We start from the raw sequence: 57,671 nt of genomic DNA on the forward strand, positions 1-57,671 counted from the left end.
CTCCCCGGCCCTGACCGACTTCGTCTTCATGGTCCGCGAGACCTCGCAGATGTTCATCACCGGCCCCGACGTGGTCCAGGCCGTCACCGGCGAGAGGATCAGCCAGAACGGGCTCGGCGGCGCCGACGTCCACGCCGGCGTCTCCGGCGTCTCGCACTTCGTCTACGACGACGAGCAGTCCTGCATCGAGGAGGTCCGCTACCTCCTGTCGCTGCTGCCGCAGAACAACCGCGAGATGCCCCCGCCGGTCGTCAACGACGACCCGGTGGACCGCCGCAACGAGACCCTGCTCGACCTGGTGCCCGCCGACGGCAACCGGCCGTACGACATGCGCAAGGTCGTCGAGGAGATCGTCGACCACGGCGAGTACCTCGAGGTCCACGAGCGCTGGGCCACCAACGTGCTCTGCGTGCTCGCCCGGATCGACGGCCGTCCGGTCGGACTGGTGGCCAGTCAGCCGCAGTCGCTGGCCGGGGTGCTGGACATCCACGCCAGCGAGAAGGCCGCGCGCTTCGTGCAGTTCTGCGACGCCTTCAACTTCCCCCTGGTCACCGTGCTCGACGTCCCCGGCTTCCTGCCCGGCGTCGACCAGGAGCACGACGGCATCATCCGGCACGGCGCGAAGCTGCTGTACGCCTACTGCAACGCGACCGTGCCGCGGATCCAGCTGATCCTGCGCAAGGCCTACGGCGGTGCCTACATCGTCATGGACTCCCGCTCGATCGGCGCCGACCTCTCCTTCGCCTGGCCGACCAACGAGATCGCCGTCATGGGCGCCGAGGGCGCCGCCAACGTCGTCTTCCGCCGCGAGATCGCCGCCGCCGACGACCCGGACGCCGCGCGCGTCCAGCTGGTCAAGGAGTACACCGCCGAGCTGATGCACCCGTACTACGCGGCCGAACGCGGCCTGGTGGACGACGTCATCGACCCCGCCGAGACCCGCGCGACGCTCGTCGCGGCACTGGCGATGCTGTCCACCAAGCACGCGGACCTGCCGAGCCGCAAGCACGGGAACCCGCCGCAGTGAGCGGCCCACCACAGTCGTACGGCCACCGTGCCGGCCGTGCGGAACGGATGCGTCATGTCCCACCTCGAGGCTCCGGAGACCGTTGAGCGGCCGGGCGCCCGGCCGACCGCGTCCGAGCTGGAATTTCGCCTCCTCGGCCCGGTGGAGGCGGTGGCCGACGGCCGGGAGATCAGGCTGGACGGCGCCAAGCAGCGTTCCGTGCTGGCCGCCCTGCTGCTGTCCGACGGCCGCGTGCTCCCCGACGAGCGGCTGCGTGTCCTGCTCTGGGGATGGGACCCGCCCGCGACCTGGACCGCCCAACTGCACACCTACGCCTCGCGGCTGCGCGGGCGGCTCGGCCCCGGGGTCGACCTGGTCCGCCGCGCGCCCGGCTACCGGCTGGACATCGGCGGGGCCCGGGTCGACCTGCACGAGTTCCGCCGGAGCGCCGAACTCGGCCGCCGGGCCCTGGAGGCGGGCGCCTACGCCCGCGCCGCCGCACTGCTCTGCGCCGCGCTGGCGCACTGGCGCGGCGCCCCGCTCACCGGGGTCACCGCGCAGCTGGCCGGGAAGGAGCTGCCGGCCCTGGAGGAGAGCCGGCTCGCCGCCCTCGAGAACCGCGTCGAAGCGGACCTCGCCCTGGGCGGCCACCGGGCGGCCGTCGCCGAACTGCGCGGACTGGTCGCCGAGCATCCGGCCCGGGAGCGCCTGCGCGGGCAGCTGATGGCCGCCCTCTACCGCTGCGACCGCCAGAGCGACGCCCTGGAGGTGTACGAGCAGGGGCGGCGGCTGCTCGCCGAGGAGCTGGGTGTCGACCCGGGCCCGACCCTGCGGGGGCTGCACCGGCAGGTCCTCACCTCCACCCTGCCAGGTCCGGCCGCCGCCGGGCGGCACCCGGCCGTACCCGTCGCGCCCCCGGCCCCCGCCGCCGCCTCGGCTTCGGCCGCCCGGCTCACGACCGGGGTCCCGGCGCCGACCCGGGCAGCCCGGGACGAACCCGCGGCGGAGCACCGGACCGGCGCCTGGAGCGGGCTGGTGCCGGCCATGCTCCCGCCCGCCGTCGCCGACTTCGCCGGGCGCGAACGCCATCTGACCGCACTGCGGTCCGTCCTCGGGGTCCCGCCGGAGCGGCAGGACTGCGTCCCGGACCCGGCCGGACCGGTGGTGCTGACCGGCGGCGCCGGGTGCGGGAAGTCCGCGCTGGCCGTCCGGGCCACCCACCTCGTCCGTCCGGCGTTCCCCGACGGCGTGCTCTACGCGGACCTGCGCGGCCCCGACGGCCGCCCGCGCGACCCGGCCGAGGTGCTCCGTGCCTTCCTGCGCGCCCTCGGGGCGGAGGAACGCGGGCTGCCCGGCGGCCCGGACGAGCTGGTCCGGCTCTACCGCAGCAGGCTGGCCGGGCGGAGGGTCCTGGTGGTGCTGGACAACGCCCACGACGAGCGGTCGGTCCGCCCGCTGCTCACCTCCGACCCGTGCGGCCGTACCGTCGTCACGAGCCGCTCCGCGCTCCCCACCGTCGAAGGGGCCCAGCGCTTCCGGATCGGCCCGCTGGACTTTCCCGCGGCCTACCAACTGCTCGCCGCGGCGGGGCGGGAACGGGTGAGCGCGGACCCGGCGGCCACCGCCCGGATCGTCGAGCTCTGCGACCGGCTGCCGCTCGCCCTGCGGATCTGCGCCGGCCGGCTGGCCGCCCGCCCGCACTGGACGACGGCCCGGCTGGCCGACCGCCTCGCCCCGGCCGAGCACCGGCTGGACGAGCTGCGCCTCGGTGAGCTGGACGTCCGGGCCAGCCTGGCGGCGGACCTGCCGCGCCTGTGTCCGGCCGCTCGGGCCGCCCTACGGGTGCTCGCCCGGGCGGAAGCCGACAGTTTCACCCCCGCGGAGGCCGCGGTCCTGCTCCCCTCCTCCGAGCGGGAGGCCGAGGAAGTCCTGGAACTGCTGACCGAGGCGAGGCTGTTGACGGCCGACCCCGACCCGGCCGAACTGCGCTACCGGATCTCCTCGTTGGTCCGCCTGGTGGCCCGGGAGCAGTCGGCCGCCGCGCTCGTGGCCTGAGCGCTCCCGGGCCCGGCCGGCCGGACCCCGCGGTCCGGCCGGCCGCCCCGCGTGGTCACCGTCAGCCGCAGCCACCGGCGTGGCCGAACTCCAGACTGCGCTCCGGCATCCGGGCGGCCGTCGCGAGCAGGTCCGGGTCGCCGAGCAGGCGTTCGATGTCGATGTACTCCGGGCGTGCCTGCTCGGTCGCGGCGGTGTCGGTGGTCGTCGTCTCCATGGGGGCCTCCGTCTCGTGTCTCGGGTTCTGCTGAGGGAATGAGCATCCGGCCGGTGGCTATGACGTCCCTATCGGGCCGCCGCGGCGGCCCGGCCGGTCCGGCGGCCGGGCTATAGAAGTCCTATAGCCCGGCCCCGTGGTGCGCCGTCCGTCCGGCCTCAGCTGTCGATCAGCCGGGTGAACACGACGGTGTCGAAGATGTCCTCCATCCGGACGGCCAGCCCGTCGCGGAAGGTCCACGAGTGGACGAACGGCAGGGTCTCGGTGCGGCCGCCCAGCGAGGTGACGTCACGGACGCCGAACACCACCACCCGGTCGCCGGAGTGGACGAACTCCTGCGGTTCGAGCCGCATTCCGCCCAGCACCCCCGAGACCTTGCCCAGGAAGTCCAGCACGCCCCGGTGGCCCAGTTCGGTACCGCCGAGCCCGTACTCGGCGAGGCCGTCGGGGTGGACCCATTCGACACCCGGGTCCAGGGTCGCCAGCAGCGCGGCCGCGTCACGGTCGTGGAACGCGCGGTAGGCCGCGTGGACGAGGGCGAGGTTGTCGTTCTCCTGGGGCATCTGCCGCTCCTCAGTGCTGGACGGGCTCGGACCCGGCGTACTCGGGCCTGAGATGGTCGGGGTGGAGGGCCGCGAGGGTCCCGCGGATCCCCTCGCGCCAGTCGACCCGGCACGGGCCGGTCAGCGCGTGACGCAGCGCGGGGTCGAACCGGTAGGTCTCCCGGGTGACTTCGCTCGGGACCAGCAGCGCGGACACCCCGGTCAGCTCCTCGAGGTGGCGGACGCAGTCGGTGATCCCGACCGCCTCGTCCCCGCCCCAGTTGACCAGGGTCGCGGGGACCGAGGCGGCGTCCCACAACCGGGGCACCTGCCGGACGATGTCGTCGGTGTGGATGGGGGAGCACCAGTTCTGGCCCTCCAGCGGCACCGGGATGGGCTGGCCGTCGAGCATCCGCTGGAAGTACAGCATCGGGACGCCGCCGTAACCCCCTGGTCCGTAGGCGATGTTGAGCCGGGCGATGGTGGTCGGCAGGCCGAGCACCCGGGCCAGCGCGCGGACGGCGCCCTCGGTCGCGATCTTGCCGACCGGGTAGGCCGGCAGCCAGTCCGCGACGCCGTCCACCGGGTCGTCCTCGGTGTAGGCGTGGTCGAGGGTCTGTCGGGCGTACAGCGCTCCGGTCGACACGAACAGGAAGGCCTCGGCGGTGCGGCAGTGCGCCATCAGGCGGCCGGTGGCCGTGGTGTTGACGTCGATCGTCCGGTTGAAGTCGCCGTCGTCACCGCGCCGGACCGCGGAGTGGATGACGTGGGTGAAGTCCTCCGGCAGTCCCTTGAACGCGTGCTCGGAGTCGTCCTCCATGTCCCACTGCCAGGTGACGACGCCCCGCGCCCGCAGTTCCTCGGCCACCCCCGGGGTGCCGAAGCGGCCGATGCACCACACCTCGTTCCCGGCGGCGAGCGCCTCCGCGACGGGCCGCGCTACCTGACCGGTGCCGCCGGTCACCAGGATCTTCCTGCCGTTCAACTGCCTTCTCCCATCGCCCGGTCGATCTCCTTGCGCAGAATCGCCTGGAAGGCCGCCACGTGCTGCGGGCCCATCAGGGTGTAGTGCTCTCCCGGTACCTCCACGTACCGGTTGGGCTCCTCGGTGAAGTCGTCCCAGCGGCGCAGCTCGTTCGCCAGCCAGTCCTCCTTGGTGCCCCGCAGCGGGTCGGCGTAGAAGACCGTCATCGAGCGGACCGAGCCGCTCGGCCGGTACGACTGACCCAGGCCGGTCAGCCGGTCGGCGAGTTCCGCCCAGGCGGCGAACTTCTCCTGGTCCAGGTCGAGTTCGGCGATCCGGTCGGGCCGGGCCAGGGCCAGCAGCCGGGCGGTCCGCTCGTCCTGCGGCAGGCTGCGGAGCTGCCCGGGCAGCTCCGCAGCCTGCCGCTTGTCGATCAGCGCCAGGAAGAACGCCAGGTTGACGGCCGTCTCGACGAAGTCCAGCTCGTCCATCCGGTACTTGATGTGCGGCGGCAGGTTGAAGCTGCCGAGGAAGTCCACCCGCTCGCCCCGCTCCTGGAGCACCTTGGCGATCTCGAAGGCCACCGCGGCGCCGAAGGAGTAGCCGGCGAGGGCGTACGGGCCGTGCGGCTGCCGCTCCCGGATCGCGTCCACGTACGTGTCGACCATCTCCTCGAAGGTCCGGAACGGCTTCTCGCCCTCCTCGAACCCGCGGGCCCGCAGGGCGTGGAACGGCCGGTCCCCGACGAAGTACTGGGCCAGGTTGACGAACACCAGCACCTCGCCGACCCCGGGGTGGACGCAGAACAGCGGAGTCCTGTCGCCGCCCGTCTGCATCGGCACGATCGGGTCGTACGCCGTCTCACCCAGCCCCCGCGGCTGGGTGAGACGGGCCGCGAGCGAGCGGACGGTCGGTGCGGTGAGGACGGTGACGACCGGCAGGTCCCGCTCGCCCAGCCGCTCCGCCACCAGGCCGCGCAGCCGCAGGATGTCCAGCGACGTGCCGCCCAGGTCGAAGAAGCTCGCGACGGCACTGATCCGGGCCGGGTCGGTGCCGAACAGCTCGGCGTAGATCCCGGCGAGGACCCGTTCCGTCGGGCCCGCCGGCGCGATGTACCCGCCGAGCCGGCGGGCTGTCAGCGCCTCGACCTCGCGGCGTTCCGGCCCGTAGCCGCCGGCCTCCAGCCGTCGGCGCATCAGCGCCCGCTGGATCTTGCCGAGGCTGGTCTTCGGAAAGGCCTCCGGCGCGAGAGGCAGGATCAGGGCGGGCCGGAACCCCCAGGTCAGCACGGTGGTGCTGCGGATCGCGGCCAGCGTCCGGTAGCGGCCCGCCTCGTCCTCCACGGGCAGCGGGCAGTGGAAGGCGATCACCAGCTGCTCCGTGTCGCCGCCGGTCGGGCGGGTGGGGAACGCGGCGACGTAGGAGGGGTCGACCCCGTCCAACCGCGCCAGCACGGTCTCCAGTTCGTGACTGAAGTAGTTGACGCCGTTGACGATCACGCTGTCCTTGCTGCGCCCGACCAGGGTGAGCCGGCCCTCGTCGATCAGGCCGAGGTCGCCGCTGCGGAACCAGCCGTCGGCGGTGAAGGCCGCCGCGGTCGCCTCGGCGTCGTTGTGGTACCCGCGGGTGATCATCGGGCCGTTCAGCTGGAGCTCACCGACCTCGCCCCCGGGCAGCGGGCGGTCGTCGGCGTCGGCGATCCGGATCCGCAGGCCGTCCACCGGGGTGCCCAGGTTCGCGAACTCCCGGCCCTCGTCGGTGTGCGGGAAGCCGAGCGAGTAGACGCTGCCGGCGCAGGTCTCGGTCATCCCGAAGGCGGGCCACAGTGCCGCGGGGTCCAGGCCGTACCGCGCGTACCGTTCCAGGAAGGTGCGTCCGGTCGCGCCGACCACCGCCTCTCCGCCGCTGACGATGTGCCGCAGCCGGGTCAGGTCGAGCGGTTCGTGCTCGTCGGCCGCGATCCGCTCGGCGGCGGTGTTGAGCAGCCCCAGCAGGAAGTTGGGGGTGAACGTCATGGTCACCCGGTGCTCGGAGACGAGCCGCAGGAACTCGGGCGGATCCCCGAGGACGACCTGCGCCGGGGCGTGGACCTGGCGGCAGCCGACCGACAGCGGCAGCAGGTGGCACTCCAGCAGCGCGGCGACGTGGTCGAACGAGACCCAGTTGAGGGCGGTGTCCGTCCCGGTGAGCCGGTGGTACCCGTTCTTCGCGCTCATCGACGCCAGCAGGTTGGCGTGGCTCAGTTCGACGGCCTTGGCGTTCCCGGTCGACCCGGAGGTCAGGACGAGGACCGCGACGTCCTCCGGCGCGGCCCGGTGCGGCTCGCCGACGGGCGCGCCCCCGGCCTCGCGCAGGATGTCGGTGGTGGTGACCGCCAGGCCGTCCAGCAGCGGGAGCTCGGCCACCAGCGCCGCGTCGGTGAGCACCAGTGGCTTGTCCAGGAGCGCGTCCACGTGTCCGAGTTGGTCGGCCCAGCGGCTCCGGTCGGTCCGCAGCGGCGCCATCGGGCAGGGGACGAAGCCGCCGAGCTGGGCGGCCCAGAACGCCGGGAGGAACTCCGCGGGGTCCTCCAGCAGCAGGACGACCTTGTCCCGCGGTCGCAGTCCGCGGGCCCGCAGTCCGGCCAGCAGCCGGCCCGCCTCGTGCAGCAGCTCGGTGTGGCTCTGGTCGCGGTGTCCCGCGCCGGAACCACCGGCGCAGTAGCGGATTCCGTTCGCCGGGTGTCGCTCGGCGGCTCTCAGCAGCAGATCGGAGATGATCTCCGGTGGGTGCGTCATGGTTTCTCCTAAGCAGGACTTTGGTGGAGCCGGGGGGATCGAGCAGGGAGAAGCCCCTCGTTCGGAGAAGTTCGGTGTTCGGAGAAGTCCGGTGGGCCGTGGACCACGGGGCCGGGGAAGGCACGGGGCCGGGGAAGGCACGGGCCCCGCGGTCGACCGCGGGCCCTCGTGCTCGAACCTAGGCGCTGTCCCGTCTGGCGGGACGGGCGCTGGCCTGAAAGGACGCCGGATGCTACGGCTGGTGATGGACGCGTAGCCCCGGGTGCCGGAAGCGGACGGCGGGTGCGCCCGACGGGCCGAAAGTCGGCAACTTGTTGTCGGAATCGCCGTCGCACGGCCCGCTCCGGAACTGTTCTGCTACAGGGCCCCGAATTGCGCCGGACGAACGTTCATTGACGGAGGATGGGTGTCTCACTAGGGTGAGATGGATCTTTGTCCCGTCGCGCGTCTCTCACCAGAAGGGGCTCTTCCGCTTCGGACGGCATGTGCTTTCGTCCGGGGGCGGGACGTGCGCGACGGATGAGCGTAAGCAGATCAAAACGGGGGCTAGGACAGTGGGAGTCAGGAATTTAACCACCGCACCGGAAGCGGAACTTCCGAAGGTGCACGCGGAACACGTCGAGGAGACCCTCCTCAGAGCCAGGGCGTTGATCGAGTCGACGGTCTCGCTGCACCGCCGACGGACCGGCGGGCCGGCACCGGTGTCACGCACCGACGCGGGGGCGGTCGGCCAGGCCATGGAGCAACTGGTCGCCGGTGCCCGCCGCTCGGTGAGCCTGGCGCTCGTCGCGGACGGCAAGTTCGTCGTCGAGGCGCGCCGGACACTCGCCCGGCTGCCGGAGGAGGAGGGGCCCGGCCGCCCGGGCCCGGTGGTGCGGGTGCTCTGCGTGGGTCCGGCCGCCGAGAGCGCCGTCGGCCTGCTCGCCGACCTGCACCTGCCGCAGACCGAGGTACGGGTCTCCGAGACCGACCTGCGCGAGGTGCTGATCGTCGACGGCCGCGGCGCGCTGGTCCGCTCCGGAGCCGGAGACGACGGGCGGGACGCCGTCACCGTCAACGACCCCGCCGTGGTGCGGGCCCTCGACCTGTTCTTCGCGGGGGCCTGGTCACGCGCCAGACCGCTGGCCCGCCACCTGTGCCTCAGTCCGCGTCTCGACAGCGACCAGACCAGGCGCGTCCTGGAGATGCTCCGGGAGGGCCACACCGACGAGGTCGCCGCACAGGAACTCCACGTCTCGCTGCGCACCTACCGTCGCCACGTCGCGGAGATCATGCGCGAGCTCGGCGCGAACTCCCGCTTCCAGGCGGGATTCCGGGCGGTCGAGCTGGGGCTGCTGCCCAGCCAGGGGTGACCGGCGCCGGCCCCCGTCCGCCCGTCGGCGGGCGGGGGCCGTGCGCGGACTGTCAGCAAGGCGACGGAGAGGTTGGGGCACAGTGCCGGATCGGTCCGTGGACGAGCTGGAGGAGGCCCTGCTCGGGGTGAGCGCGCTGATCGAGTCGACGGTCGCGATGAATCGCGACCGCTACTCCACCGATCGGCTCGTCACCGCGATTACCGGCCCCTACCGGAACGTCCTCAGCACGGCGGAGGAGATGATCACCGGCGCCCGGTCGAGCATCGACATCGTGCACGCTCGGCGGGTCCACGAGGAGGAACGCTCGGAACGTTCCGAGCGGGGGCTGCTGTACAAGGCGGATCCGTCCGTCACCGTCCAGTTGCTCAGCTCACCCGAACTGCTCGACGAGAACTTCGTCCGCGAGCAGATCGGCCAGCCGCACCCGGCGGCGATCCGGGTGGCCCGGGTCCCCCCGATCCAGGCGATCATGGTCGACCGGGAGGCGGCGCTGGTGGTCACCGGCGTCATGGTCAACCGGCGGGCCGCGGTGATCCGGGTGCCCGAGGTGATCCACACCCTGCAGATCCTCTTCGACAACGTGTGGCGGGGCGCCGTGCCCGCCGGCGAGCGCATCGTCTTCGGCGACCGCTCCCGGGCGGCCTTCGCCCGCCAGATCCTGGGCGCCCTGCGCGCCGGGGTCACCGACGAGGTCGCCGCCCGCGACCTCGCCGTCTCGGTGCGGACCTACCGCCGCTACGTGGCCGAGATCATGGCCCTGCTCGGCGCCAACTCCCGCTTCCAGGCAGGGGTGCGCGCGGCCGAACTGGGCCTGCTGCCCCCGGCGGGCCGCCCCGGCTCCGGCTGACCGGACGGCGGACGGCGGACGGCGGGCGGCGCCCGCCCCATTCAGTGGTCGCGCTCGGGCACGTCGGTCTCCTCGCCCGGTTCCTCACCCTCGGGCTGAGAGGCGATCAGCTCCGTCAGGACGTCGATGTACGCGGCGAGGACCTGCCCCCACGGAGTGTCGGACGCCTGCAGGTGGGCCGCTTCCTCGGCCTCGTGCTCCTGCTCGATCTGGTCCAGCACGGACAGCGGGTGGGGAATACGAACGGGGTCGAGCCGATCGTCGTCCATAGCTCCTCCTGAATTCGGCGCATCTCCCTGGTACGGCCCCCGTTTCGCACCCATTATCGGCAACTGGCCTATGCCGCGCCTTGAGTCGACCTGTACTGAGACACCCGAACGCGCCGTACGGTTGCCCCGCGGGCCACGGCTTCCGCGCGGGCGCGGTCCGGGGCGGGCGCGGGCGGTGTCCGGGCGGCGCGGTCAGCCGTCGGCGGCGGTGCGGGCGTCGAGGACCCGCAGGGCCGTCCCGGACCAGCGGATGTTCTCGCGCTCGAACGCCATGCCGCGCAGCAGGGTCAGATACGGGCCGACGCGTTCGGCCCCGGCGAGGTGCTGCTCCTCGGTGCGGCCGTCGAGGAGCTTGGTCCGCAGGCGCTCGTAGCGGGCGAGCTTGGCGCGGGCCCACTCCAGACGTTCTGCGACGGCGGCGCGGACGGCGGCGGCGTCACCGGCGTCGACGCTCTGGACCTTGACCATCAGCTCGTCGCGGATGGTGGTCGGCTTGCTGGTGTGCTCGGCGGTGTAGGCGTGGACGGCGGCGAGTCCGGCGTCGGTGAGGGAGAAGAGGCGCTTGTTGGGGCGCCGTTCCTGCTCGACCACCCGGGCGGAGATGAGGCCGGCCGCCTCCATCCGGTCCAGCTCGCGGTAGAGCTGCTGCGGGGTGGCCATCCAGAAGTTCGCCACCGAGGCGTCGAAGCCCTTGGAGAGGTCGTAGCCGGAGGCCTCGCCCTCCAGGAGGGCGGCCATCACCGCGTGCCGCAGAGCCATGCGGTCACGCTAGCAGCCACTGGTCAACAAGGCGACTAATGGCTATGGACAGTACGTTCCCGACCGCCCCATACTCGCCGGTACACCTACTCAATTCGATGACTAGGAACCGGAGACCTCCCCATGCACCCGTTCCGCAAGGCGGTCGAGGACCGCGACGCCCGGGCCATGACCGAACTCCTCGCCGAGAACGTCGTGTTCACCAGCCCGGTCGCGTTCAAGCCCTACCCCGGCAAGGCCATCACCGGCGCGATCCTGCGCGCCGTGCTGCGGGTCTTCGAGGACTTCGCCTACGTCCGCGAGATCGGCGACCCCGACGGACGCGACCACGCCCTCGTGTTCACCGCCACCGTCGGCGGCAAGCAGCTCCAGGGGTGCGACTTCCTCCACCTCGACGAGGACGGGAGGATCGACGAGCTCACCGTGATGGTCCGCCCGCTCTCCGCCGCGCAGGCCCTCGCCGCCGCGATGGCCGCCGAGTTCGACCGGATCGCTGCCGAAGCCGCCGGAACGGCGGACCCCGCGACGGTAGATGCGGCCGGCTGACCGCCTCGCCGACTGCGAGGAGGTCACCGCCCGGGACCTTGCATCCAGCGCCCCCTCCGGCCACCCACGCGATGCTCGGCCCGGACGCGGTTCCCGTCGCTGTCCGGGCCGGGCCGACAGCCACCTCGCTCCCGCGACCCCGGGTCCGCGTGCGGGCTGCGACCGCGACTTCACGATCGAGGACGGGGGACCCCGGCCTTGAGATCCGCTGAAACATTGTCGGGCGCCTCCGGATGTCCGGTCCCGCCGTCGTGCGGCGGCGGGGATCCAGGGGCAGTCGACGGACGTGTCAGAGAGATGCGGGCACCCGCACCTCGGCGACCGGCACGAGGAAGGTGCTCGGTGCCCCGTGCCAGGAGAGCGAGAGGGCCTCTCTTGCCCGCGTACAGGCGACGAAGAGCAGACTGAGCTCGCCGGCGAGGTCCTCCCGGTGCTGCTGCGCGTCGGACTCCAGCGGAGTGATCGCGCTTCGCATGGGCACGACGGTGTCGCAGACGCCTGCCACCGCGACGCAGCGGAACTCCAACCCCTTCATGCGGTGCATCGTCCCGATCCGTACGCCCGTTCCCGACGCCCCGGTGCCGAGTACCCAGGCAGGTGTCCCAGCCTGCTCAAGGGCTTGAGCGATGTCGCGTCCCAGCTGGACGAACCGCACCGCCACGCCGATGTCCTCGGGGCGGACGCCGGATCCGATCCACTTCTCGATGCGTGCGACCAGTGCCTTGATCTCCTCGGCCTTGCCGGGGTGGCCGTGCACATCGGGGTGTGCACCGTGCAGAGTCGAGTGGTAGCCGGCAAGGGACTCCTCCCCGCCGTCCATGTCGTCCGGTCGCTCACCGGTGAGGAGGGACGCGGCCCAGGTCAGGATCTCGTGAGTGGTTCGGTAGTTGATCCGAAGACGCGAGGACCTGCCGGCGACCTGGATGCCGAGCGAACGGAGCGAGACCTTGTTGCCGTAGATCCGCTGATGAGTGTCACCGGCGATGAAGAGGTCGTCGGGCCCGGGGGCGACCAGCGCCCTGAGGAAGCGCCACTGGGCGGGGTGCAGGTCCTGTGACTCGTCGACCACCACATGTCGGAACGGACGATCGGACGGTTCGTCCAGAACCTGTGCGGCTCGCGCGCACACCTGGAAGAACGTCCATTCCCCGGACTGCCGCAGCTTTTCCTCGAACGCCACGACCGCGCGCCACAGCTGGGCTTTCTGCAGTGGGCCGAGCCGCTTGCCCCGGCCGTCCCGCGGCGCCTTGAGGTACTGCTCCGGGCTGGTGATCGCCTGTGCCAGGACGACCTGCCGCCACTCCTGGTCGAGGAAGGTATCGGCGAAGTCGAGGCCGAGCCCCCGGGAGATCCGCCCCCAGCGGGCGAGGATCTCCCGCTGGTCGACGAGGATCTTCAGCGGCGCACCGCCGCGCTCCCGGCGGACGACCTCGTTCGCCAGCGCGTCGACGTTGACGACCCGGACCTTCGCCCTGACCCGCTCGTCCGCGATCAGCAGTGCCAGACAGCGTTCGAGCTCCGCGGCGAGGTCCTTCGTGAAGGTCGTGAGCAGCACGCACCCGTCCGGCGCGTCCGCCGGCAGCCGGCGGGCCAGCTGGTGCGCGCGGTGCAGTGCCACCACTGTCTTCCCGGTCCCGGGGCCGCCGGTCACCCGGGCCGGACCGCCGTAGGACTCCCGGTACGCGATGCGGTACTGGGCGGGGTGGAGGAAGATCCGCCAGGTGTCGAACGGCCGCTCCAGGATCTCCAGCAGTTCCGTGGGGCCGGAGACCAGGGCGACCCGGCCACGTGCATGGGCCATGGCGGCGACCAGGCCGTCCCCGGACGGCTCGGCCTCCTCGGGTACCGCGCTCCGCGCGTAGGCCTGGACGATCTCGCGGTCGACCTCCTCGGGCTCCATGCCGCTGGCGAGCCCGAGCAGAACGTCGAACTGCTGCTCCGGCAGGACGGTGTGGAGGGCCTCCAGATGGGTGTCGTCCGGCAGCAGCCGAATGATCGGCAGAATCTCCTCCTCGATGCCCAGCTGCCGAAGGACCTTGTCGGAGTGGCCGGCGAACAACCGCCGGGACTCCTCGCCGGCCACTGCCCTCAGCGACTCGGTGGCATGCTCCAGTGCGACGTCGTTCCGGATTTCCACGCCCTGCGTGGCCGCGTTGACCGACGCCCGGTGCTTGCACGCCCAGTCGTTCGCCTTGTCGTGGGGGAGGACCTTCAACAGCAGGTAGACATCGCCTTCTTCGGCCTTGAGGACCACTCCGCGCCAGAAGTCGGTGATCCGGATGGTGCGGATCCGCGGGTCCCGCTGGTTGGTCAGCTTCTCCAGGTGCGCGCCCGTGTGGGTGGCCGAGGCGAACTTCTCGAAGGCCTCGCTGACCCGCCGTTGCACCGGTTTCTCCAGGGCCGCGAACTCCAGCAGAAAGTCCCGGTGCATTCCCAGCGTCGCCACGCGGGCCCCCTTGCGCATCGGTCGATCGGCGGCAGTGCGCACACTGTACTGGGCCGGGGCGATCAGTCGGGATGCGTACGTACGGCTGCCGTACACTCCCCGGGGCGGGAGGAGGCACATGCAGCACATCGGCCGGGGCACCGTGCTCGGAAATCGGTACGGGCTGGAACAACCCCTGGCGCGAGGGTCGATGGGGCACGTGTGGCAGGGCCGTGACCGCCATCTCGGCCGAGCGGTCGCGGTCAAGCTCGTCCCGGCCGATCTGCTGTCCGATCCGGCGGGCCGCGACGGAGTGCTGCGCCGCTTCGAACTGGAGGCCAAGGCGGCGGCGGCACTTGACCACGTCAACATCGCGACCGTGCACGACGCGGACATCACCGGCGAGACCTGCTGGTTGGTCATGCAGCTCGTGGTCGGCTCGACCCTCGGTGTCCTCCTGGACGAACGGGAACGCCTCGATGTCGAGTCCGCTGTCGCCGTGGCCGCACAGCTGTGCGCGGGTCTGTCGGCGGCGCACGCCGCCGGGCTGGTGCACCGGGACCTCAAGGCCGAGAACGTGATGGTCGCCCAGGACGGCGTCGTCAAGATCCTCGACTTCGGCCTGGTCAAGGTGGTGGCGGACAACGGTCCGCGGCTCACCTCGACCGGCGAACTGCTGGGCAACCTCCAGTGCGCCTCCCCGGAGCTGCTCAGGGGCTCACCGGTCCTCGACGCCCGCAGCGACCTCTACAGCGTGGGATGTCTGCTGCACCTCATGCTGACCGGTCGCCCGCCGTTCGACGCCTCGACGCCGCCCGCTCTGGTGGCCGGGCATCTCGGTGCGCCGCCGCCCCTTCTTGCGGACTGCGGGGTCGAGGTGCCCGCCGGCCTCCAGGAGCTGGCCACCGCGTTGCTCGCCAAGGAACGCGAGGCGAGGCCCGGGTCGGCCGCCGAAACCTATGCCGCACTCGGACCGTACCTGCCGGCGGCACAACCGGGACCGGACGCGCTGCGCCGCTTCGGCCCGGAGGACCCCCGGCGCCCGTTCGTGCTTCCGCAAGGCCCCTACCCGGTGTGACGGCACGGTTGCTCCCGAATGAGAGGATGCTCCGGACAGTGCTGGTGGGGTGCGAACGAAGCTGTGACTGGGGACGGGACGCGTGACACGGGAGATCCTGGGACGCTACGAGTTGTCGGACCTCTTGGGCCGGGGCGGGATGGGCGAGGTCTGGGCCGCGCGGGACCGGCTGGCCGGCCGCCGGGTGGCGGTGAAGTTCCTCTCCTCGCACGGGCACGGTGACGTGTCCACCGCCTTGGAGCAGCGGTTCCTGCGGGAGGCCCGGCTGACCTCGGCCCTGCGCCATGTCGGCGTCCCTGTCGTGCATGACCACGGGAAGCTCGGCGACGGCCGGCTGTACCTGGTGATGGAGCTGGTCCCGGGGGAGACCTTGTCGACACTGCTGAAGTCGGGGCGGTTCCCGATCCACCGGGCTGCCTCGGTGGCCGCGCAGACGGCCGATGTACTGGCGCATGCGCACGCCAACGGCGTGATCCACCGAGACCTGAAGCCGTCCAACCTGATGCTCACCCCGACCGGCGCGGTCAAGGTGCTCGACTTCGGTATCGCCGCCGCGTTGGAGCCGGGGCCGGACGAGCCGCGGCTCACCGCCACCAATGCCACGCCCGGGACCGCCGGGTTCATGGCCCCGGAGCAGGCGGAAGGGCGCTCGGTCGCCGCGAGCGACCTGTACGCCCTGGGGTGCCTGCTGTACGAGCTGCTGGCCGGTACTCCTCCGCTCACCGCGCCGAATCCGGTGATGCTGATGTACCGGCACGCGACCGAGGAGCCGGAGCCGGTCACCGCACACCGCCCCGACCTGCCCGGCGCACTCGCCGACCTGGTGATGCGGCTGCTCGCAAAGGCACCGGAGGACCGCCCTTCGTCCCAGGAGGTCCGCGTCACCGCGGCCCGGTGGGCGGCGGAGGCGTCCGGCGGCGAGGCCGAGGCCGAGGCCGAGGCCGCACTGGAGCGGTACGACGGGCTGTTCACGGCCGGCGACCCGGGGCGAGCCCATGAGGGGTACACCGGCCTGGCCGAGCGGCTTGCCGGCAGCAGGGCCGTTGACGATCCGCAGGTGTTGGCCTGCCGGGCGGGTGCTGCCCGCTGCCTGGTCGTGCTCGGGCGTCCTTCCGAGGCTCGTGACGCGTTCGAGGCCCTCCTGCCGTTCCAGACGCGAGCCCTCGGTGCCACGCATCCGTCCGTCTTCGACACCCGGTACCGGATCGCCAAGCTGGTCGCCGACTCCGGCGGCCGGGCGCGAGCCCGTGAGCTTCTCGTCCTGCTGCGGGATGCCCAGCGTGCGGCTCTGCCGGATGCCGATCCCGGCGTCGTCCGGACAGTCCGGCTGATCGAACGACTGGACCGGATGCTCGGCTAGATCTGTGAACTTTGTACACAGGTTCAATGTGGTAGGATCCGCGTCGGCCGGCCCTTGCATGCGCGGTGGCCGAAAGCATCCGGAGAACCGACAGAAGGCGGACCGATCGTGGCGGACCGGCGTACGGACAGCGGAACCGACGAGCGACTCCCCGAGGAGGGCGAGCTGGTCGAGGTCCGCGGCCAGAGCTGGGTCGTGTCGAGGGTCGATCCTTCCGTTGTCTCCGACAACGGTACTGCCGCGACCCTGGTGCACCTCCAGTCCGTCGCCGACGGCCGCTTCGGCGACACGCTCAGTGTGATCTGGGAGATCGAGCCAGGCCGCCGTGTGCGGCCCGCCGGCTCGCTCCCCGACGCCGCCACCGGCCAGTACGACCCGCCGGCGCGCCTCGCCGCCTTCCTCGACGCCGTCCGGTGGTCCGCGGTCGCGTCCGCCGACGCCAAGAACCTCCAGGCGCCTTTCCGCTCCGGCGTCGCCGTCGAGCCCTACCAGCTCGAACCCGTCTCCCGTGCGGTCGGTGCGCCCCGCGTCAACCTGCTGCTCGCCGACGACGTCGGCCTCGGCAAGACCGTCGAGGCCGGCCTCGTCGTCCAGGAACTGCTGCTGCGCGGCCGCGCCCGCCGCGTCATGGTCGTCTGCCCCGCCGGCCTGACCCTGAAGTGGCGGGACGAACTCGCGGAGAAGTTCGGTCTCGAGTTCACCATCGTGGACTCCGAGCAGTGCGCCCGGCTGCGCCGCACCCACGGCACCGCAGCCAACCCCTTCCGCGTCCACCCGCTGACCATCGTCTCCCTGCCCTGGCTGCGGGGCGGCAAGGCCCAGCGCCTCCTCGACGAGGTTGTCCCGGTCGGTGAGGCCGCGCGCAACGAGGACGGCACCGAGCGCCGGTTCTTCGACCTGCTGGTCCTCGACGAGGCGCACCACGTCGCGCCTGCCGCGCCCAAGCAGGTCTACGCGGTCGACTCCCAGCAGACCAAGCTCATCCGCCGCCTCGTGCCGCACTTCGAACACCGGCTGTTCCTCTCCGCCACCCCGCACAACGGCTACCCCGAGTCCTACACCGCCCTGCTCGAACTCATCGACAACCAGCGCTTCGCCCGCGGTGTCGACCCCGACAAGGCCGCGCTCGACGACACCGTCGTCCGCCGTCTCAAGAGCACCGTCAAGTACCCCGACGGCAGCAACCGTTTCCGCGCCCGCGAGACCCGCGAACTCACGGTCGACTACACGCCCGCCGAGCTGGAGGCGCACGGGCTGGTCAGCAGCTTCGCGGACCTGCGCCGCAAGCGGCTCGCCTCCAAGGCCCGCGGCGGCCGGCGGGCGGCCGACCTGGTGACCCTGCTGCTGAAGAAGCGGCTGTTCTCCTCTCCGGCCTCGTTCCTGCGCACCGTGCGGATCTACCTCGCGCACCTCGACGACACGGCCGGCCGCCCCCGCTCCGCCGCCACCGACGTCCCCGAGTGGCTGGAGGAGTTCGACGACCTCGCGGCCGAACTCGACGACCTCGCCCTCGCCGAGGCGGAGGACGACGCCCTCACCCGCTCCACGCGGCTCACCCCCGAGGAGGACGGCGAGGAACTCCGACTGCTGCGCGAGATGGAGCGCTGGGCACTGACCCACGAGGCCGCCGCCGACTCCAAGGCCGCCGAGCTGCTCACCTACCTCAAGGCGGTCTGCCGCCCGGACGGCAAGCACTGGCAGAACGAGCGGGTCGTGGTCTTCACCGAGTACCGGGACACCCAGCGGTGGCTGGTCGAGCTGCTCCGTCAGGAGGAGATGACCGACGGTGGCAGGGTCGCGCAGCTGCACGGCGGTCTCACGACCGAGGAACGGGAGCAGATCCGGCTCGGGTTCCAGGCCGCGCCCGACACGGCCGAGGGGCGCGTCCGGATCCTCGTCGCGACGGATGCCGCCAGCGAGGGCATCGACCTGCAGAACCACTGCCACCGCCTGGTCAACTACGACATCCCCTTCAACCCCAACAAGCTCGAACAGCGCATCGGCCGGATCGACCGCTGGGGGCAGCGCAAGGATCCGCAGATCTTCCACTTCGTCGGCTCCGGCTGGAAGACCGCCGTCGCGGGCTCCTACGAGGCCGACCTGGAGTTCCTCTCCCGCGTCGCGAAGAAGGTCGCGCGGATGGAGGCCGACCTCGGCTCGGTCAACGCCGTCATCGCCGACGCCGTCCAGCGCCGGATGACCGGCGACCACGCGCCGGTGGACATCGACAACGCCAAGCCCCGGCAGATCAAGGGCCGCACCACAGGCGGAACGGTCGCGGCCGAGCAGAACGTCACGGCCCAGGCGAAGCGGCTCGCCGAGCAGTACCAGGAGACCGTCGACAACCTCGGTCTCACCGCGGAGAACGTCCGTCGCGTCGTCGACACGGCGCTCGTGCTCGACCGGCAGCAGCCGCTGGTGCCCTACCACCACGAGGACTTCGACGGCGGTCTCTTCGAGGTCCCGCCGCTCACCGGCACCTGGGAACGGGCCACCCGGGGCCTCGCCCACAAGCTCCGGGCCGGCGAGCAGCGGCCCGTCACCTTCGACGCGAAGATCGCCGGCCAGGCTCGTGACGAGGTCGTCCTGGCCCACTTGAAGCACCCGCTCGTGGCTTTCTCCACCCGGCTGCTCACCGCGGCCGTCTGGAACGCGGACAGTGTCGGACTGCACCGGGTGTCCGCCGTCGTCACCGACGATCCGAGTGTGGAGACCACGCTCGTCGGCGCGTTCGCCCGGTACGTGCTCGTCGGCGTCGACGGGACCCGGCTCCACGAGGAGGTCCTTTACGCGGGCGGGTGGTTCGGCGACACCGGGCGCTTCCGCCGCTGGGAGTCCGTGAGGGGCCTCGGGAAGACTCTCTCCCATGCGCTGACCACCGGCGTCGAGGCCGCACCGCACCTGCGGGCAAGCGTTGCCGAGGCCTGGCCGCGACTCGCCCAGCCGCTGACGGACTCGCTCACCGCCCGCTCGCGCGAACGGCGCGCCTCGCTGGAGAAGGCCCTGCTCGACCGGCGCGAGGAGGAGGAGAAGCGGATCGGTGCCACCCTCGACCGCTTCGAGGCGACGCTGCGTGCCAAGCTCAAGGAGGAGGGCGACGGGATCGGCGAGCAGATCGCCCTCTTCGGCGATCGTGAACTCACCAGCGTCGAGCAGCGCCAGTACCGCGAGGACCGTGAGCGGTGGGACGCCCGTCTGAAGGGTCTCGCCGCCGAGCGCGAGCGTGAACTCGCCGTCATCGAGAAGCGCTACCGAGAGCCCCGCTCGCACCTGTTCCCCGTCGCCGTCGTCTTCGTGATCCCCCAGAAGGAAGCCGCCCGATGAGCCCCCGCCCCGCCGCCTCCCGCGGACTGGCCGCCGCCAAGGCCAAGGCCCTCGACGGCCGTGCCCAGCACCAGGAGTGGCTCGAACTCACGGAGGTGTCCGGGCCGTTCCTGACCATGCCCGTCCTGCTCGGCACCTGGCCGCAGCTGGACGCCGTGGAGCGCGAGCAGCGCAACCGGCTCCGCGCCCGCCACGCCGACTGGCAGACCGACATGGTTGCCGGGCGGGACGAGTGGGCCGCGTATGTGCTGCGCGACCTGCTGGAGTGGGGCGACGCCCTGGAACTGCGGCAGGGTGAGGACGACGACCTGGCGCTCGACCTGTTCACGGTCGACGTGCCCGAGCACGGGGCCCGGCTGCGCGCGGACTTCGCGCTGGTCGAGCCGGGGGGCGGGGCGCTGGGCGCTGAGCCGGACGCGGCCGCCGCGGCGAAGCGGGTGCCGCTGATCGGGATGGTCGTGCCCACTGGGACGGTGCCGACGGCGCGGGCGGCGTGGGGCGGGGAGTGGTCGGCCACTCCCGCGGACCGGCTCGCCCGGCTCTGCCGGCACCACGGGATTCCGCTCGGGCTGGTGACGGACGGGCGCTGGTGGTGCCTGGTGTGGGCACCCGTGGGCGGTGTCACCACGACGGCGCTGTTCGACACGGTCGGCTGGAACGAGGCTGCCGAGCGGAACGTCGTGCGGGCGTGGATCTCGCTGCTGCGGCGGCGTCGCTTCTTCGAGTACGAGGCGGCGGAGACGCTCGAGGGGCTGCTGAAGAAGAGCCTGGAGGCCGGAGAGGAGGTCACCGACGCGCTCGGTGTCCAGGTCCGGCAAGCGGTTGAGCTGTTGGTCGACGCCATAGGGCGGGCGGACGCTCGGGCCATGGAGCGTGGGGCTGTCGGGCTGCACGCGGAGGATGTGAGCGCGCAGGAGGTGTACCGGGCGGCCGTCGCCGTGATGATGCGGGTGGTGTTCCTGCTCTTCGCGGAGGAGCGGGGGCTGCTGCCGGCCTCGTCGCAGGTGTACGCGGAGTCGTACTCGGCGGGGCGGCTCTGTGCGGACCTCGAGGCCCGGGCGCTGGCCGAGGGTGAGGGCGCGCTCGAGCACACGACGGCGGCGTGGCATCGGCTGATCGCGCTGTTCCACGCGGTGTACGGGGGCGTGAAGCACCCGGAGCTGGAGCTTCCGGCGTACGACGGGTCGATTTTCGATCCGACCAAGTACCCGTGGCTGGAGCAGGGCTCACCGTTGCTGGCGATCGACGACCGGACCGTGCTGCACATGCTGCAGTCGGTGCAGTACGTGCAGATCGGGCGGGGAAAGACGAAGGAACGGCGGCGGCTCACGTTCCGGGCCCTGGACGTCGAGCAGATCGGGTACGTGTACGAGGGCCTGCTGTCGTACGACGGCAAGCGGGCCGTGGACACGGTCATCGGGCTGATCGGGCCGGTGGGGCTGGAACACGAGGTCCCGCTGCGCGAGCTGGAGTCGATGGCGGCGTCGTGCCGGGATGTGAAGGCGCTCGCGAAGAAGATCAGCGAGGCGTACAAGGAGCCGAAGCCGGGGATCGGAGCTGCGGGGAAGCTCGAGAAGCTACTCGCGCCGTTGGCGGGGGAGGCTGTCGACGAGGCGAAGCGGTTGCTCTATGCGGCTTGCCGGGACCGTGCGTTGGTGGAGCGGTTGCTGCCGTTCTTCGGGATCATCCGGCGTGACCTGCGGGACCTGCCGGTGGTCATGCCGGCGGGCGCGCTGTATGTGACGCAGTCCTCCCTGCGGAAGAACACGGGAACGCACTACACGCCGAGGCGGCTGGCGGAGGAGGTTGTCACCCACGCACTGGAGCCCCTGGTGTACCGGGTGGGCCCGTTGCAGACGGCGAAGACCGAGGACTGGGTGCACAAGACGGCCGAGGAGATCCTTGATCTCAAGGTCGCCGACATCGCGATGGGCTCCGGAGCCTTCCTCGTCGCCGCCTGCCGGTACCTGGCGGACCGGCTCATCGACGCTTGGGTTCGGGAGAAGCGCCAAGACGCAATCGACTTCCGGTCCGGTCGAGTTGTTGACACGGTGACTGCTGTCGACGCCGAGTCGGATCCGATTGTCGTCAAGGCGCGCAGGGAGATTATCGAACACTGTCTGTACGGGGTCGATATCAATCCGGCGGCAGTTGAAATGGCCAAGCTGTCGCTGTGGTTGGTCTCCATGGACCCCACCCAGCCCTTCACCTTCCTCGATGACCGCCTGGTGGCGGGGGACTCGCTGCTCGGGATTACCAGCCTCGACCAGCTGAAGGCTGTCCATCTGGACGTGAGTAAGGGAGACCTGATCGGCTCGGCGGCCGACATCGAGCGACAGATCGAGGACGCCGTGCGGGCGCGCCGCGCCATTACGGAGATAAGGGGCGAGAACCTCCAGGCGCTGGCGGAGAAGCGCAAACTCCTGGAGGAGGTCCGTCAGCATACGGCCCGGCTCCAGCTTATCGGGGACCTGATCGCCGGCGCAGCGCTGGCAACCTGTGCATCGGGCCGAGTGGAGTGGTACGCGGCCAACGGTGGCGAGCGGATCCGAGACTTGTTTCCGCTGGCATCCAGCGCAGCAAAGGTTCTTGGGCTGAGCGATGTGAGGGAAGAGATGCCTGAGGCAAGCGCTCGTCGTCAGGCGAAGGGATGGCTGGCCAGCGAGCTGCCGGAGGGTAGTCTCGAACGGCGGCCGGTGCACTGGCCGCTGGAGTTCCCCGAGGTCTTTCAGGCGCAGGGCGGATTCGATGCCATCGTAGGCAACCCTCCATTCCTGGGTGGCCAGAAGCTAACCGGCGCCATGGGTGAGGCATACCGCGAGTACATGGTGGACTACCTCGCTGCTGGAAAGCGTGGTAGCGCCGACATGGTTGCTTATTTTGAGCTGCGTGCGCATGAACTCTTGAATTCCGCTGGTCAGGCTGGCCTAATCGCGACCAACACCCTTGCCCAGGGGGACACGCGCGAGGTAGGCCTTGATCAGTTGGAGGCAGCCGGGGTTGAGATTCGGCGAGCTATCAAGAGTGCACCTTGGCCGTCGAGTTCGGCTGTACTTGAGTATTGCGCAGTGTGGACAAGTAAGGTGACTATCGCCGACCAGGCCGAACGGATGCTTGACCGCGTGGTTGTGCCACGCGGCATCTCGACATCGCTCAATCCGAAAACGCGCGAGGCCTCGTGGGCTGAGTCACTGGCGAGCAATAAAGGCATTTCTTTCCAGGGCTCAATTGTCCTCGGTCTTGGCTTCACGCTGCCTAGCGATCGAGCCAAGATGTGGATTTCCGAGGACGAGCGTTACTGGAATGTTCTTTTTCCATACCTGAATGGGCAGGATGTAAATAATAGCCCCGTTCATGAAAGTGATCGATGGGTTATCAATTTTCATGACTGGCCTGAGGATCGAGCTGCCCAGTATGGAAAGGCGCATGCGCAGGTTCTGCGTGATGTGAAGCCGGAGCGTGATAAGAATAGCCGACCCGCGCGGCGGCAGCGGTGGTGGCAGTTCGCAGAGCGTGCGGCAGGACTCTACGCGGCCACGGCGCCCCTGGAGCAGTGCATCGTAATGGCCCAGGTGAGCAAGGTGGTAATGCCTGCCCTGGTGCCCACGCGCCAGGTGCTGGACCAGAAGCTGGTTGTTTTCGCTTCTGAGGATCCGGCGCTGCTTGGAATCCTTAGCGGTGCTCCTCACTATTGGTGGGCTCTTGATCGCAGCGCAACAATGAAAGCAGACCTGAGCTATAGTCCAACTGACGTTTTTATGGCTCTGGTCCTTCCGACGTTCACCGACGATCTCCGGGCTGCGGGCGCTCACCTCAACAGCTTCCGTCGTGAGTTGATGCTGCACCGCAACATCGGGTTGACGGCCACCTACAACCTTTTTCACGATTCTTCCTGTCAGGACGACGACATCGTGGAACTCCGGGCCATCCACGAGGAGATCGACCGCGCGACCATCGCCGCCTACGGCTGGTACGACCTGCTCGATCCCACCGGCGCCACTCGCCCGGCGGACCCGACGCACGAGACGTTCCCCCTCGACCACGGGTTCCACGAGACCGACCAGGGGACCCGGTACACCATCGGGCTGCTCGCCCGGACGGAGATCATCGACCGCCTTCGCCGGCTCAACCACCAGGCGTATGCCGACGAGGTGTTCCTCGGGTTGCACAAGAAGCCGAACCTGCGCCCGGACCTCCCGTCGCCCTCCGCCGAGGCGCGGCGCAGGAAGGCCGAGCGGCCGAGGGTTTCCGGTGCGCCTGGCTTTGGTGATGACGGGCTTTTCCCGCCTGAGGGTGCTCTTTTCTGAGGGCCGACCGTTCGCGTGGACCCCGCTCCGAGGAGCGGGGTCCAGCTTGTGTCGATGGGGTGGCAGTCGACCTCGACGGGTCGACTTCTGAGGGCGTTGGGCCGAGGTGCCGACTCGACCCGACGCCGTCACGTGCTCAGGTTCGTCGGGCTAGGTCCAAGGCGACCGTGTGGACGAACCACTCCAGCACCGCGCAGATCGCCTCGCCGTGCTCCGCGAAGACCTGGAGCGGGAACGACGGACGGAGGTCCAACTTCGCCTCGGCCAGCTCGATCCCGTCGATCTCGTTCAGACGGCTCAACAGCTCCCGTCGAAGCTCGACGTCGTCGAACGGGCTGCGGTCCTTCAGGTACTGGAAGACCACCTCCGCCGTTCCCGTCACCGGGTAGACGGCCAGTGGCCACAGCAGGTGCGGCTGCGAGCCCGTCCCGGCATCCAGCATCGGGAAGCAACTGGTCTCCTCCGCGCGCCCGTACTCCAGGTGCCCGCCCTGGCGTCCCCAGAACCGCAACGCCGCCAGGACCTCGTCCGCCACCGACTCGCTCTGGTTCTCGGACAGCTGGGCGCAGAAGCGCTCGGCCGCCGCGCCGTTCTCGGTGTCCGGCAGCGGGTCGTTCGCGGTGTCCGCCGGCATGTCCCGGCCTAGCAGGGTGGCCAGTTCCGGTGCGGTCAGGCGGCGGGAGCGGTGGGCACGGCCTGCCTTGTCGAAGGGGACGCCCTCCTGCTCCAGGATCTCCTGCGGGGTCTCCGTCCGGTCGTCGTCGAGCCAGCGGAAGCCGGGGGAGACCCGGCCGTCCGAGTTCAGCACCCGGTAGGCGCCGATCACCCCGGCCTTGGTGGCCAGATGGTTCCCGATCCCCACCGCATGGAGGCCGATCAGTTCGGCGACATCACCGTACGAGGTCCAGGTGCCGCTGGGCATGACGACGAGGGCCGCGTGGAGTTCCGCCCACCCCGGCCACTCGTCACCGACCGTCTTCACCGCACCGAGAGGCGCCGGCCACAGTTCGCACGCCCGCTGGGCCAGCCGGTCGGCGCGGGCCAGGATCTCAGCCCTGCCCCAGCGCTCGGCGGCGGCGATCTCCTGGTTCATCCGCAGCGCACTCGAATCGAGGATCTGCTGCTTCCGCTCGAACGGGTGGTTGGAGAGCTTGGAGTTCTCACCGGACAGTGTCAGGTTGCCGAGGGTGTGCACCAGTAGGTCGTGCAGTTCCTGCGGGCTCTGGCCGTCGTCCGTCTCCTCCCCGAGCAGGTCGAACCACGTCTGCGACGGGCGCTGCGGCAGCACGTGTTCCACCGACAGGGCTGCCTTCTCGAAGTCCACCGGTTCGCTGGCCGCGTGGCTCTCCTCCAGTCGGCGCAGGACGTGGAAGCGCTGGCCGGACCGACCACTCCAGTAGAAAGGCTTGCTGCGGACGGCCTCGCGCAGGTCCTCGTCGGATGGCCACTTGCGGCGTCGGCCCGACAGCAGCCGGTGCACGGCCTCGGCGGGGGAGCGGTCCGTCTCCAGTTCCCTGGGGGCGTCCATGAAGATGCGGTTCAGATTGTTCGTCGGGACCTGGCAGATCATCCGGCGGACCAGGTACGACTCGACGTAGCCCAGTGCCTCTGCCGCCTCCGCGGCCGTCGCACGGCCGGTGTCGACGAGGTCCAACAGGTGGAGCGCGAGCGGGTAGTGGGTCTGCCCGCCCCAGGCCCCCAACCGCTCCAGTGCGACGCGCAGTGCACCCGAGCACTCCCGCTCGGGCTCCAGGATGCGCAGCAGTCGCCCACCGCGCTCGGCGAGCAGGGCGATCTCCTGTTGCAACGCCTCCTCGTCGTCCTTGAAGACGTCCAGCCGCTTCTGCTGTTCGCGGTAGATCTCGCTCTGCTTGGCCTTGTTGTGCCCGCGTACCACCAAGTCCAGCCAGACCAGGAGTTCGAGGTTCTTCGGGCCGAGCTGCTGCTGCATCGGCAGCCAGAGTTCCCGGTAGACCCGCTCGCCCCGCTTGGGAAGCAGGCTGAACACGTAGTTGCGCAGCAGGTCGCTCTGGCTGAGGCCGACACCGGTGTTGTTGATCGACTCGAAGATCCGGTAGACGTTGTCGCCGTCCTGGGCGGTGATCTCGACGATCGAGAGCAGATCCTTGAGGACGGTCTCGACCGCAGCGGTCCACGCGGCGCCGTGTTCCCCCTCTCCCTGGGCGAGTGCGCCGAGGAAGAACCGGTAGGCGAGACCGATGTTGTCCGCCCCGCCGGCCTTCGGAGAGGACTCCACGCACGCGGTGTACGCGTCCCGGTCGGCCTGGGTGGGCAGCAGACGGTAGTGGTCGAGATCCTCGTGGAACTCGTTGACCAGGATCTGCCGGTGGACCCGGTCGGCGGCGCGGTCGTTCGGGCTGCTCTTGTAGTGGTCGCGCAGAGCGGTGAACGCGAGCATCAGGGTGGTGAGCCGTTGCTGGCCGTCGACCACCAGCCAGCGCTGGACACCGCCGGCCTGGATGTGGCCGGGGGCGAGGACGACGGAACCGAGGAAGTGCGGCGCCGGCTTCTCCGCGCCGATGTGCTGCTCCACCAGCTCGGACACGTCGTCCCACAGGCGCTGCAGCTGGTCGCGTCCCCAGCTGTAGGTCCGCTGGTAGAGCGGTACCTGGAACTGCTTGTCCCCCTGGACCAGTTTGAGGAACGTGATCTCCTGCGCGCGCATGTCTCCCTCTTCGCCGACCGTGCACGGAGCTGCGGGTCCGGCACCGAGCGACAGCGTAAGGGCACGGTGTGACGCTCGGGAGCCGGAGGAGGATTGACGATCGGCCGTTCTGCTTTGTACCGTGTGTAGCCAATCGCTCACGCGGTACTCGGAGGCGTGATGAGTCAGCCTTGGGAAGCGGATCCCGCTGCGGCGTTGAGTCGGCGCGTGGGCAGGTCGCCGGCCGAGTTGGGTACCACTGGTGGGCGGGACGGGTGCCCCGACGTCTGGGAGCTCTCCAACGGCGACTTCGCCGTCATCGGACGGGATCTGACCGCGGAGTACCGAGCGGGACTTCCTCAGGACGTGGTGGTCGGTGAGGGCGAGCGTCTCGTCGTGGTTCCCCGGGCCACGCTCCTCTCCGCGAAGGCGGACCTACCGGATGCGTGACCTCCTGGCCGACGTGCCGGGAGACCGACTCCTGCTCGACGAGTACCGGAAGGACTTCCGGCGGCGGGACTTCGCGGTCGACGGCTACGATTCGTGGAAGCTGGAACGCCGGCAGGACTTCCAGGAGCCCGAGGACGACAGCTGGCGTGTGTATTCCGCGGGCGATCGCGGGCGCGCGTTCGAACTGCTCGAAGGCAGGCGCGCAGAACTGCTCCAACTCTCCCGTCTGGCTGCTGACCACGGCTGCCGGCTGTTGCGTGTGCGCGTCGTGGAGTTCCCTCCTACCCTCTATCTCGCATGGGAGTTGCAGTTCCTGCGGCTGCGGGCCGAGTGTGGTGAGCTGATTCGGGTGGTCGGCCCCGAGGTCGTCGCCTCGTACGAACAGGACGGTCCGCTACCGGAGCTCGTCACTCTGGGCCCGGACACCGTCTATGACATCTCGTACGATGCGAGCGGTCTCCTCGACGGCGCGACACGCCACTTGGACACTGCCGTCAGGGACAGCGTCGCCGGGTTCATCTCGCACCTGTACGACCAGGGCGAGGACATCGGTGCCTTCATGGCCCGCGAGGTGGACCAAATCCCGGTGGAGCACTGATCGGTGGTGCGGGAACAACCTGAGGCCCACTCGGGAAGCAGCAGTTCATCCATGTCCGGGTCAGCCGGCCATGTCGTGCAGGCGCGAGACATCCAGGGGCCGATCCACATCCACTCGGCTCCCTCGCCCGACTCCGGCGGACGTGGTGGACCCGTGCCCCGGCAGTTGCCGACGGGCGTCCGCGGGTTCGTCAACCGGGCCGCGGAGCAGAGCGCCATGGATCGTCTGCTGGCCGAGCAACCGCCCGCCGCGCAGGTCCTCGTGGTCACCGGAACGGCCGGGGTCGGCAAGACCTCATTGGCGCTCCACTGGGCGCACGCAGTCCGGGAACGCTTCCCGGACGGGCAGTTGTACGCGAACCTACGCGGCTACGACCCACAGGAACCGGTCTCCTCCGCACAGGTGCTGGAACGGTTCCTGCGGGCTCTCGCGGTGCCCGCCGCGGCCATACCGACCGATCCCGAGGCCCTGGAGTCGACCTACCGGTCTATGGTGGCCGGGCGGCGCATGCTGATCCTGCTCGACAATGCCTCACGCGCGGCGCAGGTCCGCCCGCTTCTGCCCGGTGCTCCCGGGTGTCTCGTCGTCGTGACGAGTCGCCACCGCCTGTCGGGACTCGGAGTGCGTGAGGGGGCCCGGCACCTGACCCTGGACGTCCTGGCGGAGCACGATGCCGTCGAGCTTCTGCGTGCAGTCACCGCGGACTATCGCAGCGGGGACGATCCGTCCGAGCTTGCTCAGCTGGCCCGGCTCTGTGCCCGTCTGCCCCTGGCCCTGCGCATCGCGGCCGAACGGGCGGCCAGCCGGCCGCGCATGCTGCTGGACGGCCTGATCCAGGACCTGCGGGACGAATCCGGGCTGTGGGACGCCTTGTCCAGCGAGGACGAGGAGGAGTCGGAGGCGGTTCGCTCGGTCTTCGCCTGGTCCTACCGCGCACTTCCCGCCGACTCGGCGAGGCTCTTCCGCATGCTCGGCCTCCATCCCACTGGTGAGTTCAGCACGTCGGCTGCCGCAGCCCTCCTCGGGAGCAGCATTCGTCACACGCGCCGTTCGCTGGACGGGCTGCTCGCGACCCACATGGTCGAGCAGACGGCCCCTGACCGCTTCAGGTTCCACGACCTCCTGCGTGCCTACGCGATCGACCAGGCGAAGCACGAGCAGGAGGCGGAGGAGACTGAGCGAGCGATCCGTCGTGTCGTGGCCTGGTACCTGCACACGGCCGACGCGGCGCAGGAACGCACTGCTCCTCACGAGCCGCGGGTCCGGCTCGCCCGCCTCGAACCCGATGTGGAGCCCGGGGCGTTCCAAGGCGAGACCGAGGCGATGCTGTGGTTCGAGACGGAACGCGACAACCTCGTGGCCGCCACTCGCACGGCGACTGTCATCGGCCTGGACGAGGTTGCTTGGCAGCTCCCGGTCGTCCTTCGTGCCTTCTACATGGTGCGTAATCCTTTCCAGGAGTGGTTCGCCACCTCTCGCCTGGGCCTGGCCGCTGCGCGCCGCTGCGGCGACCGCCACGCGCAGGCGGAGCTGCACGAGAGTCTGGGCATGGCGTACACCCAGTCCAGCCGGCTCGACCGGGCCGCTGAGCAGTACCGGACCGCTCTGGAACTCCGTCGTGAGCTCGGTGACCCCGGCGGCGAGGCACTGACCCTCAATGGGCTGGGCTTCCTCTCCCTGCGCCAACGCCGCCTGTTGGAGGCGCGTGACGCCTTCACACATGCCCGCGCGCTGTTCCGGTCGCTCGATGACGCCTACTGGGAACCACGGGCGGCGGTGAATCTGGCCGAGGCCCATCTGGATCTCGAGGCCCTGGCCGAAGCTGAGCCGCTGATCCGATTCGGCCTGGAGACGTTCCGCGACCGGGCCGACCGTTGGGCCGAGGGGAACGCGTTGTGCCTCCTGAGCAGGCTCCAGCTCGGCCGAGCACAGGCGGACGAGGCTGTGGCGAGCGCACAGCGCGCTGTCGACCTCGCCGCTGAGCTCGGCAGTGCCGTGGCAGAGGGCCATTGGCTGACCCAGCTCGGGCATGCCCAACGCGCCGCCGACCGTCCGGACGGCGCCCTCGTCTCCTACCAGCGTGCCGCCGTCCTCCAGCGGCGGCTCGGGGACCGCAGCCGCGAGGCACTGGCTTGGGACGGGACCGGCCTGGCCTACCTCGCGCTGGGCCGGGCCCGGGAAGCGGGTGAGTTCCACCGCAGCGCGCTCGCGGCGCACCGTGACCTGGGTGACCACTGGCAGTGGGCGGTCTCCCTGTGTCACCTGGCCGACGCCTTGGAGCACGATGAAGTGCCGTCGGTCGTGCGGCAGTACCGCCAAGAGGCGCTGACCCTGCTCGACGATTTCACCGACCCGAGTGCGCGACGACTGCGCGAGCAGTTGACGAGCCGTCTGGGAGGGGCAGTCTGAGTCAACCGGCGGGCAGCCAGGCTCCCCGTGCCGGAACGGGGACCCACTCCGTGATCCACAGAGGTCCGTCCGCGCACTCCTTGCGAACTCCCTCGCCGGGCTCGCTGCGGGATCGCAGGACGGCCGCCCAGTGGCCGTCCACGACAGTGAGGGGCCCGGGCAGGGGGAACAGCCCGAACCGGAAGGCGCGGACGAGGTTGTGGATGTCCCTGCGGTTCGCCGACCAGTCGATGACCGCGTCCTGTGGGCCCATCACCCCCTCGTGGCCGGCATTCTCCACGCCCTGGACGGTGCCGACATGGCCGCTCGCGGCCAGTTCCAGTGCCTCTGACAGCAGCTCGCGGGACAGCGCGCGGATCTGTGCGAAGACCAGGTCGCCGTTCAGGTCGTCCGGTAGCGCGACGCCTCCCCGCTGGGCGAGGATGCGTCCGGTGTCGAAGGTCTCGTCCATCCAGTGGACCGTGACACCGGTCTCCGGATCACCGTGCCGGACGGCCCAGTGGACGGGCATCGGGCCCCGATGGCGTGGCAGCAGGGACGGGTGGACGTTCAGTACGCCGAGGCGAGGGACGCGCAGGACCTCCGGCGGCAGCTTCCACGGAAACCCGTTGCAGATCACCAGATCCGGTCGGTATCCCGTCAGGGCCTGAGCCAGGCCGGCTGCACGGTGTGGGACCAGCAGGTCAGGGCCCGGGGGAAGTTGCGCCAGGATCTCGCCGACCGTTCCTCCTGCGGTCGACGCGGCGCAGACGTAGGCGACCGGATCGTGGCCTGCTGCGACGGTCGGGGCGTGGAGATCGGCGAATCCCTCCGGGTCGTAGGACATCAGCACGACCCGCAATCTGTCCGGCACTGCTCCTCCTGCGCTTCGCGATCCCCGAAAATGTGTGAACTGAGTCAATGAATGAAGGTAGGCTTCTCGAAGTGTCGGCGCCGCACAGTAGGCTCGCCGTACTCGGTCATCCTCCCGAAGGGGCAGTTCATTTCATGTCCGCCCAGCCCTCTCCGCCACCCGTTCCGCACCCGTTCGACGACGTGCCGCAGACCTTCCTCCCCGGCGACTCGTACGACGCGCGGGAGGCTCTCGAAAACTACATCACGCTGGATCTGCTCGGGCCCTGGGACGGAGACGTGGAGGAACTGCCGCACCGCTCGGCCGGCCCCCGCGACCGCTACCTGGTCGGAATGCTGGGCCCCCGCCCGACCGACGAGACGACGGCCCGGGCTGCCCGCACCGCTGCGCAGCTCGCCGATGTCGAACCGGGCAGCGACGGCGACCGTAGTGACAGCGAGCCGCGTGAGCTGCTCACGCCGCAGGCGTCCGGGCGTATCTGGGCCTCTTCGATGGGGCTGTCGTTCACCGTTCCGGCCGCGGTCGGCACGCTCGCCGTCAAGGCGAGCTGGGGGCGCTACTCGTTGACCGAGACCCTCACCGAGGACGGCCGGACCCTCCGGGTGTGGGGACGCGAGCCGGTGGAACACCGCGAGGACATCGACGTCACCGCCGCCGGCGACCACCACCTCGTCCTGGACGGGGACAGGCGCGACCAGCCGTGCGTGCGCCTCGACGTCAAGGTGCGGCCGCGCAACGGTGGACCGGGCGGCGAGGACCTCAGAGTGGTCGAGGTGGCCCTGGTCAACCAGTTGGAGGACACCGCCGAGCACCGTGACACCAACTGGCTGTTCCAGACCCGGCTCGACGTGACCGCCTTCTCCGATGTCGGCGCGGCCGTCTTCCTGCCCATCGACGACCCGCTCACACCTGGTTCCGCCGGCCCGCACGAGGACGACGAGGAGAACCGGCTGCGGCTGCTCTACCGGGACAGCCTGCGCCACGCCGTGGGCCGGAACGTCGCCGTCGACGCCAAGGTGCGGCCGGGGGAGCGCCGCGCCCACCGGCTGACGACCACCTGGCTGCCCGTGTACGACGTGGCCGCCACCACCGCGCCCAGGATCGAGGAACAGCCCCTGCTGGCCGGACTCGAACTCGGCATGGACGAACTCGCCGACCTGGCGGTCCCCGCCCGGCGCCGCGAACTCACCGCGGCACTCGCTCCCCTTGCCGACGGCTACCACGCGTGGCTGCAGGAGCAGCGCGAACGCGTGCAGTCGCTCCCCGAGGGACTGCGGGACACCGCTGCGGCCGCCATCGACAAGGCCGAGGACGTCTGTCACCGGATCACCTTCGGCATCGACGCGCTGGCCACCGACAGCACCGCCCTCGAGGCCTTCCGCTTCGCCAACCGCGCGATGGCGCTCCAGCGGCGCAACACCGCCGTCGCGGCCGCCCGCGCCGGCCACGAGGACGACCGGGACTCCTACCGGCGGGCCCGCGACGCCGTGCGGGAGAAGGGCAAAGAAGGCGCCAGCTGGCGTCCCTTCCAGCTGGCCTTCGTGCTGCTCAACCTCGCATCGCTCTCCCGCCCCGGCCACCCTGACCGCGGCACGAGCCCCGAGGCCGTCGTCGACCTCCTGTTCTTCCCGACAGGTGGCGGCAAGACCGAGGCGTACCTCGGGCTCGCGGCCTACACCTTCGCGCTGCGTCGGCTCCAGGGTGTGATCGGCACAGGCTCCGATGTCCGCAGCGGTGAGGCCGGTGTCGGCGTGCTGATGCGCTACACCCTGCGGCTGCTGACGGCGCAGCAGTTCCAGCGGGCGGCGGCCCTGGTCGCCGCGGCCGAGGTGCTGCGCCGGGAGGCCTTCGAGGGCGGGGACCGGCGGTGGGGTGACACCCCGTTCCGGATCGGCCTCTGGGTGGGGACCTCGGTGTCGCCGAACTGGTTCTCGGAGGCCCGCGACCAGATCGCCGGTGCCAAGGAGAGCGCCGACGACAAGTACGCCAGGGTCATCCAGGTCCTCAGCTGCCCCTGGTGCGGCTCCGGACTGACGGCACACCGGGACATGGAGTACGACGAGCGCAGGCGCCGCGTCCTCCTGTACTGCCCGCGTGGCGAAGGCGAGGACCGCTGCCCCTTCTCCCGTACGGGGGCTCCGAAGGAGGGCATCCCCGTTCTCACGGTGGACGAGGAGATCTACCGGCTGGCACCGGCCATGCTCATCGCGACCGTCGACAAGCTCGCCCAGCTGCCGTGGAACGGCTACGCCGGCCTGCTGTTCGGGCGGGTCACCGAACTCTGCCCGGTGCACGGCTACCGCCACGAGGACCTCGACGAGGAGACCGGCTGCCGCCCCCGGCACCGCGGTGAGCAGGCCGCCCGGACGGTGACCCGGCTGCGTCCGCCGGACCTCATCATCCAGGACGAGCTGCACCTGATCTCCGGTGCGCTCGGCACCACGGTCGGCCTCTTCGAGGCGGCCGTCGACCAGCTGTGCAGCTGGGCCTGGACGGACGGGAACGGGCTCCGGCACGAAGTCGGGCCGAAGATCGTCGCGTCGACCGCGACCACCAAGCGTGCCGCCGACCAGGTGCGGGGCGTCTTCGGACGCCGGATCGCGGTGTTCCCGCCGCAGGTACTGGACGTCGGCGACACTTTCTTCTCCCGGCAGGTCGAGGTCAGCCGCGCCGACCCGGGGCGTCGTTACCTCGGTGTGTGCGCCCACGGGACCAGGCTCAAGGCGGCCGAGATCCGGGTCGCGGAGATCCTCCTGCTCGGCGCCCAGCAGCTGTTCGACGACTACGGCACACCGGGCGACCCCTACATGACGCTGGTCGGTTACTTCAACGCCACCCGCGAGCTGGCAGGTATGCGCCGCTACCTGGACGACGACATCACCACCCGCGTGCGCTCCAACGGCAGCCGCAAGGGGCACCGGACGATCGCCGACCGGATCGTCAGCCGCGCCGGCATGCTGACCATCCAGGAGCTCACCTCCCGGATCTCCTCCTCGGAGATCAGCGCGACCCTCAAGCGGCTGGAGGGCGGCTTCGACCCCGAGCGGGACACCTCGGACCGCCGCCGGGCGCTGTTCGCCGAATTCGCGGCCTCGAAGCGGGAGAAGCGCGACCCCAGGGCCCTGCCCACCCACCCGTCCAAGCAGGCGGTCGATGTCGTCCTGGCGACGTCGATGCTGCAGGTCGGCGTGGACGTCTCCCGGTTCGGCCTGATGCTCGTGGTCGGGCAGCCCAAGAACACCGCCGAGTACATCCAGGCCTCCTCCCGGGTCGGCCGTGACCCGAGCCGCCCCGGTCTCGTCGTCACCCTCTACAACTGGTCGCGCCCCAGGGACCTCGCGCACTTCGAGGACTTCGCGCACTACCACGCCACCTTCTACCGTCAGGTCGAAGCCCTGTCGGTCACCCCGTTCACCCGCCGGGCGCTCGACCGCGGTACCGCGCCGACGTACATCGCAGCGCTGCGCCAGGCCGCCTACGAGCATTCGCGCAACACGGACGCCCACACGGTGGACCTCGACGGTGAGATCGCGGCGGAGGTCGAACGGCGCCTGCTGGACCGCGCGGAGGCGGTCGGCGGTCCGCGGGCACGGGGCTACCTCGCCGAACGCATCGCCGCGCTCAAGGACGCCTGGGCCGGCCGGCGGGAGGGAAGCGCGGTGCTCGGCTACCGCAAGGAGAAGAAGAAGGACAGCCTGGTGGCCGGGTTGCTGCGCCGGGCCGACGGCGCCCGCTGGGACGCCCTCACCGTCCCGATGTCCATGCGCGAGACCGAGAACGAGATCAACCTGCTGCTTCCCGGCGGCGGCCGGCTGATGGAGACGCCCACCAACAGCGGGCCCGCGTGGGACTTCCTCCCCGGCCGGGGCGAGGACGGCCCGGACTCCGGGGTCGACGCGGACGAGTACGGAGACACCGCTGCGGCGGGGACGAGGAAGGGACAGCGATGAGCAACGGCTATTTCCGCCGGGTGGGAGCGGTGCGCCCCAGCCATCTGATGTTCACGGCCGGGGTGGGATCCCTCGTCGACCTGCCCAACTTCTCCGTCCTGGTCCAGGGGCTGGAGCAGTGGAACTACAACGGCCTGACCGACTACCACATCGACGAACCGCGGCTGCGGGCGGCCGTCAACCGTTCGCTGCAGCTCTACGGCCGTGAGCAGGTCACCGAGCTGCGTGCGGCGCCCTGGGTCGAGGGCTCCGAATCGGCCAAGGACCAGGCCGCCCAGGGGGTCGGAGTGCCCGTCGCGCCGTTCCCCCAGTGGCTGCGGTGCACCGCCTGCAACGAACTCGCGCCGGTCGACTCCGAGACCTTCGTCCTCGTCAACAGCAATCCGCGGGCGCCGCACGAGGCGAAGTTCGTCCACGACTGCACCCAGGGTCGGAAGAAGCCGCTCGCCGTCGCCGCCCGCTTCACCCTGGTCTGCACCGCGGGTCATCTCGACGAGTTCCCGTACACGCCGTTCGTCCACGGTGGCGGGTCCTGCCCGACCGCACCGCGGCCGCGGCTGCGGATGAAGGACCACGGCGGCAACCAGGCGGCCAACGTGACCATCGAGTGCGTCGGTTGTTCGGCCAGGCGCAACATCCGCGACGCGATGGGCGAGCGCGGGCGGCGCAACCTGCCCGCCTGCCGCGGGCGCCACCCGCACCTGGGGAGCTTCTTCGAACACGGCGGCTGCGACCGCGAGGCCACCCTGATGGTCGCGGGCGCGTCCAACCAGTGGTTCCCGATGACGCTGAGCGCCCTCGCCCTTCCCCCGGGCGAGAACGACAAGCTCGCGGAGCTGGTCGAGGAGCGGTGGGAGGAGGTGAAGGGCATCGTCTCGCGCGACAACTACGACCTGCTGTCCTCGGTGCCGGCGCTCGGCTGGCTCAAGGACCTCGACCCGGACGCACTCATCGCCGAGGTCAAGGCCAGGGCAGCGGCCCTGGGTGGTGAGGCGCCGGCCACGGACGTCCGGCCGCCCGACCTGCTCGGCCCCGAGTGGGACGTCCTGTCCGCGGTCCGGCCGCCCGCCGCCTCCGAGGACTTCGCACTGGAGGCGGTACCCGTCCCCGACGCCCTGAAGGGACTGTTCTCGGACGTCCGCCAGGTGGAGCGGCTGCGCGAGGCTCGCGCCTTGATCGGATTCACCCGGCTCGACGCACCCGACCCGGAATCTCCCGAGATCGCCACCCCGGTGCGGCTCTCCCGGTCGGCCCTGGGCTGGGTGCCGGCCAGTGAGGTCCGGGGCGAGGGAATCTTCCTGCGGGTCCGGGACGACCTGATGGCCGACTGGGTGAAGCGGATGGAGAAGGCACCGCAGATGGCCGCGCATCGGGAGGCCTTCGCCCGGTTCCGTACCAACCGCAGGAGCGATCGGCTCACCGGGCAGTTCGATCCGATGTACGGGTGGCCGGGGGAGCGCTACCTCGCCCTGCACACGCTGTCCCACCTGCTCATCCGCACCATCGCCCTGGAGTGCGGCTACAGCTCGGCGAGCCTCGCCGAGCGGATCTACGCCGGCGACGACACCGACCCGAGGACCGGCATCCTGATCTACACGGCGGTGCCCGATTCCGAGGGCACCCTGGGCGGCCTGGTCTCGCTGGCCGAGGACCCGCACTTCGAACGGATCGTCAGGCGGGCGCTTCGCGAAGCGGCGCACTGCTCCTCCGACCCGCTCTGCGCGGAACGGCTGCCGCACGCCCCGGCCGACTACCTGCACGGCGCCGCCTGCCACATCTGCCTGTTCGTCTCGGAGACGACCTGTGAGCGCGGCAACCGCTTCCTGGACCGCCGCTTCCTGGTGCCGCTCGGTGACGAGTCCGAGCTGGTCCTCACACCGCACGAGCTGCTTTCGTGACGACCCCGCGCTTCGAGGCCGCGGCCGCTTCGGCGGTCGCGGCCCTCGGCCCGCAGCGGGCCCGAGCCCTGGCGGCCCTGCTCGAACAGGGCCGCGGCGCGGAGTACGCGGTGGGCGAATTCCCGTCCTCCCGGACCTCCGGTGAGGTCCGGGAGGTGTACCGGGCGATCGGGGCCGAATCCATACCCGCCGCCGCTGCCGCCGCCTATCTGCGCGGGTTCAGCGCGGCCTGGGGCGAACGGCGCGGTGACGCCGAGGTCACGACCGTCTGGAGCGGCCCGGGCACCCCGGGCGTGCCCGTGCGGTCGACCGCGCGCGTCCTGACGGAGGTCGTCCGGGAGGCGCGGACGGAGCTGCTCGCGATGACGTATGCGGCCCGTCCCTACCGGCCGTTGCTCCAGGCGCTCGGGGACGCCGTGATCCGGGGGGTGGAAGTGCACATCGTGGTCGAGACCCGGGAGGGTGCCGGTCGCCTGCTGGACGGCCCCGAGCCCGCCGAGACCTTCCGACCCCTGACCGGCGTCCGGCTCTGGCACTGGCCGGTGAACCGGCGGGACCACCCGTCGGCGCGTCAGCACGCCAAGCTCGCCGTCGCCGACCGCCGGATCCTCTTCCTGGGGAGCGCCAACCTGACCGAGTCCGGCGTACGTCGGAATCTGGAGGCCGGCACCGTCGTTCGAGGTGGGGCAGCGCCCGAGCGAGCTGCGGAGCACATCCTCGCGTTGATGCGGCAAGGAGTCCTCCGGCCTTTGCCGTCCTGACGACGACAATCGTGCCGACGGGCCCCGCGCCATCGCGGGGCCCGTTGCCGTGTCTAGGGGAGTACCACCTCGGAGGCGAACAGCGAGAGCTGCCCGGGGGCGCCGTCGTCCGGCTCCGGAGCCTGCGCCAGACCGGCGGCCGCCGCCGAGTCCGGATCGGCATCGGCCGTCGGATCGGTCGCCGCCTCGTCGTCGGCAAGCGTCGGGAGGACGTACTCCTGGGCGAGACCGGCGAGGTGCAGCGGCAGCGGCAGGCTCAGGGCGTCCGGGAGGTCCGGGGCCTGGCGCAGTTGGTGAACGGCAAGGGCGAGCGCCTCCGGATCGTCCCCGTCGGCCAGGTGGCAGCCGAGAACGGCGAGCTCGACCAGCGCAGGGTTCCAGGCCGGTTTGTCGGTGTCGACGGTCAGTTCGCCCTTGCGCTTGCCGGCCTTCAGCGGCCGCGGGGCGAGCTTGTCCGCCTCCACGGCCGATCCGCTGAACTGGAAGGCCTTAGGCGTGGTCGACCAGAACACCCGCGCACTTCCCTCTTCGGCAGTGGGGTCGGTCCACAGATGAGCCGGCAGGCCGTTGATGCCGTTGACCTCGTCCGGGTGCACCCCCCACCACTGCGCGGTCTCGCGGCCCTGGGCCGTCCGGACCCGGACCAGACGCAGGTCCGGGTCGAGCCGTCGGTTGGACAGACCGGTGCGGATCCGGTCCGGTTCGGTCTGACCGTCCTGCAACCACGTCCAGTGCGAGCGGCAGTTCTGCGCGTGAGCCAGCAGCACTGTCGGCGTGCCGCGCAGCGATCGCACCACCTTCTGCAGACGCTCCTCCGTTTCCTGCCGCTGGCGCCGCATGTCCTGCCACCAGGAGGGGCGTTCGGCCTGCTGCTCCGTACCGGCGCGAGGTGCGGGAAGGGCGGACGGCACCTCGGCGAGGCGGGTCAGACGCAGCAGCAGCGCCGGGTACGGGATCCACGCGCCCGCGCCGTTGTCGACGGTTCGGTCCCAGCCCTCCACCCGCGCCATCCCGCTGCCCGGGCGGGTCGGGGTGACACGGACGGCGACCAGCTCGTGGCCGGCCCAGCGGGTCCGGCTGCGGGCGTTCCTGCGGACCATCCACACCGCCGCGTAGCGCAGGCCCTCGGGCAGGCGCTCACCCAGGCTGTGTTCAGGATGGACCCGCACTCCGAGCTGCCGCAGCCCGTCGTCCCAGGCCTTGAGAGCCCGGAAGTCGGCGTTCTTCTCGCTGTTGTAGCCCTTCACCTTCTTGGGGACCGCGATGAACTGGGTCAGTACCCCGGCGTCGGCGCAGCCCAGCCGGAGCGCGAACTTGGGGTCGTGCTCGGGCGTGGTGAAGTCCTTCCTCCGGTCGATCTCGACCAGGGCGAGGGCAGGGAGCCGGTCCTCCCGGTCGGCGTCGAGAAAGGTTCGTACCTCGGTGCGACGGGCGCTCAGGGCGGCGGTGACGACGTCCCGGGTGGCGCGCGCGTCGCCCAGGGGAAGGTCGCTCGCGAGCGAGCCGGTCAGCTTGAGGCAGCGCAGCCGGACGGTCAGCTCGGCGGTGTCCCACTCCAGGAGCGCCGGGGCGCCCGGGCGTGCGGCCTCGTACTCCTCGGCGGTAGGCCGCGTGCCGTCGTCCTTGAGACCGAGGTGGCCGACCAGCGCGGTGATGGCGTGGTCGCGCATCTCGGCGGTCTGCCACAGCAGCCGCGCCTCCAGGACAGGCAGCCGATCCGGCGGGCCGTCGGAGTGTTCGGTACCGTCCGCGCCGTTCAGCGCCGCAAGGGCGAAGGCTGTCCCGACCCGGCGGGCGGTGGCCGCCCGCACTTCTTCCGAAGCTTTGGCGACCTCGCCGGAGGGCTTCGGCCGGGGGTTCGCCGGCCGGTGGGTCGCGGCCCGCCGGGTGTGCTCCAGCTCCGGCACGGGGCGCAGTTCCTCGGGCAGCGCCTGCTCGGCCCAGCGGACGATCCGCGAGCGCTGGTCCGACATCAGCCCCGCACCGACCTCGTGCGAGCCCATGGCGGTGCTGTACACCACCGCCGCGCGCATGTCCGGGGTGAGCCACTCCTCCGGCGCGCCGAGGATCCCGTCGGCATCCGGGAACGGTTCGGCCAGCGCGATTCCGCCAAGCATCCCGGCGGGGCCGCCGCCGACCCAGTCGATGCCGCGCTTGGCGCGGTTCCACTCCAGCCGGGCCACCGCGAAGCGCTCGCTCGCGGGCGCCCCCGGCAGCCACGGCACCCGCGGACGCAGCAGGACGGAGGTCCGGCGGCCGAACGGCAGTCGCAGTTGCCCGGTGGAAGCGTTGGTGCGCGTCGCCCACCGGCGGATGTGGGTGTGCAGGTGCAGACGGGGCAGCGGGTCGAACGGGACGGTGTGCAGGGTGATGTTGAGTACCACCGAGTACCACCAGGTCCGGTCGCCCTTCCCGTCCCAGGGGAGCGGCTGCGAGACCAGTTCCGCGCCCTGGTCGCGCGGGCCGCGGGGTACGGCGCGGAAGTACAGCTTCCCGGCGCCGAAGTCGTACGGGTCCAGCGTGAGGATCCGATGTGCCAGATGGTCCGTCGCCAGCTGGTACTGACGGGCGTCGGGCGCGGCCGTGCCGCCCTCGGTGGGCGCGCAGCGCAGCAGTTCCGCCTCCACCGGGTGCCACTGCGGCGGATCGGCGGACAGCAGGGCCTCGACCTCGCGCCGACCGGTCCGGTGCTCGGGCTCGGGACGCAGGTCGCGCAGCCAGGCCGACAGCAGCGCCCGGAACGCCGGGCCCGGTAGCGGATCGGTCGCCCCGGCCGGGGCGTAGAGCCAGAAATCGGCGGGCTCACCCTTGTGCTGGGCTGGGCGGGGACGGACGATCAGGTCCGGGGCGAGGGCCTGGAGGACCTGGTCCAGCCGCCACGTCGGGACGGTGCGGTACGGCTCGGCCTTCGGCGGACGCCCGGAGTTGCAGAGATCGAGGAGAGCTCCGTACCACTGTTCGGGGAACGGGAGGGCGCGGTAGTTCGCCGTGAGGGAGGCCTCGGGGGAGACGGGTGCCCAGGCGGCGGTGCGGATGGTCCGGTACTTCATGGCCACGGTGGCCTCCGATTCGCGTGGTCGGGCGGTCAGGCGCGGTGGTGGGTGAGATGGGACAGGGCCTCGAACAGCGGCTCGTAGAGGAGGCGGGCCAGGGCCGGGTCGCCGGGATCGGGGAAGCCGCTCGGATCGGCGTCGGCGACGAAGTAGGGGGCGAGCACGGTCCTGAGCCGGGTGAGCAGTCCGTCGTCGGTGGGAAGGACCGCGCCCTGGATCCCCGGGGCCAAGGCCCGGGCCAGTCGGGGTGCGAACCGGGCGTCGACGAACACCACCCGGGCCGGCACGCCGCCGCGGACCAGGCGGCCGATGACCTGCCAGATCGTCACCAGTTGGTCCCAGGCGAACGCCTGCTTCTCGGCCTCCGACAGGCGCGAGTAGATGTACCGCCGGGCGAGCAGCCGCCGCCACTCCCGGCGGGCCGTGTGGCGGAAGGCCAGCCCGGCCGCGTCCAGCGTGTCCGCCTGGCGTACCAGCGAGGTGAAGGTGCCCTGGTCGAGGCCCGGGTGGTCGCGGCCGAAGCGCGCCGCCCAGTCGTTGATCGCGAAGATGGCCAGCGCCAGGTCGTCCGGGCGGGGATGCGGCCGGGCCAGGAACAGCGCGGTGCCGAAGGCGGCGTTCCGTTGGGCGTTCAGGATGTTGTGCCCGCGCTCCACAGCCATCAGCGGTGCGACGAGCACCTCCGCGCGCCTGTCCTCGGCGAAGGTCGCAAGGTCGCCGCGCCGCAGGGCGGTGGCATGCCCCAGGACTGCGGGCCGCGGGCCGCTGCCGCGAACGGCCTGTTCCAGATCGGCGTCGTCCGAGGCGAGGACCCGGACCCGGCCGTGCCAGCGCTCGATGCCGTGCAGGACGTCCGCGACGGCGTTCGCCTCCTTGTAGCTGCCGACCAGGAGGATGGCGCGCTGTCGTTCGTGATCCTCGACCAGGGCGAGTTCCTCCTCCAGCGGGCTGGGCGACTGGCCGCGCCCCGGGCTGCCGAGCCGGTTGGCCATCGCCCGCGCGACCGTCAGGCGGGCTTTCGGGTCGGTGCCGGACAAGCTGATCGGCCTGCCGCTGTCGTCGTGGAGGAACCGGGTCCGGAAGACCGTGCGGCGCACCGCCTCGAGCGATCGCTCGGACGGTTTGAGTACGGCTCCGACCGGCACCAGCACGTGCGCGCGTGTCGACGTTCCCGCCCAACTCGTACCGGACATCAGAACGACGTGCGGTCCGCGCCGGCCCGATCCCGGGTCGGAGCCGACCTCGTGCAGTGAGAGCAGGAGTTCGCGGCCGACGCCGGCGCACCGGAAGAACCGGAGCGTGCCGCTGTGGCGGCCGGAGTCGTCCTGCTCGCGTTCGTCCGGCAGGTACTGGAATCCGAGGACGTTGCCCATCGGAGCCTCCGGGACCAATGGGGCGTAGTCCAGCGGCGGTCGTCGCGAGAAGTCGTTGCCGGTGGAGTCCAGGTGCAGTGCGGCCTCCACCTGCGGCCAGAGGAAGGTCAGCCGCTCCAGCCGCTGGTTCAGTGCGGAGAGCAGCAGCATGAACTCCAGGCGACGGGCCGTGCGGTCCAGCCACCTGGAGTCCCCGGCGGGCGCTGGTGTGTCGGTGAGGAGTTCGCGCAGCACGGTCGTTACCCGGCTCCGGGTACCGGTGGCCGACAAGGTGGTCAACAGGTCCTGGGCGAGTCCGACCAGGTCGTCCGTCGGATCGTTGTACGGGCCGTGACCGCCGAGCGGGTCGTCGCGGAACCGGTCGAGGACGGCAGTCAGCACCGAGCGCCGGCCGTCCGCGAGAGGGGCCTCGGACACCGCTCCGGGATCGTCGTTCTCGTAGGCCTCGAAGAGCTCGCTCTCGTCGGCCACGCCGTCGGGGGCCCCGGCGGAAGCGTCCGGTTCGAACCAGTCGGCCAGCAGCTTCTCCTGGAGCGTCCAGGGGCTGAAGTACTCCGTGTCCGCCCACTCGCGGACGTCGGCGTCGTCGATCAGCCGCTTGTAGAGGCGGTCGGTCGCCGTCGTGACCACGGTCAGGGAAGCGGACCATCGCTCGACCTCCTGATCGGTCAGGGGCAGCCGGCCCTGCTTGGACAACTCCTCGATCTTGTGCGTGTGCAGTTGGTCCAGCCAGGACTCCGGCCCCGGGGAGACGAGGGTCGCGGACGGCGCGAAGATCTCGTCCAACTTCATCTGTACCGAGTCGGCCTCGTCCACGATGACGATGTCGCTGCGCAGGCACGCGAGTTCGAGATGGCGCAGCCGTTCCTGGTTCAGGTGGCTCGGCACCGACGACTGCACAAGGCTGGCCGGGTTCGCGATCCAGATCAGCGAGTCGACGAGCTCGCGGGCGGTCCGGTGACGAGGACACGCGCTCCAGAGCGGGCAGCCGGACCGCTGCCCAGTGGGTCGGGCGGCGGGCGTGGGCGGTGTCGCCGTGGTGCCGCGCGGCTGGTACGGGGCGGGGAGCACGATCGGCTCCGGCTCCCCTGCGACCTGATCGTCCGGGGTCTCCGGCCGCTCCGGATAGAGGGAGACACAGGGTGCGTCGGCGTAGCGGAGCGGTTCGGCCGCCTCGGTACCGCGCAGGGCGTCGACGACACACGCCGTACTCAGGTCGTCGAAGGCCGAGTCGTCGTGGTCGAGCAGGTTGTCCAGACCCCGGGCGGCCAGTCGCCGGTGGAGCCGCTGCACGTGCGTCTCCCGGGTGGTCGGACCGAGGACCGGAGTCGCGGACAGCCCGAGTGCCCTCAGTTGCGCGCTCAGACGCAGCTGTTCGGCGACGTCGCCGACGACCAGCGTCGTCCTCAGCCCCCGGCGTGCCGCCCACACGGCGACCAGCGACATGAGCGTGCTCTTGCCGGCGCCGACCATACCCACCAGGTGCAGCATTCCGTCCAGGCGCAGTTCGTCGGAGTCGGCGAACGCCAGGCCGTCCGCCGTCCGTGGCGCCAGCCTGAGCTCGGCCAGCCGTCGCGCCCAGTGCCCCGGCTTCTCCACGTCCGCCGCGAGCTCGGTGGCGTCCATCCACCGGGCCGTGTCGGCGAGGTCGGCACGGGACAGCCGGATCGGCGCTCCGCTGCCGGACCGGGCTGCCGCGAGGTCGTGCCCCCGAGAGGAGCCGGGCCGCAGATCCGGTGGGAAGGTGACGGAGGCGGGGCGGCGGCGGTCGAGGAAAGTGCTTCGCCCGACCGGGGCGAGCTTGAGCTCGCGGCGGTCGAAGACGGGCAGAGCCGCCAGCGCCGTGTCGTACACGGCGAGTCGCCCGGAGGCGACGGTCGGCGTGAGTGGACGGGCCGGACCACCCGCCTGCGGAACCCGATAGGCCCGCACACGCTCCGGCAGGGCGAGGTAGGTCTCCAGCGTCTGGTGCCAGACCCGGCGGCGGCGGAGCGTCCACAGCAGGTGTCGCGCGGCGGTCAGCCTGACGTCGTGCTCAGGGACGACGGCAAGGCCGGCCGCCCGGGCGAACGGATACCCGGCGAGCAGGGTGTAGGCGCCTGCGGCCGGCTCGTCCGGTGCGATGAGCTCCAGGACCCGCAGCGCCAGCTCCGCCTGGCAGAGCAGGGCCGGCTTCACGTCGCCCAGCTCGGACGGGATCTCGCGCCACACCCGGCCCAGTTCTCTGCTGACCGCCTGATGCCAGTCGTCACGGTTACGCACGGGTACCTCCGTCCGGGGCGCCCGCCAGCCGGACGGCCGCCCGGTTCACCAGCTCCGTGTCAGTGAGCAAGGGCAGTCCTCGCGCCGCCGCAGGCCGGTGCCGGCGGTACACGTCGAGGTAGCCCGGCCGGTCCTGAACCCGATACCGGGGCACCACCCAGAAGGCCTCGTCGTAGGGCGGATCCGGTGCAACCGGCCAGGCCGACCGGCCGAGGAACGCGGGGTGCGCCCAGTCCTTGACGTCCACCGCCCAGACCCGTCCGTCCGGGAAGGTGATGTGCAGGTCGTAGGCGTCGAAGGCCGGCCACATCCGTACCCGCAGCCCCAGGCCGGTCAGGGCTTGTTCCAGGTCGGCCTCCGCACGCCCCGGACCGGTGACGAACTGCCTGAGCGGACGTTCCACCTGGAGGAGTTCGCCGACCTCCTCGACCGGCAGCAAGCTCCCCGAGGGCGGGGAGCCCTGCCGTCGGCACTGGTCGCGCTCACACCACCAGGCGCCGTCCTGCAGTGGCAGCAGCAGCGTCAGACAGCGGGCACAGGTGGTGTACGCGCCTGCCCGCAGGTAGCTCGCCGGGACCGGCAGGTAGATCCGCCGGACCAGCTCACGGACCGGGTCGAGCACGTGGTCGTTGGTGACCTCGAAGAACTCCACCGAGCTCAGCACCGGACGGTTGACCAGCAGCCGCCGGAACTCGGTGTACGCGTCCTCCTCGCCGCACTCGCGGCACAGTCGCAGCGCGGTACGAATGATGTCCCGGTCGCGCTGGCGCACCGCGCTGTCGGCCGTGCGCTCCGCCCATTCGTGGCAGAGCTCCGTGGGCCGGCCGGAGTGGGGATCGAGGAGGTGGTCGGCGTCGTCGACGGCATCGACAGGCAGGTCGAGCGGCCAGTCGGAGACCGGGCGGAACCGGCACCAGCTCAGCAGCTCGGGCAGACCTGCGGGCGGCTCGGCGCCTTGGAGCAGGCAGGCGAGAACGGTCCGGTTCAGTGCCCGCTGGGCCTCGTCGGGGTAGGGCAGGGTGAAGCCGTCCAGGCCGGTGAGCGCGTCCAGACCGACGAGCGCGGTGGCCAGCGTACGCAGCAGAGGGAGGCCGTCGTGCGCGGCCCACGCGGCCGCGTACGGGGGGAGCGGAGAGGTGTCGGGCACGGGTCAGCGTCCAGTGGTGTGTTCGAGGCCAGGGCGGCACCAGCGCAGGGTCTCGCAGCCGTGGCATCCGTGGCCGGGGGTGGCGGCGAAGGCTTCGTCCGAGACCCAGGGGCCGGCCAGAGCGGCGATGACCCGTCGCGCTTCTTCGACTGTCCGTTGATCGTCCGGGTAGAGCTCCTCGCACGCCGAGCCGTCCTCGTACAGCAGCTCGAGTTCGATCCGGGACCGGTGCGGGTCGCCGCCGAGGAGGTCGGCCGACAGCAGCAGGACGGCGAGGGCGAGTTGCGGGAACGCCTCCAGCAGCGGACGCCCCTCCCAGGGGCGGGACGAGGCGGTCTTCGTCTCCCGCCAGACCCACCCCCCGGCGTCCGTGTAGAGCAGGTCCGGGTCGGCGATGACGACGACGTCGAGCTCCGGGTCGTACGCCGTCAGACGCTTCTGGACCTGTACCCGTTCGCTCGACGGCAGGCCGTCGAGCGGGCAGAGGGCGGCGTGCTCGGAGAGCATCCGGAGGGCGGGTCCGGACTCCTCCGCGGAAAGGCGGGGAAGAAGGGCGGGGAGTACCGTGGCGCGGCAGCCGCGCCGGGCCCGGTGCTGCTCGTTGAGCCACGCGTCCACGGCGCGTCCTCGCCGGATCGCCGCGTTCTCCGGCTCGGGCGACTTCAGATGCAGAACACGAGTCAGATGGAACCTGGCCGGGCAGGCGGCATGGGTGCGCAGGTCGGAGACGGAGACGCTGCGCCGCCGGTGCGGGCGGAGCGGTCGGCCGGTGCCGAGCAGGAAGGGGATCCTGGGTGGCTGCGAACAGCTCGTCAGGCCTTCGCAGTCGATGCAGGCCGAGCCCGGATTGACCCGCTCGGCCTCGACGGTCCGGGCGAGGACGGGCTTCGTGTGGCGCACGTACTGCCGGGCGGTCTCTTCGGTGTCCCAGTCGGCGAGGAGTCGATGGGAGCCGTCACCGCAGCCGACCGCCACTACCCGGACCCGCTGCGGGCTGACGGCGTCCACGCTCGTCGGGCGGTACGGCTCGCCGAAGCCGGCGACGGCCGGGAGCCCGGTCGCGGCGACGGCGGCAGCCTCGGCGATCTCTGCCAGAGTCCTGCTCTTGACTGAGTTCACGGACAGCAGCCAGATCTCCCGGACACTGCCGTCGGCCGAGGTGTACCGGCGTCCCCAGGCGGTGCGCTCGTAGCGGAGTGCGCCGCGCGTGTCCGGTGCACTGAGATCTGTGGCGGTCACCCAGGCATGTTCGACCGGAAGGGTGTCCGGCCCGTCGTGCGCGTGCGCGGCCTGGTGTTCCATGCGCGCCGTAAGGAAATGCCGTACGGCTTCGGCGGTCCAAGCGAGATGGGCGGGGTGGCAGTCGCGTCGGGAGTCGAGCCCGCTCAGTGCATCATCAACGGTCTTCCCGTTGAACTCGATTGCGTCCAGTGCCGACATCATCGGCCCCAGCGCGAAGTCCTGGACCGGCTTGCGGCGCGACCGCGCCGGGGACTGTCGGACCAGCGGCCGGGCCCTCAGTGCGGCGCCGCGCGGGCAGCCCTGGGGGTCCTCCTGGAGCAGGGGGAGGGAGGTGCGGATGAGCCGGGAGCTGCCGGCGGTGCCGGGTGGAGGTTGCCAGACGGTCACGGGAGGAGACCCCCTCACAGGGTTCGGAGCGGTTCGGTCCGGGACACCAGGAGAGCGTACTTCTGTGAACTTAGTCAAGCGATGCTGTTATGTCTGATCGTGAGCGCTGTCGCGGTAGGGTATGTCGCGCATGATGCCACGGCGTACCAGGGGTGAGGATGGAAAAGGACGAAGTCGTCCGCGGCCGGTACCGGATCGTCGAACTGCTCGGCCAGGGCGGCATGGCCTGCGTCTGGAAGGCGATCGACACGGAGACGGGGGACCTGGTGGCCGTCAAGGAGATCCGTTCGGACCAGTACAACCAGGGTCGTCTGAGCCCCGCCGAACGCATCCGTCAGGAGAACGAGCTGCTCTTGCGGTTCGCGCGGGAAGGGCAGTTCCTCGCCGACCTCGATCACCGGGGCGTCGTGAGACTGCTCGATCGGGGTCTCCACCGGGGCGACCCCTACCTCGTCATGGAGCTGGTCGACGGCAGCCCGCTCGACAGCTTCCTCGGCAGCTTCCGGCCGCTGCCGTTCGGTGCCGCGATCGCGGTCGCAGTCGAGATCGCGGAGGCGCTCGTCCACGCCCATGCGGGCCAGGTCATCCACCGGGACCTGAAGCCTGACAATGTCGTGTTGACCGCGGACGGTTCGGTGAAGCTCATCGACTTCGGTGTCGCACTGCCGGACGACCCCGATGCCACCCGATACACCGCATACGGTGCCACGCCGGGAACGGTCGGCTATATGGCTCCGGAACAGCTCCAGGGACAGCACAAGGTCACGAAGACCGTGGACCACTACTCCTTCGGATGTGTGCTCTTCGAGCTTCTGACCGGACGTCAGCCGTTCGTCGACCGGCCCGACCGCAACTCCGCGACCCAGCATCAGCAGGACCTTCCGCCGCATGTCAGCGACCACCGGGGCGGCATCCCCCCTGAGGTCGACGATCTCGTCCGGCAGCTGCTGGACAAGGACCCGCGTCGGCGGTTCCACAGTCTCACCGAAGCCCTCGACATCCTCCGGCCCCACCTGCCGCTCCCGGATTCGCCGGCACCCAGTCCCGAGCTCGTGCCCGACCCGACGATGCGTTACCGGCTCCCTGGCGCAAGGCGCTCGCCGTCGCCCGGAGCCGGCGCGGCGCGACGTCCGGCTCCCCGCCGTGCGGCGGGCCGAGCAGTTCGGGCAGGTGCCGGGCGCGAACAGTTCGCCGCCCTGCTCGCACTCGCCGCTGCCGAGGCGGTCGGGCCAGGGCCCGGTCCGGCGCTCGGACGACTGGAGGAGGAGCTGGCGGGCGCCCGCAGGTCCTGGGGTCTCGGCCACCGCCCGGTGGCCGAGGCCCAGCTGCTCTGCGCCGACGCCGCGCGGCTGCACGGCTCCTGGGAAGGTGCCGGTCCGCTCTACCACGCGGTCGCGACGGCTCTGGAGCACAAGAGCGCGCCGGAGTTGCGGGCCCTCGCCCTCGAGGCCCGAGTGGGAGTGGCCGAGTGCATGGTCCCGGCCGGGGACCTCCGGGCCGCCTTCGACGGCTGGGCCGATGTGGTCCACGAGGTCGCCGGCCTTGTGGAGATGCCGGTCCGGGTCGTGGCTCGCTGCCACGAGGTGGCCCTGGAGCTCACGGAGGTCGGCAGGCCGGAGGAGGTTCGGGCATTCTTGGAGCTGCTGCCCCCCGGGTGACCTCAGCCCCGGGGCAGTCGGCCGGTCGCAAGCAGCTCGCCCAGCGTCCGGCCGATGCCTCCGGCGACCTCGCGCAGCTCGCGCACGGCGTCGTCGAACGCGGAGAGCCGCCGGTGGACCTCACCGTAGGCGCGCTGGTCGTCCAGCGGTAGCCGGGGCACCTGGAGCCGGCGCACGTCCACCCGCGACGAGGTAGAGGCATGCGTGCCCGCCTGCCTTGCGTTGGCCGGCGAACGCAGGCAGCCGGCCAGGAACCACGGATCGAGGACCGTCGGGTCGACCCGGATCAGATGGAGCTGAGGCCCGAGCACGGTGGGTGCCGCGAGATCCACCCAGGCGTCGAAAGCCCGGAGAGCGCCCACCACCACGATGTCCTGGGAACGCGACACCGTCATACTGCCCGCACGCTCGCCCTCGTTCGCCTCGGCGGTGGGCAGCCAGTGGTGCGGGCCGTCAGGATTCACGAGATCCGGGACCGCCAGGGTGCGAACCCCGTCGGCCGGCCGCTCACCTCGGCGCAATCGTGGCTCGGGAAGTGCCTGCCCGGTGTGGAGCTCGAGCGCGCCGGCGAGCTCCAGCTCACCGACGGTGGTGCTGGCGACGATGCCCTCGTCCGTCATGGGGACCAGTTCGGACAGTATCCGACCGAGGTCACGGGCCTCGTTCAGGCGCAGGTCGAACTGGGTCCAGGAAGGACGCAGGTCGGCGGCGGCCGCCGAATCCGGTGCGGGGACGTAGCGGGCCGGAGTCAGGTCGACCTGGTCGTCGAGGAGCTCGATCACCGGGACGGACACCGCGGCCGAGGATTCGTCGCTCCGGAGCGCGTCCAGAACGGTGTCGCGGAGCTGTGGCCAGTCGATCACCGACTGATTCGGTGTCGGTGCGCCGCTGCGTCCGACCGTGTCCACCAGTCGCACGACGGCATTCGCAGGATCGTCCGACGGTCGCCCCAATACCCAGATGTGCAGGCCGACTCCGTGCGGCGGGGCGGCACCCGGTGGCAGTGCGATCACCGTGCGCAGCGCCCCCGCACGCAGCAGTGCGCTCCGGATCCGTCGGCCCGCCCGCCGGGACGCCACCGCCGGAGGCAACACCATCACCGCGGTTCCGCCCGGCGCCAGCGAGGCGACCGCATGTTGCACCCACGCCAGTTCGGGTTCAGTGCGCGGTGGCTGTCCGAACAGCCACCGGGTGTCCGTTGCGACCTCGTCGTGTCCCCAGTCGCGTTCGTTCGACGGCGGATTGCAGAGCACGATGTCCGCCTCGATACCCCCGAGGGCGTCGGCGCGGAGGGTGTCCGCGACCGTGGTGCCTCCCTTTGCGCCTGCCATCAGCAGGCGCGCGGCGGCGACCGATGCGAGCGTCGGGTCGACATCCTGTCCCACCAGGGTGGGCTGCTCGGACCCGGACCAGTGCCGGGCCGCCGCGAACAACAGGGATCCGGTGCCGCAGGCGGGGTCGAGCACCATCCGTACAGACCGGGCCCGGGACGACCCGGCGATGCCGACCATGAGCTCGGCGAGTGGCTCCGGCGTAGTGATGATCTGGCGCACATGGGTACCGAGCCAGCGTTGGAGCAGGAACCCGAAGGTCTTGGCCGGCCCTTCGTGCTCTGCGAGCCGTACGGCCCGATCGATCAGGGATTGCTGCGCGGGGCTGGTCGGTAGCCGAACGGGCAGCGCACCGGGATCACCGGAGGGGCTCAGCTCCGCACCCACCACGGCCACCAGGGTCCCCATCGAGTTCCGGTCACCCAGCGCTTCGACCTGCGGCCAGAGCCTCTCGAGCCGGCCCGCGGCTGTCTTGCCCTTCTTCTCCTGGTCCAGCCATCTCTCCACCTCGGCCAGCAGGAACTGGGGGCTCGCGTCGCTCCCGCCGACCGGACTCGGGAAGTTCGGGTACCGACGCCGCCAGTTGCTCACGGCGGCGCGCCCGACGCCCGCGATCCGGGCGATCTCTGCCAGGGTCACCGAGACGGCCTGTTCGGCGGGGAGGGGCATCAGGAACTCCGATGAACGCGGGCGGCGGGATCGAGCAGGTCGACATCGAGGGCGATCCTCACGCTATCGCAGCACCCCTTGGTCATCCAGGTGTCCGTTGACTGAGTTTACGGCTTGCATTGCCCCTTGAAGGCTGCCGTCCGTTCACCCGCGCAGCAGCAGGGCAGGCCGGACCGCCGAGACCAACGGCCCTTCCTGGTGGCCTTCGCACCCGAGGTGCAGCTCGTGCCGGGCTCGGGTGGTGAGCACGTAGTACATCATCCGGACCGCCGCCGAAGTCGGGTCCTTGTCCGCGTCCACGTGAAGGTCGGGGACCACGACGGTGTCGAACCCGAGGCCCTTGGCACTGGCCCGGTGCGCGATGACCACCCCGGGGCGGGTCAGGTCCAGGGTCCGGTAGCGGCCGCTGGTGGCCTGGGACGTGTAGAGCTGCGGTCGCAGCCGGGGAGCGCGGCGCTCCAGGCGGGTCAGCAGGTCGAGCTGGGCGCGGGTGGAGCCGAGGACGACGCCGATGCTGCGCGCGGGTTGCCGTTCGGCGAGCGAGACCACCAGCTCGACCAGGGCGCCCGCGCCGGCGAACCGGTGCAACCGGGGGACGGAGCCCTCCCGGGACGGCAGCTCGGGCGGAGCGGCACCGATGTGGAATTCGGCCGCGAGTTCGGCGATCTGCCGGGTGTTCCGATGATTGCCGCGGACCTCGTGGGCGGCGGCACAGCCGAGCGCCCTGGTGATGTCGGCGAGCGTGGAATGGGTGTCGGTGAGACGTTGGCACTCGTCGGCGTAGACGGTGGTGCGGGCGCCCAGAACGCGGCACAGGCGGTAGAACGCGGGTGGCAGATCCTGGCCCTCGTCCACGACCACGGCGGGGACCGGAGCCGAGTCGACGGTGGCCGCACGGGTGTAGAACGCGGGCCAGTCGAACCAGCCGTCGTCCGTCTGCGGCGCGTCCCGGCCGTACCAGCCGGAGAGCCAGGCGTGCGCGGTCGCTACCTGGACCCCGCCCCGCGGCGTCCGCCCGCCACCGGCTGTGCCCCCGAGCCGGGCGACCACTGCCAGCAGCTCCTGACGGAGCAGGTTCGAACGGGTGAGCAGGACGGTCGGGGTCCCGGTCAGCGAGAGCATGACGGCCCGTTGCGCGGCCAGCAGGCTCTTCCCACTACCGGGAGGTCCGCTGACCAGGTGGTTGCCGTCGAAGGGCAGGATGTCGAGCGACTCGCGTTGCGCCGGAGTCAGGTCGAGGTAGCTGATCGTCACGGAGCCGGCTGCTCCAGCTCGGCGGCCGCCGCGGTACGGGCCGCGGTGACGGTGGACTCGAAGAAGCCGGGGACGTGGTCGCCGCCGATCACCAGGGCGCGGTCGAGCAGTGTGTTGCCGGTCTCGCAGCTGGTCTCCGGAAGCAGCGCACAGGCGTGGCAGGCAGCCCGGTTGAGGTTGCCGAAGCCCTGGCCGGTGTGCTCGGCGCACAGGGGGTCGGCGGAGCACCAGGCCGCTGCCTCGATCATCCGCAGGACGGTCTCGGCCAGGTGCGGGGCCTCGCCCTGCTGGACCAGCCCGCCCAAGGTGCCGTCCGCGTCGCCGGCCGCGGTGTAGACGAGCAGACCGTACTGGTCCTGCGCGGGTCGGGCGTACACACGCTCGCGCAGGCTCGCCGTGGTGTACCCGGACTCGAACGAGAGCTGGCGGATCAGCAGATGCGCGAGGGTGTGCAGGAGCACGAAGCGGGGGGCGAGCCGCGGGCCGGTCAGACGTTCGAGCCGGTCCTGCTGGAGCGAGCCCTCCAGGTCCGCCCGGATGGCGGAGACCCGTCGGCGGACGGCCTCGTCGGCCTCCCAGGAGCTGAGCCGCTCCTGGTCCAGGGTGAGGAGGATTCCCTCGCCGAACACCTCCACGGCCGGCAGCCACTTGAGCCGGTAGCCGGTGTCGGCCGGCACGACGGCCGCGTCCGGAGTGAGCCGACTGAACCCGGACAGTGCGCGGACCTCGCGCAACCGGTCGGCGAGAACGACCCGGCCGATCCGTTCGGCGAGGTCCGCCCACGGTTGCTCGGTCTCTCCGGCCAGGCCGAGTGAGCCCTCGCGGACGGCGAACCCCCGGGTCGCGGGCGGCGCCGGTGAGGTGAAGGCGGTCCACTCCTCGCGGCTGAGGTCGGGGCGCGCCGCCGCCGCGGCGGCACCGGCCGGCGGGACCGGTGACGGCGCACCGCGCTCCTCCGCGAGCAGGGCGTCCAGGAGGACATCGGTGGCCCCGGTGTCCTCCTCGATCATCTCGCGGAAGGCCGCCGCCCGCGGACCGTCCCCGGCCTTGCAGAGCGGCACCCACATGTCGTGCGCCCGGACCTGCTCGGCCAGTGCCCGCTCCGCCGGGGACCCGTCCCCGGCGGCCGGCTCGGCTTCGGGGATGTCGAGAGCGGAGTGGACCACCGGGTAGTACAGGTTGCCCGCGGTGCGCTGGACGATCTGGACCGGCTTCACACAGGTCACGGCCTCGTTGGCGCGTTGCCAGGGATTGCGCCCCGAGCAGCGCACGCCGTGGGTCCCGAGCACGTCGAGAAGGTTGCGCTGGGCCCGGCAGGTCGGTGCGGCGCATTCGACGGACAGTGCCTCCAGGCCCGCGGCGCGCTCGGAGTAGCGGAACCGCAGCTGTTCCCGGCCGGGGCAGGCACGGCGTTCGGCCGGATCGAGACGGGAGTGCGCCCAGAACCACCAGTCGACGTCGCCGAGATGGCCCGCCGCGCAGATCTGGACGAACCGCATCGGCGCCAGTCGGCGGGTCGGTGAGCAGAAGCGGCAGCGCGGCTCGGTTCCCGGCTTCTCGTCGGCGATGCGCCAGCGGACCAGGCGGCGGCAGGAGCCGCAGAACAGCCAGGTGGGGAAGCGGATGTACGGTGCGCCGGGTGCGTCCGGGCGGTCGTAGCGCTCGCCGAGCGCGGCCGGGGCCGCGTAGAACCCGCTCACCCCGAGCCGTGCCGCCAGCCGCGGTGACTCCACCGGCTGGCGGAGCCGCGGCCAGTCACCGATGCCCGCGGCGACGAACGACTCGCCCTGGATGTCCAGCACCGCACCCACCCCGAAGGGCAGCACGGTCTGGGACTGGCGGACCCTCAGTTTCCGGCTCACTGGTCGGTTCCCTTCACCGTCACCTGGCACTCGCGGTCGACGTTGCGCATGGAGTTCGGGGTCTCCCACAGGCCCCCGGACTGCTCGAACCCCTTCAAAAGGTTCGCCTGTCCTTTGCCCTGGCTGCTGTAGTACAGCCGCTTGCCCCCGGCGCGGGCGTCGAGAGCGGCCCGCTCCCACTCGGTGAGGAGGCCGTCGAGTTCCCGCCGGACGTCCTCGGCCGCTCGTGGATCGCTCGCGGCGGCGCGGGCCGCGAGCCGGTCGGCGAGCGTGCGCGCCTCCGCGAGCCGCTCCGGGAGGTCTCCGGCCGTGCTCTCGGCGGCCAGACCGAGCTGGTGGCGCACGAGAATGACCAGGGCAGCATGCAGGACCCGGCGGCGTGACGGCACCGACCACGGCGTGACGCTGGTCGGCTCGACGTGGCGGTACAGGGAGCGGTGGTAGACCCCGAAGCTCTCGTAGTGCGAGCGGTCGCGCGGCCGGGTGGCGTTCAGGAAGGTGACGACCAGGCCGGGGACACTGTGGCGACCGACCCGGCTGGTTGCCTGGATGTACTCGGCGGTGGTCTTGGGCTGTCCCTGCATCAGCATCAGGGCGAGCCGCTTCACGTCCACCCCCACCGACAGCATGTTGGTGCAGGGGAGGAAGGACACCGACTCCGGGTCCTGCCAGGGCCGCTCCAGCCGGTCGAGCAGCACCGGCTGCTCCGTCCGGCGAAGATTGCTGGTCAGTTCCTGGACCTGGTGGTCCGGCAGCGGACGGGAGCCGTTCCGGACGCTCAGGCTGCCGAGCTCCGCGGGGATGTCGTCGGCGGCCGCGGTGACGGTGCGGCCCAGCTCGCGCAGGCTGTGGTGGTAGGCAACGAGGGTCCAGTAGTCGTCGCGGTGCTCCTCGGGTAGCTCCCACGCGCCCTGGAGCATGGCCGCGGCCGCCGCCACCACCGCACGCCCCGCGGTGTGGCCCTGGGCCATGACTCCGAGATAGCGGCGGCCCGGCCGGGCCAGGTCGGGTTCGGCGAAGTAGGAGTGCCGGGCGTCCAGTCCGGAGGCGGGGAACAGCTGTACCTCGCTGCCGTAGAGAGCGCGGACCTGCTCGCCGGCCCGCCGGATCGTAGCCGTGGACGCCACCACCTTCGGCCCGGTCCCGTCGGCGTCTGTGCACAGTCCGAGGACCGCCGACTCGAACAGACCGACCGTGGTTCCGAGCGGCCCGGTGAGCAGGTGCAGCTCGTCCTGGATGACGAGCGACGGCGGCCGGCAGCCCGTCCCGGACCCGAACAGGCGTCCGGCATCCGACTCCCACGCCAGCCTGGCGAATTTGTCGACGGTGCCGAGGAGGAAGGTCGGCGGGTGGTCGTACAGCTGCTGGTCGACCACGGCCACCGGCAGTTCGCCGTGGAAGCGGCAGGTGTCGCGCGGGCAGAAGAACGCGAACGAGTCGGCGCCCGCGCGCACGCCGTAGTCGCCGATGTCCGGCGATTTGTGGGTGGGCACCAGGCGGGTGCCGCACCACGGGCACCGGTCCAGGATGAACACGTCCTCCGGTCGGGCTGCCGCCCTGACGTCCTCGAACAGCCGTCGTGCGGCGTCGTACGAGTTCGGGGAGGTGCCCTCGCCGACCCAGAGGCCGACCGTGAAGGGCTCCTCGCCCAGGGTCTGCGGATCGGCGGCGCGCAGCGCCTCCAACGCGCACACCGTGGTGGCCGTGCGCTGGAACTGCTGGGTGGTCAGGAGGCTCAACGTGTAGCGGCTCAGCACGGCCGTGCCGCCGCCGTTCGGCTCACGGCGGCGAAGCAGCATGGCGAACGCCGCCAGCAGCAGGTACGCCTCCGTCTTGCCGCCTCCGGTGGGGAACCAGATCAGGTCGGTGACCTGCCGGTCCGGGTGCTGCCGGTCGGCGACGCCGTCCAGGGCGAGCAGGAAGAACGCCAACTGGAACGGGCGCCAGGACGCCGTCCGGTCCGGCTCGGGCTCCGCCGGGACCGGGTCCCGCCGGGCCCGCCGCTCGCCGGCCAGATCAGGGGCGGAGTGGCGCATCTGAAGGGCCATCGCCCGGTTCGCTGTCCGGAAGGCCTGCAACAGCTCCGGGCGGTCGGGGTCGCACAGGCTGTCGACGCCAGACTCGATCCGGCGGACCGCCGCTCCGATCCGGTCCAGCACGCGGCGGGCGGCCGCCCGTCCCCACACCGGGACCTCGGCGCGGCACTGTTCCTCGTACCAGGAACGGTAGCCGGCTGTGAAGGCGTCCAGCTCCGCGCGCAGCCGGGACACGGGCAGACCGGGGTCCGCCAGACGATGGAGGCTCAGGACCGTCGCTCCGGGGGGCCCGGCGGCCCTGGTGGCCGGTACGTCCGCCTCCGGGAGCACGGCGGCGCGCAGGACCACGACGGGCCCGGTGCCATCGGTCGGAGTCCCGTCCGTCTCCTCCTTCACCGCGCAGCCGTGGCCGACCGCGTGGGTGCGCACATGGCGGTACAGCAGCCGCAGCTCCTGCTCCTCCGGGTCACGGCTGGCGAGCCGGATGCTCGGGTACTGGAGGACCGAGCCGTCCAGTGGCCGTGCCGAGAGCCCGACCTGGAACAGCATGTGGTCCCACCGCGGGGGGTGCCCCGGCGCGGGCTCGGTCCGAGCTGTGTTGACCAGGGCCACGGTGACCAACTGGCCGGAACCGAAGGACCGCCGACGGATCCGGATCTCGGCCCGCCCGTCCAGCACGGTCACGCGGTCCCGGTCCGAGGCCAGGTCATGGGTCTCCTCCGGAAGGGGCTCCCGTTGCCACCGGCGACCCCGGTCCCCGCGGAGAGTGCGGTAGCGCGCGGCTTCACAGCTGACCCGGACGGTGACGGCATCGGTGAAGAAGGTGAAGCCCAGCGAGGAGGGCAGCCAGGCGTTGGACTCGGGGACGGGGTCGAAGGACGGGCTCGTGTCCGCGGCGTCGGACTCCGTGCCGGGGCCGTCGGTCTCGTCGGCGGCCAGCTCCAGCTGCCGCTGGAGCTCGGAGTCCTGCGGGTAGAGGGTGCCCATGAGGTACTGCCGGTCCGGCGGCGCGTCGAGGATCTCCTCCGGTCCGTGGGTGGGGCCCACGAGCTGCCGGCGGAGGTAGCTGACCAGTTCGTCTCGGGGTTCCACGATGAGGCCCGTTCTCGCGCTTGGGTGGTGGACGGTGTTCGTGCTCCGGGGGCGCCGGACGGTCAGTGCCGGCTCCACCAACGGCGGGGGTCGGGTGCGGCGGACGGCTGGTACGACGGCGGGGGCGGGGCGGCTGCCGACTGCGGAGTCGCGGTCGGCGGAGCGCTCGGATGCGGAGGCCGCGGTGCTGGGGCGGGCGGGGCGGGCGGGGTCGAGTGGCTCGCTCGGAGTTGCCGTTCCAGCTCTGCGATCCGCGTGGCCGCGTCCGATTCGACCTGCGCGACCCGGGCGGTCGCCTGCTGGACGGCCTGGACCGCGCGGTCGGCGGTCGCGGCGCGGGCCCGTTCGGCCTGGCCGAGAGCAGCCCGGGTCTCCGCGTGATCCTGCTCGCTCAGGGCCAGGGCGGCTGCGGTGTCCTCCTGCGCCTGCCGGGCATCGGTGAGCCGTGCCGACAGCTCCTGGATGGCTTGCACCGCGCGGTCGGCGGTCGCGGCGCGGGCCCGTTCGGCCTGGCCGAGGCCGTACTCGGCCTCGGCGTGGGCCGCCTCCGCGGCCATGCGCATGCGCTCCGCCGCGGTGTACGCCTCTTCTGCCGCGGCGCGGGCGGCTTCGGCGTCGGAGCGCGCCCGCTCTGCCAGAGCCAGGTTCGCCGAGGCCTCCGACAGGGCCCGCTCGATCCGCGCCGCATGCTCCGTGACCTCGGCGTACTGGACGGCGCTGAGCTCGGCAGCACGTGCGCTTTCGTCATGCGCCGCCCGAACCTCGGCGAGCTGTTGGGTGAGCTCCCGGCGGAGGGCGGTCAGCTCCTCCTGGTGCGCGCGACGGAGGGCAGCGAGCAGGTCTCCGTCGTGGTCGAGGGACTCGGGGAGTCGGCCGACAGTGGGCTCGGT

33 protein-coding genes (1 of these 33 running past the window's edge) are annotated in these 57,671 nt (G+C 71.4%); 15 read left to right on the plus strand and 18 right to left on the minus strand.

What is annotated here, in order from left to right; translation table 11 throughout:
* Both ACIPYS_RS37640 and ACIPYS_RS37645 read left to right on the plus strand, forming a co-directional pair.
* On the plus strand, nucleotides 1–1,027 hold a 1,027-nt coding region (locus ACIPYS_RS37640), incomplete at its 5' end, for an acyl-CoA carboxylase subunit beta (protein ID WP_400754788.1).
* 54 nt (nucleotides 1,028–1,081) lie between these two features.
* Complete coding sequence (locus tag ACIPYS_RS37645; RefSeq protein ID WP_400754791.1) at nucleotides 1,082–3,061, plus strand: BTAD domain-containing putative transcriptional regulator; 1,980 nt, start codon at nucleotides 1,082–1,084, stop codon at nucleotides 3,059–3,061.
* A 61-nt stretch (nucleotides 3,062–3,122) separates the two neighbouring features.
* On the opposite strand, the gene ACIPYS_RS37650 is transcribed toward ACIPYS_RS37645, so the two are convergent.
* From ACIPYS_RS37650 to ACIPYS_RS37665, 4 genes are all read right to left on the minus strand, one after another.
* Entirely contained in the window at nucleotides 3,123–3,278 is a 156-nt protein-coding gene (locus tag ACIPYS_RS37650; protein WP_400754794.1) for a hypothetical protein, read from the minus strand.
* A 158-nt stretch (nucleotides 3,279–3,436) separates the two neighbouring features.
* Nucleotides 3,437–3,841, minus strand: a complete 405-nt coding sequence (locus tag ACIPYS_RS37655) for a nuclear transport factor 2 family protein (RefSeq protein WP_400754797.1) — start codon at nucleotides 3,839–3,841, stop codon at nucleotides 3,437–3,439.
* Between the two features lie 10 nt (nucleotides 3,842–3,851).
* Entirely contained in the window at nucleotides 3,852–4,805 is a 954-nt protein-coding gene (locus tag ACIPYS_RS37660; protein WP_400754800.1) for an NAD-dependent epimerase/dehydratase family protein, read from the minus strand.
* The gene (locus ACIPYS_RS37665; protein WP_400754803.1) at nucleotides 4,802–7,561 is read right to left on the minus strand and encodes an AMP-binding protein; all 2,760 of its coding nucleotides are present in this window, start codon (nucleotides 7,559–7,561) and stop codon (nucleotides 4,802–4,804) included. Before ACIPYS_RS37665 ends, ACIPYS_RS37660 begins: the two co-directional genes overlap by 4 nt.
* 602 nt (nucleotides 7,562–8,163) lie before the next feature.
* On the opposite strand from ACIPYS_RS37665, the gene ACIPYS_RS37670 reads away from it, so the two are divergent.
* Together ACIPYS_RS37670 and ACIPYS_RS37675 are read left to right on the plus strand one after the other, a co-directional pair.
* Nucleotides 8,164–8,913, plus strand: a complete 750-nt coding sequence (locus tag ACIPYS_RS37670; protein ID WP_400754806.1) for a LuxR C-terminal-related transcriptional regulator — start codon at nucleotides 8,164–8,166, stop codon at nucleotides 8,911–8,913.
* A gap of 82 nt (nucleotides 8,914–8,995) precedes the next feature.
* Nucleotides 8,996–9,763 carry a LuxR family transcriptional regulator gene (locus ACIPYS_RS37675; protein ID WP_400754809.1) on the plus strand — a complete coding sequence of 256 codons (768 nt, stop codon included), beginning with the start codon at nucleotides 8,996–8,998 and terminating at the stop codon, nucleotides 9,761–9,763.
* 41 nt (nucleotides 9,764–9,804) lie between these two features.
* Here ACIPYS_RS37675 and ACIPYS_RS37680 read toward each other — a convergent pair whose 3' ends face one another.
* A complete protein-coding gene (locus ACIPYS_RS37680; RefSeq protein WP_400754812.1) occupies nucleotides 9,805–10,032 on the minus strand; it encodes a DUF6269 family protein in 228 nt (75 codons plus the stop codon).
* 192 nt (nucleotides 10,033–10,224) lie between these two features.
* Nucleotides 10,225–10,791 (minus strand): PadR family transcriptional regulator, encoded by a 567-nt coding sequence (locus ACIPYS_RS37685; RefSeq protein ID WP_400754815.1) that lies wholly within the window; start codon nucleotides 10,789–10,791, stop codon nucleotides 10,225–10,227.
* A gap of 123 nt (nucleotides 10,792–10,914) precedes the next feature.
* On the opposite strand from ACIPYS_RS37685, the gene ACIPYS_RS37690 reads away from it, so the two are divergent.
* Nucleotides 10,915–11,337, plus strand: a complete 423-nt coding sequence (locus tag ACIPYS_RS37690) for a nuclear transport factor 2 family protein (protein ID WP_093859887.1) — start codon at nucleotides 10,915–10,917, stop codon at nucleotides 11,335–11,337.
* Between the two features lie 289 nt (nucleotides 11,338–11,626).
* On the opposite strand, the gene ACIPYS_RS37695 is transcribed toward ACIPYS_RS37690, so the two are convergent.
* The gene (locus tag ACIPYS_RS37695) at nucleotides 11,627–13,783 is read right to left on the minus strand and encodes a UvrD-helicase domain-containing protein (protein WP_400754819.1); all 2,157 of its coding nucleotides are present in this window, start codon (nucleotides 13,781–13,783) and stop codon (nucleotides 11,627–11,629) included.
* Between the two features lie 118 nt (nucleotides 13,784–13,901).
* On the opposite strand from ACIPYS_RS37695, the gene ACIPYS_RS37700 reads away from it, so the two are divergent.
* The 4 genes from ACIPYS_RS37700 to ACIPYS_RS37715 all read left to right on the plus strand — a co-directional run bounded on the left by ACIPYS_RS37700 (nucleotide 13,902) and on the right by ACIPYS_RS37715 (nucleotide 23,831).
* Nucleotides 13,902–14,840, plus strand: a complete 939-nt coding sequence (locus ACIPYS_RS37700; RefSeq protein ID WP_093859886.1) for a serine/threonine-protein kinase — start codon at nucleotides 13,902–13,904, stop codon at nucleotides 14,838–14,840.
* Nucleotides 14,841–14,922: 82 nt separating this feature from the next.
* A complete protein-coding gene (locus ACIPYS_RS37705) occupies nucleotides 14,923–16,200 on the plus strand; it encodes a protein kinase (RefSeq protein ID WP_400754823.1) in 1,278 nt (425 codons plus the stop codon).
* 108 nt (nucleotides 16,201–16,308) lie between these two features.
* Nucleotides 16,309–19,524 carry a DISARM system SNF2-like helicase DrmD gene (gene drmD, locus ACIPYS_RS37710; protein WP_400754825.1) on the plus strand — a complete coding sequence of 1,072 codons (3,216 nt, stop codon included), beginning with the start codon at nucleotides 16,309–16,311 and terminating at the stop codon, nucleotides 19,522–19,524.
* Entirely contained in the window at nucleotides 19,521–23,831 is a 4,311-nt protein-coding gene (locus ACIPYS_RS37715) for an Eco57I restriction-modification methylase domain-containing protein (RefSeq protein ID WP_400754828.1), read from the plus strand. The genes drmD and ACIPYS_RS37715 overlap by 4 nt, the downstream gene beginning before the upstream one ends.
* 136 nt (nucleotides 23,832–23,967) lie before the next feature.
* Here ACIPYS_RS37715 and ACIPYS_RS37720 read toward each other — a convergent pair whose 3' ends face one another.
* On the minus strand, nucleotides 23,968–26,517 hold the full coding sequence (locus ACIPYS_RS37720; protein ID WP_400754831.1) for a DUF262 domain-containing protein: 2,550 nt from the start codon (nucleotides 26,515–26,517) through the stop codon (nucleotides 23,968–23,970).
* A 421-nt stretch (nucleotides 26,518–26,938) separates the two neighbouring features.
* Between ACIPYS_RS37720 and ACIPYS_RS37725 the strand changes: the two genes are divergently transcribed.
* Complete coding sequence (locus ACIPYS_RS37725) at nucleotides 26,939–27,544, plus strand: DUF6879 family protein (RefSeq protein WP_400754834.1); 606 nt, start codon at nucleotides 26,939–26,941, stop codon at nucleotides 27,542–27,544.
* Between the two features lie 216 nt (nucleotides 27,545–27,760).
* A complete protein-coding gene (locus ACIPYS_RS37730) occupies nucleotides 27,761–29,953 on the plus strand; it encodes an ATP-binding protein (protein WP_400754836.1) in 2,193 nt (730 codons plus the stop codon).
* Nucleotide 29,954: 1 nt separating this feature from the next.
* Here the strand turns inward: ACIPYS_RS37730 and ACIPYS_RS37735 are convergent, their stop codons facing one another.
* Nucleotides 29,955–30,806: a methionyl-tRNA formyltransferase gene (locus ACIPYS_RS37735; protein WP_400754839.1), complete on the minus strand. Its 852-nt coding sequence runs from the start codon at nucleotides 30,804–30,806 to the stop codon at nucleotides 29,955–29,957.
* 134 nt (nucleotides 30,807–30,940) lie between these two features.
* Here ACIPYS_RS37735 and drmA point away from each other — a divergent pair, with 134 nt between their 5' ends.
* The 3 genes from drmA to drmC are packed head-to-tail and all read left to right on the plus strand — an operon-like array spanning nucleotide 30,941 to nucleotide 37,415.
* Nucleotides 30,941–34,756 (plus strand): DISARM system helicase DrmA, encoded by a 3,816-nt coding sequence (gene drmA, locus ACIPYS_RS37740; protein WP_400754841.1) that lies wholly within the window; start codon nucleotides 30,941–30,943, stop codon nucleotides 34,754–34,756.
* Nucleotides 34,753–36,654 (plus strand): DUF1998 domain-containing protein, encoded by a 1,902-nt coding sequence (gene drmB / locus ACIPYS_RS37745; RefSeq protein WP_093859878.1) that lies wholly within the window; start codon nucleotides 34,753–34,755, stop codon nucleotides 36,652–36,654. Before drmA ends, drmB (ACIPYS_RS37745) begins: the two co-directional genes overlap by 4 nt.
* Complete coding sequence (gene drmC, locus ACIPYS_RS37750; protein WP_400754844.1) at nucleotides 36,651–37,415, plus strand: DISARM system phospholipase D-like protein DrmC; 765 nt, start codon at nucleotides 36,651–36,653, stop codon at nucleotides 37,413–37,415. The genes drmB (ACIPYS_RS37745) and drmC overlap by 4 nt, the downstream gene beginning before the upstream one ends.
* A 53-nt stretch (nucleotides 37,416–37,468) precedes the next feature.
* Here the strand turns inward: drmC and ACIPYS_RS37755 are convergent, their stop codons facing one another.
* Genes ACIPYS_RS37755 through ACIPYS_RS37770 form a run of 4 tightly spaced genes read right to left on the minus strand, consistent with a single transcriptional unit; the run spans nucleotide 37,469 to nucleotide 46,489 of the window.
* A complete protein-coding gene (locus tag ACIPYS_RS37755; RefSeq protein WP_400754847.1) occupies nucleotides 37,469–40,465 on the minus strand; it encodes a pPIWI_RE module domain-containing protein in 2,997 nt (998 codons plus the stop codon).
* Between the two features lie 35 nt (nucleotides 40,466–40,500).
* Complete coding sequence (locus tag ACIPYS_RS37760; protein ID WP_400754849.1) at nucleotides 40,501–44,103, minus strand: hypothetical protein; 3,603 nt, start codon at nucleotides 44,101–44,103, stop codon at nucleotides 40,501–40,503.
* The gene (locus ACIPYS_RS37765) at nucleotides 44,096–45,250 is read right to left on the minus strand and encodes a hypothetical protein (RefSeq protein WP_400754852.1); all 1,155 of its coding nucleotides are present in this window, start codon (nucleotides 45,248–45,250) and stop codon (nucleotides 44,096–44,098) included. Before ACIPYS_RS37765 ends, ACIPYS_RS37760 begins: the two co-directional genes overlap by 8 nt.
* Nucleotides 45,251–45,253: 3 nt before the next feature.
* A complete protein-coding gene (locus ACIPYS_RS37770) occupies nucleotides 45,254–46,489 on the minus strand; it encodes a PD-(D/E)XK nuclease family protein (RefSeq protein ID WP_400754855.1) in 1,236 nt (411 codons plus the stop codon).
* A gap of 548 nt (nucleotides 46,490–47,037) precedes the next feature.
* On the opposite strand from ACIPYS_RS37770, the gene ACIPYS_RS37775 reads away from it, so the two are divergent.
* On the plus strand, nucleotides 47,038–48,537 hold the full coding sequence (locus ACIPYS_RS37775; protein ID WP_400754858.1) for a serine/threonine-protein kinase: 1,500 nt from the start codon (nucleotides 47,038–47,040) through the stop codon (nucleotides 48,535–48,537).
* Between the two features lie 2 nt (nucleotides 48,538–48,539).
* On the opposite strand, the gene ACIPYS_RS37780 is transcribed toward ACIPYS_RS37775, so the two are convergent.
* The 5 genes from ACIPYS_RS37780 to ACIPYS_RS37800 form a co-directional block, all read right to left on the minus strand.
* Nucleotides 48,540–50,537, minus strand: coding sequence for an N-6 DNA methylase (locus ACIPYS_RS37780; RefSeq protein ID WP_400754861.1), 1,998 nt, complete (start codon nucleotides 50,535–50,537; stop codon nucleotides 48,540–48,542).
* Between the two features lie 144 nt (nucleotides 50,538–50,681).
* Nucleotides 50,682–51,791: a DNA helicase gene (locus ACIPYS_RS37785; RefSeq protein WP_400754864.1), complete on the minus strand. Its 1,110-nt coding sequence runs from the start codon at nucleotides 51,789–51,791 to the stop codon at nucleotides 50,682–50,684.
* A complete protein-coding gene (drmB, locus tag ACIPYS_RS37790) occupies nucleotides 51,788–53,653 on the minus strand; it encodes a DrmB family protein (RefSeq protein WP_400754867.1) in 1,866 nt (621 codons plus the stop codon). The genes ACIPYS_RS37785 and drmB (ACIPYS_RS37790) overlap by 4 nt, the downstream gene beginning before the upstream one ends.
* A complete protein-coding gene (locus ACIPYS_RS37795) occupies nucleotides 53,650–56,781 on the minus strand; it encodes a helicase-related protein (protein ID WP_400754870.1) in 3,132 nt (1,043 codons plus the stop codon). Before ACIPYS_RS37795 ends, drmB (ACIPYS_RS37790) begins: the two co-directional genes overlap by 4 nt.
* A gap of 62 nt (nucleotides 56,782–56,843) precedes the next feature.
* Nucleotides 56,844–57,671, minus strand: the 3' end of a protein-coding gene (locus ACIPYS_RS37800) for a sigma-70 family RNA polymerase sigma factor (RefSeq protein WP_400754873.1). Its footprint extends 2,466 nt past the window's final position; only the last 828 of its 3,294 coding nucleotides appear in the window; its start codon lies off the right edge, out of view — the gene reads right to left on this strand; the stop codon is at nucleotides 56,844–56,846.

Origin of the sequence: Kitasatospora sp. NPDC089913, assembly GCF_044748625.1 — a bacterium.
Lineage (GTDB): Bacteria > Actinomycetota > Actinomycetes > Streptomycetales > Streptomycetaceae > Kitasatospora.

Coding starts and splice junctions, on each gene's coding strand:
- ACIPYS_RS37645 (WP_400754791.1), top strand. CDS start 1,082: ATGTCCCACCTCGAGGCTCCGGAGACCGTTGAGCGGCCGGGCGCCCGG.
- ACIPYS_RS37650 (WP_400754794.1), bottom strand. CDS start 3,278: ATGGAGACGACGACCACCGACACCGCCGCGACCGAGCAGGCACGCCCG.
- ACIPYS_RS37655 (WP_400754797.1), bottom strand. CDS start 3,841: ATGCCCCAGGAGAACGACAACCTCGCCCTCGTCCACGCGGCCTACCGC.
- ACIPYS_RS37665 (WP_400754803.1), bottom strand. CDS start 7,561: ATGACGCACCCACCGGAGATCATCTCCGATCTGCTGCTGAGAGCCGCC.
- ACIPYS_RS37680 (WP_400754812.1), bottom strand. CDS start 10,032: ATGGACGACGATCGGCTCGACCCCGTTCGTATTCCCCACCCGCTGTCC.
- ACIPYS_RS37685 (WP_400754815.1), bottom strand. CDS start 10,791: ATGGCTCTGCGGCACGCGGTGATGGCCGCCCTCCTGGAGGGCGAGGCC.
- ACIPYS_RS37690 (WP_093859887.1), top strand. CDS start 10,915: ATGCACCCGTTCCGCAAGGCGGTCGAGGACCGCGACGCCCGGGCCATG.
- ACIPYS_RS37700 (WP_093859886.1), top strand. CDS start 13,902: ATGCAGCACATCGGCCGGGGCACCGTGCTCGGAAATCGGTACGGGCTG.
- ACIPYS_RS37715 (WP_400754828.1), top strand. CDS start 19,521: ATGAGCCCCCGCCCCGCCGCCTCCCGCGGACTGGCCGCCGCCAAGGCC.
- ACIPYS_RS37720 (WP_400754831.1), bottom strand. CDS start 26,517: ATGCGCGCGCAGGAGATCACGTTCCTCAAACTGGTCCAGGGGGACAAG.
- ACIPYS_RS37725 (WP_400754834.1), top strand. CDS start 26,939: ATGCGTGACCTCCTGGCCGACGTGCCGGGAGACCGACTCCTGCTCGAC.
- ACIPYS_RS37730 (WP_400754836.1), top strand. CDS start 27,761: ATGGATCGTCTGCTGGCCGAGCAACCGCCCGCCGCGCAGGTCCTCGTG.
- drmA (WP_400754841.1), top strand. CDS start 30,941: ATGTCCGCCCAGCCCTCTCCGCCACCCGTTCCGCACCCGTTCGACGAC.
- drmB (WP_093859878.1), top strand. CDS start 34,753: ATGAGCAACGGCTATTTCCGCCGGGTGGGAGCGGTGCGCCCCAGCCAT.
- ACIPYS_RS37755 (WP_400754847.1), bottom strand. CDS start 40,465: ATGAAGTACCGGACCATCCGCACCGCCGCCTGGGCACCCGTCTCCCCC.
- ACIPYS_RS37775 (WP_400754858.1), top strand. CDS start 47,038: ATGGAAAAGGACGAAGTCGTCCGCGGCCGGTACCGGATCGTCGAACTG.
- ACIPYS_RS37780 (WP_400754861.1), bottom strand. CDS start 50,537: ATGCCCCTCCCCGCCGAACAGGCCGTCTCGGTGACCCTGGCAGAGATC.